The 57671-nt window shown below is 47.2% G+C and carries 38 protein-coding genes (2 of these 38 only partly in view); 21 read left to right on the top strand and 17 right to left on the bottom strand.

Going from position 1 to position 57671, the window contains the following annotated elements; genetic code table 11:
• From KW844_RS13325 to cas6, 6 genes are all read right to left on the bottom strand, one after another.
• Positions 1-482 carry the 5' portion of a CRISPR-associated protein Cas4 gene (locus KW844_RS13325; protein ID WP_218377231.1) on the bottom strand. 25 nt of this gene lie to the left of the window's left edge, so only the first 482 of its 507 coding nucleotides appear in the window; its start codon is at positions 480-482; the stop codon falls past the left edge of the window.
• 75 nt (positions 483-557) lie between these two features.
• Positions 558-1613, bottom strand: a complete 1056-nt coding sequence (locus KW844_RS13320; protein ID WP_218377230.1) for a hypothetical protein — start codon at positions 1611-1613, stop codon at positions 558-560.
• A 26-nt stretch (positions 1614-1639) separates the two neighbouring features.
• The gene (locus tag KW844_RS13315) at positions 1640-2953 is read right to left on the bottom strand and encodes a hypothetical protein (protein WP_218377229.1); all 1314 of its coding nucleotides are present in this window, start codon (positions 2951-2953) and stop codon (positions 1640-1642) included.
• Positions 2950-5085, bottom strand: coding sequence for a CRISPR-associated helicase Cas3' (gene cas3 / locus KW844_RS13310; RefSeq protein WP_218377228.1), 2136 nt, complete (start codon positions 5083-5085; stop codon positions 2950-2952). The genes KW844_RS13315 and cas3 overlap by 4 nt, the downstream gene beginning before the upstream one ends.
• The gene (locus tag KW844_RS13305) at positions 5085-5669 is read right to left on the bottom strand and encodes a hypothetical protein (protein ID WP_218377227.1); all 585 of its coding nucleotides are present in this window, start codon (positions 5667-5669) and stop codon (positions 5085-5087) included. Before KW844_RS13305 ends, cas3 begins: the two co-directional genes overlap by 1 nt.
• A gap of 6 nt (positions 5670-5675) precedes the next feature.
• Positions 5676-6335 (bottom strand): CRISPR-associated endoribonuclease Cas6, encoded by a 660-nt coding sequence (gene cas6, locus KW844_RS13300; RefSeq protein WP_218377226.1) that lies wholly within the window; start codon positions 6333-6335, stop codon positions 5676-5678.
• 384 nt (positions 6336-6719) lie between these two features.
• Here cas6 and KW844_RS13295 point away from each other — a divergent pair, with 384 nt between their 5' ends.
• On the top strand, positions 6720-7265 hold the full coding sequence (locus KW844_RS13295) for an ATP-binding protein (RefSeq protein WP_255578411.1): 546 nt from the start codon (positions 6720-6722) through the stop codon (positions 7263-7265).
• On the opposite strand, the gene KW844_RS13290 is transcribed toward KW844_RS13295, so the two are convergent.
• Positions 7248-7649 (bottom strand): hypothetical protein, encoded by a 402-nt coding sequence (locus KW844_RS13290; protein WP_218377225.1) that lies wholly within the window; start codon positions 7647-7649, stop codon positions 7248-7250. The genes KW844_RS13295 and KW844_RS13290 overlap by 18 nt on opposite strands.
• A gap of 152 nt (positions 7650-7801) precedes the next feature.
• Positions 7802-8545 carry a glycoside hydrolase family 11 protein gene (locus KW844_RS13285; protein WP_218377224.1) on the bottom strand — a complete coding sequence of 248 codons (744 nt, stop codon included), beginning with the start codon at positions 8543-8545 and terminating at the stop codon, positions 7802-7804.
• A gap of 307 nt (positions 8546-8852) precedes the next feature.
• On the opposite strand from KW844_RS13285, the gene KW844_RS13280 reads away from it, so the two are divergent.
• On the top strand, positions 8853-9329 hold the full coding sequence (locus tag KW844_RS13280; protein WP_218377222.1) for an RDD family protein: 477 nt from the start codon (positions 8853-8855) through the stop codon (positions 9327-9329).
• Positions 9330-9495: 166 nt separating this feature from the next.
• Positions 9496-10365 (top strand): DUF6438 domain-containing protein, encoded by an 870-nt coding sequence (locus KW844_RS13275; RefSeq protein ID WP_218377221.1) that lies wholly within the window; start codon positions 9496-9498, stop codon positions 10363-10365.
• Positions 10366-10496: 131 nt separating this feature from the next.
• Here KW844_RS13275 and KW844_RS13270 read toward each other — a convergent pair whose 3' ends face one another.
• The 4 genes from KW844_RS13270 to KW844_RS13255 are packed head-to-tail and all read right to left on the bottom strand — an operon-like array spanning position 10497 to position 17520.
• The gene (locus tag KW844_RS13270; protein ID WP_218377220.1) at positions 10497-12653 is read right to left on the bottom strand and encodes a c-type cytochrome domain-containing protein; all 2157 of its coding nucleotides are present in this window, start codon (positions 12651-12653) and stop codon (positions 10497-10499) included.
• Positions 12653-13678: a 6-bladed beta-propeller gene (locus KW844_RS13265; RefSeq protein WP_218377219.1), complete on the bottom strand. Its 1026-nt coding sequence runs from the start codon at positions 13676-13678 to the stop codon at positions 12653-12655. The genes KW844_RS13270 and KW844_RS13265 overlap by 1 nt, the downstream gene beginning before the upstream one ends.
• Before the next feature lie 15 nt (positions 13679-13693).
• On the bottom strand, positions 13694-15145 hold the full coding sequence (locus KW844_RS13260) for a DUF1501 domain-containing protein (RefSeq protein ID WP_218377218.1): 1452 nt from the start codon (positions 15143-15145) through the stop codon (positions 13694-13696).
• 53 nt (positions 15146-15198) lie between these two features.
• On the bottom strand, positions 15199-17520 hold the full coding sequence (locus KW844_RS13255) for a PSD1 and planctomycete cytochrome C domain-containing protein (protein WP_218377217.1): 2322 nt from the start codon (positions 17518-17520) through the stop codon (positions 15199-15201).
• Positions 17521-18243: 723 nt separating this feature from the next.
• Between KW844_RS13255 and KW844_RS13250 the strand changes: the two genes are divergently transcribed.
• The 3 genes from KW844_RS13250 (at position 18244) to KW844_RS13240 (ending at position 22434) form a co-directional block, all read left to right on the top strand.
• Positions 18244-19269 (top strand): hypothetical protein, encoded by a 1026-nt coding sequence (locus KW844_RS13250; protein ID WP_218377216.1) that lies wholly within the window; start codon positions 18244-18246, stop codon positions 19267-19269.
• 23 nt (positions 19270-19292) lie between these two features.
• Positions 19293-21197 (top strand): LodA/GoxA family CTQ-dependent oxidase, encoded by a 1905-nt coding sequence (locus tag KW844_RS13245; protein ID WP_218377215.1) that lies wholly within the window; start codon positions 19293-19295, stop codon positions 21195-21197.
• A gap of 160 nt (positions 21198-21357) precedes the next feature.
• Positions 21358-22434, top strand: a complete 1077-nt coding sequence (locus KW844_RS13240) for an FAD-dependent monooxygenase (RefSeq protein ID WP_218377213.1) — start codon at positions 21358-21360, stop codon at positions 22432-22434.
• On the opposite strand, the gene KW844_RS13235 is transcribed toward KW844_RS13240, so the two are convergent.
• From KW844_RS13235 to KW844_RS13215, 5 genes are all read right to left on the bottom strand, one after another.
• Positions 22431-23384 carry an alpha/beta fold hydrolase gene (locus KW844_RS13235; protein ID WP_218377211.1) on the bottom strand — a complete coding sequence of 318 codons (954 nt, stop codon included), beginning with the start codon at positions 23382-23384 and terminating at the stop codon, positions 22431-22433. The two genes, KW844_RS13240 and KW844_RS13235, sit on opposite strands and share 4 nt — an antisense overlap.
• Positions 23385-23662: 278 nt before the next feature.
• Entirely contained in the window at positions 23663-24964 is a 1302-nt protein-coding gene (locus KW844_RS13230) for an epoxide hydrolase family protein (protein WP_255578410.1), read from the bottom strand.
• Positions 24965-25147: 183 nt separating this feature from the next.
• Complete coding sequence (chrA, locus tag KW844_RS13225) at positions 25148-26485, bottom strand: chromate efflux transporter (RefSeq protein WP_218377210.1); 1338 nt, start codon at positions 26483-26485, stop codon at positions 25148-25150.
• A gap of 162 nt (positions 26486-26647) precedes the next feature.
• Positions 26648-28429 carry a glycoside hydrolase family 9 protein gene (locus KW844_RS13220; protein ID WP_218377209.1) on the bottom strand — a complete coding sequence of 594 codons (1782 nt, stop codon included), beginning with the start codon at positions 28427-28429 and terminating at the stop codon, positions 26648-26650.
• On the bottom strand, positions 28426-31410 hold the full coding sequence (locus KW844_RS13215; RefSeq protein WP_218377208.1) for a glycosyl hydrolase family 28-related protein: 2985 nt from the start codon (positions 31408-31410) through the stop codon (positions 28426-28428). The genes KW844_RS13220 and KW844_RS13215 overlap by 4 nt, the downstream gene beginning before the upstream one ends.
• Positions 31411-31621: 211 nt before the next feature.
• Between KW844_RS13215 and KW844_RS13210 the strand changes: the two genes are divergently transcribed.
• The 15 genes from KW844_RS13210 to KW844_RS13140 all read left to right on the top strand — a co-directional run.
• Positions 31622-34195: a kelch repeat-containing protein gene (locus KW844_RS13210; protein WP_218377207.1), complete on the top strand. Its 2574-nt coding sequence runs from the start codon at positions 31622-31624 to the stop codon at positions 34193-34195.
• A 221-nt stretch (positions 34196-34416) separates the two neighbouring features.
• Positions 34417-36627 (top strand): glycoside hydrolase family 3 N-terminal domain-containing protein, encoded by a 2211-nt coding sequence (locus KW844_RS13205; RefSeq protein ID WP_218377206.1) that lies wholly within the window; start codon positions 34417-34419, stop codon positions 36625-36627.
• 6 nt (positions 36628-36633) lie between these two features.
• Positions 36634-37875, top strand: coding sequence for a glycoside hydrolase family 71/99-like protein (locus KW844_RS13200; protein ID WP_218377205.1), 1242 nt, complete (start codon positions 36634-36636; stop codon positions 37873-37875).
• A gap of 252 nt (positions 37876-38127) precedes the next feature.
• Entirely contained in the window at positions 38128-41265 is a 3138-nt protein-coding gene (locus KW844_RS13195) for a TonB-dependent receptor (RefSeq protein WP_218377204.1), read from the top strand.
• Between the two features lie 11 nt (positions 41266-41276).
• Positions 41277-43124: a RagB/SusD family nutrient uptake outer membrane protein gene (locus KW844_RS13190; RefSeq protein ID WP_218377203.1), complete on the top strand. Its 1848-nt coding sequence runs from the start codon at positions 41277-41279 to the stop codon at positions 43122-43124.
• An 18-nt stretch (positions 43125-43142) separates the two neighbouring features.
• Complete coding sequence (locus tag KW844_RS13185) at positions 43143-43853, top strand: DUF3823 domain-containing protein (protein WP_218377202.1); 711 nt, start codon at positions 43143-43145, stop codon at positions 43851-43853.
• Between the two features lie 74 nt (positions 43854-43927).
• Complete coding sequence (locus KW844_RS13180) at positions 43928-44863, top strand: family 43 glycosylhydrolase (RefSeq protein ID WP_218377201.1); 936 nt, start codon at positions 43928-43930, stop codon at positions 44861-44863.
• A 192-nt stretch (positions 44864-45055) separates the two neighbouring features.
• On the top strand, positions 45056-45205 hold the full coding sequence (locus KW844_RS13175; RefSeq protein ID WP_255578408.1) for a hypothetical protein: 150 nt from the start codon (positions 45056-45058) through the stop codon (positions 45203-45205).
• 6 nt (positions 45206-45211) lie between these two features.
• Positions 45212-47440, top strand: coding sequence for a GH92 family glycosyl hydrolase (locus tag KW844_RS13170; RefSeq protein ID WP_218377200.1), 2229 nt, complete (start codon positions 45212-45214; stop codon positions 47438-47440).
• 220 nt (positions 47441-47660) lie between these two features.
• On the top strand, positions 47661-48248 hold the full coding sequence (locus KW844_RS13165; RefSeq protein ID WP_218377199.1) for an RNA polymerase sigma factor: 588 nt from the start codon (positions 47661-47663) through the stop codon (positions 48246-48248).
• Between the two features lie 93 nt (positions 48249-48341).
• On the top strand, positions 48342-49517 hold the full coding sequence (locus KW844_RS13160) for a FecR family protein (protein ID WP_218377198.1): 1176 nt from the start codon (positions 48342-48344) through the stop codon (positions 49515-49517).
• 18 nt (positions 49518-49535) lie between these two features.
• Positions 49536-53120 carry a SusC/RagA family TonB-linked outer membrane protein gene (locus KW844_RS13155; RefSeq protein WP_218377197.1) on the top strand — a complete coding sequence of 1195 codons (3585 nt, stop codon included), beginning with the start codon at positions 49536-49538 and terminating at the stop codon, positions 53118-53120.
• Positions 53121-53138: 18 nt separating this feature from the next.
• The gene (locus tag KW844_RS13150) at positions 53139-54572 is read left to right on the top strand and encodes a RagB/SusD family nutrient uptake outer membrane protein (protein WP_218377196.1); all 1434 of its coding nucleotides are present in this window, start codon (positions 53139-53141) and stop codon (positions 54570-54572) included.
• A 13-nt stretch (positions 54573-54585) separates the two neighbouring features.
• Positions 54586-55734: a TlpA disulfide reductase family protein gene (locus tag KW844_RS13145; protein WP_218377195.1), complete on the top strand. Its 1149-nt coding sequence runs from the start codon at positions 54586-54588 to the stop codon at positions 55732-55734.
• A 268-nt stretch (positions 55735-56002) separates the two neighbouring features.
• On the top strand, positions 56003-57671 hold the 5' portion of the coding sequence (locus KW844_RS13140; protein WP_218377194.1) for a glycoside hydrolase N-terminal domain-containing protein. 716 nt of this gene lie beyond the right edge of the window; only the first 1669 of its 2385 coding nucleotides appear in the window; it begins with the start codon at positions 56003-56005; its stop codon lies off the right edge, out of view.

The raw sequence follows: 57671 nt of genomic DNA, 5'->3' as shown, positions 1-57671 counted from the left end.
TCAAAGTAGGAGCAGTTTTTACAAATATTTTTTTTAATCAGAGCTGGGCAATATTCGGTCCCGACAATTTTTTCAATTTCTAGTTCCCATTTCTGAGAGGTTTCTACATAACTGTCATTCCATTCAATTAACTCCCGTTGCTTCAGCTTTGGGTACTCAATTATGGCAGAGGGATACTCAATTCCATTTTTATGTAAAATATATAAATAGTATTTTACCTGAGCCAAATGTGCCTGTTCTATCTTATCAGATTTCTTTACTTCGTGTACAACTCTGTTTTTGATATCATAATAATCAATTTTAATCCCCTCAATAGCTAATTCCGTATACTTTCTGGTTCTGTCCAAGTAGGTGGTGTCCGCAATGAATTTTCCTTCCGCAACTATTTCTGAAGTATGCTCCATTCGAATGCCATTTTCAAATAGCCAAAGTTTGCGGTGGCAAGTATGTAGATAGGATATGTGCGTGCCTGTACATTGCATGGTTGATAGTGTAATTGCCTGCTAATTGAAGGTTATTAGAGAAAAGGGGGCGGGCAGCCCCCCTTGTGTTCGCATCTAGTTCTCATAGTCATATGCCATCATTTTTTCAATTAATGCTTGTTCTGCATTAGACAGGGCATCGGCTGATTCACTTTTTGTCTGTATGTAACCGCCTGCCTGTAATGTAATATAAGTATCCACGCCTTTTCCTTTCAAGCTTTCGTCAATAATGGGTTGTGCCTTATTTGAATCTTCTTCCGATAGCTTTGCTCTAATACTTCCAGCAATTAAGTTGGCGTTATTGCTGATCGAAATAGCGAGGGTATCCATCAAACTGAAGGTCCTGGATTGGTTGGATGTAATTCTCCAGTTAACAATTGCATTTGCCAATGCTTTAATCGATTTTTCCCTAACAGATTTAGGCGCTATTAGGCAGTCGCCAAATACATTTTTTGATTCGATCCAACCTTCAGATTTTAATTTCGCAATTGTCTCTTCGGATACCTCGGGTTCTAAAGAGTTGAGGCTCACAGCAAATAGTCGTCGTAAATCTATCGCAATATCCGAAACAAATAATCCTGAGGCTCTTTTTTGATCAGGTATCCATTTTCTGCTCAGCCCCCTGTCTTTTCCTTCCAAAAAATCGACAACCTGAGCTTCTGATAATTGATCACCTTTTTCATCTCTCACTATAACAATGTTGTTTGAACGAGCACTTCGGTCAAATGTCGCATTTTCTCCGTAAACACCCGCTAGTAAAGGATGTAGGCCACGCATGGAAGAAATAGAAAGTGGGCTTCTTCTCTTTAATGTCCGCTCTTTTCCACCTTTTGCAGCCCTCATCCATCCACCAAAAAGCTGGTCAACGTAAGTCGGATCACATGTGCCGTAAACTTCTCCTTCCTTTAATTCTTTTTGCTTGGTCACATCAAACAAGAAAGTTGTCGGACTTGGAACAGTACCTAATACTTCTGAAACACTATCAATAATGGAACGTTTTACCTGCTGTCCACTCGAAAACGGAATGCGTCTATCAAATTGTGAATCATAATAGTATTTTTGACCATCCGATACACAAAAAACGGTATGTTCGGCTCTTTTGAGCGTTCTGATGTAAATGGTGTAATTCATTGTATTAATATTTGAATGAGTTAAGATTATTTTTCTAAAATGGCATAATCAAATTTCAGCAGCGTATTGAAATAGGTAAATTCTTCATTTGTCATTAAATGAACATCATCTCGTAATTTCTTTATTGCAATAGTTTCATTGTTACCAATACCAGGAAGCATCTTCGTTAATCCTTCCAGGAAAACTCTCTTCGTTTTGGCACCAAACAAATCATTTTCTATAATATTTTTCCTGTCGGTGCCCTTGGCACCTGCTCTATATCGTTGAATTAGTAGGGCTAACTCGCTGGTATAGTCCAATATTTCTTCTTTATTTTTTGATAGCATAGCAATTAACCAGGTTTTATATGATTGATAAATGATGATATCTCCTTCCTTTTTGAATGAAATGTTTTTATTCTCATCCATGTGTTTTCTTAGATTTTCCGGGCGCAGCGCATGTAGTCCAATATTTCCCAACTCACAGGCTCTTTTGATATGCATACCAAATAAAGCCTGAAATTCTTTTGTCTTAAAGGATGTGCTTTCTTTCTTAAATATTTGTTTAAAAACTTCCTTTAGTTCATTCCCAGCTTTTAAATACATGGGTATAAATCCTATGGTTTTGTTTGTTTGCCCGAAACTATATATATAGGTATTTAAAGTTTTGCTTGGGTATAATTGGGATAAGCTGAAGAATAGATTAGACCAGTTGACTGTGTTAGCTTCTATTAAATTGCTTGAAACGGTAAAAAAATCCTCCGCGTGTAAACGTGCAAAGTCGAAATCTTCACGATAATCTTGTCCTAATTTGTAAGTGAGCCACTGGCCATTCCATGTGTTGATCTGGTTGCCTCTTAAGCGATCCAATGTAGGTTCGTTCAGGTATTTGCGATAATATATCCACCCTTCAAATGTTTCCATTGTGATTATTGGATCATTAATTAAAATATTATAACCGCCAGCAACTCCAATCCCCAGCCCTGATCCAATCCAAGAGTAATACACATCCTCCTTATCTGTTGCTGTATTTACATCGGATACTAAGCCTGAAGTACTTGCGTATTCCTTTCCTTCGGCGGCAGGATAGCCCAACGCAAAACTTGCATCTGGGGACTCATTTTCAACTTTGGAAAAAAGCTCCTCCAATTTCGCTTTACGATCTTCTGGGCTTAATTTCTCCGGCTTTTGTCCGGTTTTCATTTGTACAAATGGAGAGTTAGTGATCCATTGCATGTATTTTGGATGGTTAAAGAATAACTCAAAATATACTTCTGTGAAAAATGATTTAGCTGAATGTGATATATTATATTTTTCGTTATAGGCCTTTAAGAAAGTCTTGCCCACCAGCGTTGTAATCATAAAAACCTGTTTAAAGTGTTGAAATTTTTATCCTGTATTTTGCCAATATCTAATCCTTTGTCTGTACTATATGCAGCATCTGGAACAATAAAGGGTGTATTCCCCTTTCTTGATTGTGTCATTTGGGCTACTGACCAATAACGCACCTGTATTTCGTAGGATAATTGCGTTCCGGAATTTGCTTCTTCATATCCCGCCTGGTCGGATTCTAATATAGTTGCCACACTATCTATCTCTAATAATTCAAGCAACATAGCTTTGCTATGATGGGTTAATTTGTCTATCGTAAACCTTCTGTCCGATTTAAATACACTGTGTTCCTCAATATTCAAAAAGTCTAATTCTGTAAACACCTGATCAATTTTTTCCTGTAATGACCTTTCTTTTAGTATCACCTTGTCCTCAAGTACCGCAAAGGATTTGCTTAGAATATTGAGGTCGTATGGTTTGGCATCTTTTTCATTGGAAGGTGGAGCGATCACATATACGGGTTTTGTTGTTCCAATCGTATCAGCAGTTCGCTTTCTGTTAATTCGCCCGAAGCGCTGAATTAATGCATCCAACGGCGCACATTCAGTAATCATTACATCGAAACTAATATCAAGGCTAACTTCTACTATTTGTGTGGACACCACTATGCAGGATTTTTTGCTGGTATTAAATTTGCCGTTTTCTTTTCCTTCTTCATCAAGGCCCATTAGTAATTGTTCTTTGATGTTCCTATCACCCCTTTTAAACTTGCTATGTAACAATAGAGTTGGTATATCCGGGAAGGATTCTTTTATTTCATCATAAATGTCTTGGGCAGTTTTTACTCTGTTAGCTACAATCAGAATTTTCTGCTCATCTTCAACGGCTTTCCTTATTACTGCAGCTGCATCAGCCATTGAGCTTATCTTGTGGGTAATGTGGCGATCAAATTGATCCAACTCCTCATGTGTCAATTTAACTTCGAGTAAGTCTTCTCCAAGGATATCTTTTATTTTATTATATAAAATAGAAGGCATAGTGGCAGTGCCGATATGAATCCGACAACCAATTGCGCACAGCACCTCTATTATTTTCAAGACGAGCGCCTGCGAAACTCCTGAATAGGTGTGTACTTCATCTAAAATGACATCGCATCCTTGCAGATCTAAAATAAGGGCTTCATATCCTTTCATTCCGAATGCAAGCGCAGCTAATTGGTGGGGCGTCAGGATTTTAACAGCTGCGCCCATTAAATTCTGTAAGGCAACTTCCTCCTTTTGCTTACCTTGAACGATTGTGGAGGTGGCGTGCAAGACCCTGATATCAATATCTGGATTTCTCTCCTCCAAAGCATTGGCGACGCGCTTAAACATTGCGTTAATAGATGCCTGAAAAGGTAAAGTATAAAATACACGATTGCGACATCTTCTGAATAAGTAATCAGTTTTCCCGGCACCGGTGCAAGCTACCACGATGGTGTGCTTTTTTGTGGAAGTGGCGTCTATATATGATAAAGGATAAAGGGGGTGCTGCCTATTATAGAATGATAGGTCTGGATTTTTAAATAGTCTTTTTAGTTGAACCTCTGTCTCATTTATAATGGCGGAGGCAAAGTGATCTGCCCCCATTAATAGACCTCGCCAGATTGAATAACCTCTGATTTTTACTTCTGTGGAGCAATATGCAACACAGTATTCGAGATTCTTAAGTGCCTGATCCTTAGTGATAGTAGAGCATGGTATCCCTAATTCATTGAGTAACTTAATGGCATGCTCGCTCCAAATTTCCCATTTACCCAGGTAAGTGTCCCGATAATCATCATTTTTCTCTATATCCAATAAGCCTAATTCGCTAATGTCCTTCTGAATAGATTTGTGGTGGCCTGCAACCATCTCAATTAGCATGTGCCATTGTTTTTCCGGAAATGCAGATAGGAAAAACAAGGAGGCTATTTCATGTCTGAAATCACTACGTTTTCCTAAAAGTTTTCGCTGAAATAGGGGATGTGCCTTGCCAATATCATGCATGATGGCACCATTATAGGCAATAGCCTCGTCGTAATTCAGGTAGTGAGCGAATTTAACTGCGGCCAGAGCCACATGTTTCAAATGATCAGACAATGGTGTCCAATCTGGTCCGGATTTCGCATAAATAATTTCCATCAAATTGCTTTTACCGGAGTGCCAATAATTTTTAACCAACCATACATAGGCTTTTGGGTCTTTCTATCATAGCCAACGTGAAAAGACGCTTCATTTTCCTCAAAGATTAGCTCGTAACCAGCAAATTCATCATCAGTATCAAAATCTTCTCTGCTGATCTCTAATATTTTATATGGCAAAAGCAAATCTTCATTTCTGCAGAGACATACATGCTGTTGAAATGCAATTTCCGCATCCTGTTTGTTGGTAAACGCCAATGAAAGAACTGGATCTAGTAGAACACCTCTGACTAAAACAGCAGTAGGTCTTTCAAAAAGGATCTGTTTCCCTTTTCTTGTGCTGTTCCAGCCACGTGTTTGAATCACTTCCTGCTGCTGACTTATTTGAGCATAGGAAATCCTGTGTGCGGCAATTTTTTTTATGCCAGTTTCCCCTAACAAATTTGGAAACAATTTTTTCTCTATGCCTTCAACAATGCTTGGTGTAAGAAACTGTTGAGAAAATGTCTCACTGTCTCTAACTGCTGTCCATGGCTTTATGAAGCCAAAGGGGCCTGTATATTTTACGATGTAGTATTGTTCCATTGGTATTTATTTTATAGCACCAAATCCTATTCCTGTACTATTGCCCAGGCCAACCTGCCAGGCGAATGCGACTTGCTCAGGGCTTCCTGAAACCATGACGGGTGCTAATGTCGTGCGGTTCTTTATGCCTTTGTAATCTACCAGTTTGGTTTGTGGGTGTGGATAGCTTTTATCCAGTGCAACGGATACCCCTTCGTCTGCCAAGCGTGCTATTCTTAACTTTCCTTTCAGACTTTCTGTTAGCAATTGATTAAAATCTTCATCTAAATATGTTACGTGTTTTACTCTCTCCTGCTCCCGTTTTCTTAACAAAATGGGACTGTTTAGTACGAAAACTTCTTCGCTTGAAAACACTGGTGTTTGCTTAAGCTGTATCTCATTTACCTTACTGCCACAGAAAGTATTGGGATCTAGTAATATGCCTCGGGTAATTCTTTTTATAAATTCTGCGTCATGTGCACTTATAAAAAAGTAAGCATCCGCCGTAAGATTAAATCCATGATGTGTCTTTATTGTTTTTTGCAACCAGGAAAATGAGTACAAGCTCCTATTTCCATGCTCTTCATTTTCTTCTCCAAGCCATTTATGAATAGTGCCTGTGAGCAAATGTTGATAGTTAAACGGGATGATTTTAGAATTTCGGGAGAGCTTGATGTATAGTCGCATTTTAGGGTGTTTTTTTCTAAGTTAAGATTTTTTTCAATTACTTTTGCCAAAGTAATTGAAAATTTAGTTCCGAAATGGGAATGTAAATAAGTACTTAAACATTTTTGGTTAATCGAACCTATTAGGACAGCCGCTGGCAGAATGCCAGCGGCATTTTATCCAAACTGAACGTATACATAATATGACAGATAGTATTATTCAATTCCTATAGAAGGAATATTGGTCTGCAATCAATGTTTTGCATATAATGGAATATGTTATGGAGAATGTTAAATGAATAACAATTGAATAACTAAATTTTCATTTTATATTGACTTGGATATTTGCGGACTGAGAAGAGTGTATTCGATAAAATGAAAGTCGATCTGGCTGCCTTTGAGGTAAATGAATAAAGTATATAACAAATCCAATCCCCGTCCCATGCGCATCGCCATCACCGGCGCCCACAACGTCGGCAAAACAACCTTAGCAGAAGCCCTCCTGGAGCACCTTCCCGGCTACACCCTCGAAATAGAGCCCTACCATCAACTAAGGACCGATTTTGCAGAAGTCCCCACCGCCGAAGATTTTTTAGAACAGTTCAATTATTCAGTTGACCTCATATACGGAAGTGGCGACAATGTGATATTTGACAGATGTGTGGTTGATATCTTAGCGTACCTGCATGTGATTGATCCGCAAAGAAATATAGAGGCGCTGTTTGAAAAAATGCAGGCAGTAATGGGGGAGGTGGATTTGGTAGTATTTGTTCCGGTTGAACAACCGGATATCATGTCAGCCGGGCAGGTAGAACTGCCCAGGCTGAGAGGCCAGGTGGATGACCTGTTGCATGATTGGATAAACGATTTGAATGCAAAGGTAATCGAAGTGAGTGGTAGTGTATCGAACCGCAGAGATCAGGTATTAGCCAGATTATTGCTTTCTCTTTAGCAGCGCTTCATAAGAAGGCGTTTCCGGCGCATCAGAAAACTTTATACCCGCTTTCTCAAATTCCCTGATGAGCCTTGTATCAAAACCGGCGATGTAAGCTGCGAAAGGCAGTGAATCTTTTTCTTCGGGAATCGACTGAAAGGGAACAGTTGCAAACTTATATAAAGTGGCGGTAGTACTGTCGTTGCCCTGCAGGAGTATAGAGTCGCCATAGTAAGTAATGCCGGCTGCGTATGGATTGGTAAGGTATTTCAGTGAATCATTTTCTATTTTGTAGGAGAGCGTGAAGCGGCCAACTTTCTGGTTATAAAAAACTATGTACTGCGAATCAATATCAAATTCACTGTATCCATTTTCTTTTGAAAACCTATGCCATCTACCCATAAGAAAATTTTTATGCTCTTTAATAGGTTTAGGTGAATCACAGGCAGAAAGCGCAAGCAGAAAGCATGCGAGCAATAAAGTTATTGATCTCATCATAAATAATATTAAAAACTGCCTGGCAGTCTGCCAGGCAGCGCAATTAAAACATGTACTTATTGTGCCCAGATAGTACAGTTAATACTACCGTTCGTGTTAGTGCCCCAGGTTTCAGAAACCATAATAGCCGGAATGTTCAGCTGACCAAGGGTATAGCCAAAGCTACTCCACTTGTTATAGTGGTTGGCGAAAGTAATGAGGCGATTTTGTCCGGTGCTAACTTTTGTTACCCTGGAACTGTAAATCTGCCGGAAGCCATCACCACCATCTATGTTTTTTCCTGTCATCCAGCGGGTCCACACGTTGTAGCCTGCACCGTCACTTTCAAATGTTCCTAAGTAAGTGCCGGTATGCGGTGATACCGAACCCCAGGTTTCATTTACATAATACTCATAATAAGGGTTTCTGCTCCATCCGTACCAGCCGAAGGTGCCACCACCCGAATTTGAATAAACGCCCAGGTTATAACCTATTTTGTAAGTAGGGGAACCTGCGGAGTAGCCTTTGCCGCACGTGAAGTTGCCGTTGAATCCATTCCAGTTGACACTGTAATTTCCGCCAGGGCCATTGGCGTAGTTAACAGTACCGGTAGCACCATCACTTTTCCAAAGTGACCAAAAGAAGCCATTATTGGTACCTGACTGGTAGGTTTCAGTGGCGGCCGGGTTAGCAGGGCGCTCATTGCCAACGACCTCGGGCAGGGTCCTGGCCTCTTTTTTACAACTGGTTAACATGGTAGCGCTGGCAAGTACAATGATGGCAGCAGCGCCCAAAGTAACTAATGGGTTTTGTTTTTTCATATCGTGGTTTTATTTGGTTGAAATCCAAAACAACCATTTTTAAAAATGGAACAATGGCAGTAATCGCCAAATTTGTTATACAAATGTTCATGTCCTGCTATAATACCGCAGTTTAATACTCCAGTATTTTGACTGCCGGAAAAGATAGGAATTGGAGGTCAAATTGACAGTCCGCAAACCATTGCAGAACTCAGGCTTTTTTACTTGGGTTTTATTTTCTACCAATATTCCTGATTGGTGGAATGAACCAGTACATGGCAGTGTTAATCCTTTTTCTTATTTTGGCGCCAGGTAAATTTTTATCCCTATGGAATCAATCGAAAAATCAATCTTTGAAGAAGAAGAGGTAGACCTTGTGCAGGCCTCCTCCGGCAAACGGCTTGCCAATTACCTCATAGACCTGCTGGGGTTTTATGTGTTCTTATTTTCTTTCTGGGCAGTTATAGTATTACTTTCTTCTACTATGATGGAGTTTACTGTTTATCTTGAGAAAAATACGCTGCTCGATAGGTTGATCACCCTTGTTATGTATGGTTTATACATGGGCGTATTGGAAATGCTTATGAAAGGCAGGTCATTCGGGAAATTGATCACCGGCACTGCAGTGATGACAGAGGATGGTACAGTACCTTCTGCCACAACTTTATTTTTGAGGGGTATCGCCAGATCTGTGCCGTTTGAAGCGCTAAGTGCGTTGGGTAACCCAAGTTATCCGTGGCACGACAAATGGACCGAAACATTGGTAATAAATCTGAAAAAGTCCAGGCTTAAGTCTGAATATTAAAAACAGGTAATAATGAAATCCTAATGTGACCTTCGTTAAACTTTGGCCATAAGAATTTGAGTTTTGAAGTGATTCATTAAGTTTAATTTTAATCATGAAAGGACTTACGATTTTGTAAGTTTTTTCCATATTTTTATTTTAGTCAGCCTAAACCCCAATAACTCCGATGCGATTAATTTTAATAGTTCTCCTCACCCTCAGCTCCTTTCACGCCTATTCTAACCGGATAGACAGCCTGAACTCCCTTATGGAAGTCAAGTTCTTTGTTACTGGATTTGACAGAAATATAAGCGACGGGGCGGTTTCATTCCTGAAAATGGATCTGGATAGTAACGGGCTTACTGACCTGGTAGTGGAAGGTGCAGAGAGAGTAATGGTGATAATGGACAAAGACAAATGGGGATTCAGACCATTGTATATAAGCCCCGCGGACTATTTCATGAAGTACACCCTGCAGGGGGCATATCATAATGCCTTAATACTCAGAAATGAGAAGACGAATCGTTATGTTAATCTGGTAAAACGCGCTGCTGACAGGGGTGATACCCTGCGGCAGTTCACCGCGACAGATTACCTTACCCCGATGACCACTAAATTCGCTGATACTCTGAGGTACCTGTCTGGAGGCTTTGTGGAATTTAATCCAAAACCGGTTGTTGCGGAGATACAATCCATCCGGCTGGCTACAACCACCTGCCATGGGACCTGCCCTCAGTATAAGATTACCATTCACAAAAATCGCTGTATGGATTATGAAGCAGGCTCCTTTACTGGCAGGAACGGTGGCCATTATATCTGTTTTTTGAAAGAAACAACTTTCAATGAGTTATTAACCCTCATTGGATACATAAATGTAGCAGCATTAGATCCGCGTTTTGCAGTGAGCGCTACGGACCACCCCACAGCATATTTACATATTGTATTCGACAATGGGAAGGAGATGTCTGTTGAAGATTACGGCATGAATGGTACCCGCGGCTTACAAACGCTTTACCGGTTTTTTGAAACCATTAGGACTTCGCAGTCGTGGCTGTAGGTCAGATAAGTCAGGTAGCTACAGGACGTCTAAAAATTTTTAGGACGCCCTGTACAAACTAAATCTGGACCAGCTTCCGCTTTCTCCGCCTAGTATCCAGGACCTCTATTCCCTGAATCATTCATTCCGGACTAATTAAACAATAACTCATCCACAAAAAACCATCCATGCTTTCCCTTATCCGGATGCCAGGCTGGTATCGTAGTAGGTGTTACCACTATCTTCAGGCAAGACACCTCTGCAACAGGGAAAGAACAGTTAATAGACATAGTGGCAACAGCATCATCTTTCTTATCCGGTGTGGGTACCATCTTCTTTAACAGTTTCAGGTGCCGGATGTCATTACCTCCCCATATTTCTACTTCGTGAGGCATAAAAATGTGTGCCCCGGTGTGGCGGAAGCTGCCTATGGCTACCTCCGAAAGCGATACCTGCTTAGGAAAATGTACCGCTGCTTCAAAGCCGTTCTTCAGAAACCCAAGCCATTTGCCACTGCCAAAATCTTTACTTCCTTTTTGTCCGTCAAAAAGTGTTTTGCTGCCACTGCCTACGTATGACCCTTCCGGTGGGTGCAGGAGCGTAATACTATCAGGCTGGTAGGTAGTTTTGTAGAGAGATAATTGTAGCGGATCGCTGGCGTACCAGCCATCCTTACAGGCAATCGCTTTAACGATTGTATTGTCCGTAATAAGTATACTATCCTTGAAAATCGGAGAGTGTACACTGTCGGGATCACTGCCATCCAATGTGAAACGTATAGCTACTCCATTAACAGGATGCTGTAGTTTTAACTGCATATTATTCCTGAAAACGGCTGCGGGACTGACAAGGTTTGGCTGGTTAAGTTTCAGCATTTCCCCATTGTCGTTGGTGAAGCCTTTCACCAGGGTGGTCTGAGGAAATCCTTTTTGCGCCTCGGAAATATCGGCGGGAGAAAGCCCAGTATTCCATACATAAAGCGCTTGTAGTGCCGGGGCGGACTTAAGTTGCATGAGCTGCTGAATGTTTACTGTAGTACCGGAGATAGACAGACTACGCAAATGTGGCAATTTTGCAAGAACTGCTAATGTCTTCCCTGTAATGTTTGTAAAGCTCAGGTTGAGCACCCGCAGTTGTTTGAATTGTGATATTACTTCCAGGTCAGCATCTTTAACCGGCATCTTTTGCAAATGCATTTCTATCAGCTGTTCCTTTAGCTTAAGCAGCTCTACCACTGATTGAATGTCGAATTTATCTTTATTGTACCAGTTTGCCACCAGTGGCGCCTGGTTTAACGCTATTGGATATACGACGCGGTAGTTGTTATTGAGCTGCTGCACCAGCTTTGCATCAGCAGGAGCAAAATCATATACCGGTTCGTTATCAGCTGCCGGCTGCAAGCGAGCGGTGGCTAGCAACCGCAAACTATCATGTGCAGGTAGTGAGGCCACCATAGCCTTAAAGTCAGCACCGCCCTTGATCCAGTGATATAACACGGCAGCTTCTTCAGCAGTAAGTTGTGGCTTCCCCGCAGGAGGCATATGCTTTTTATCTGTTTCGGGGAGATGTAGTCGTTCCATCAGTAAACTGATATCGGGATTGCCTGGGATAAACAACTTGCCGGTTTTACCTCCGGTGAGCAATTGCTTAGGTAATTCCATAGATAATCCACCTTTTGCCTTCCCCGTTTGATGGCAGTTCATACATTTTTCCTGGAGAATCGGTTTGACGAGATGCTCATACACGAGTGCCTTGTCAAATGCAACAGGGGGATTTTGTGGCATCACCGGTGTTAGCACAAAATTGGCGCCATGGGTGAGGTCGGCCCCGAAATGCCCTGTTAAGATCACGAGCACTATTGTTACAGCTGCATTAATTTTCAGTACCCATTGGATGGTAGCATTGCGGAGCCAATATAAGGTGGATGCAGTCCATAATACAGCCATTCCACCCCACTTATGCCATTGAATAGCGCCATTATCGCTATAGCCGGGTTCACTGGCCAGTAGCAGACCCATTATAACGGTAACGGCTGAACTGAGCGCTGCAACCAACAGCAGCCAGGAGGTAAATTGTGCTTTCACCTCGCGTCCTGCCGGCGAGCGCATTGGAATAAGTAGCAGCAAACCACTTATTATCAGTAGTACGATAGGGAAATGTAAAAACAGGGGGTGCATACGCCCCAGTACCTGAAGCCATGCCGGCACCACAATGCGGCTACCACCAATAAATACAACTCCTGCAAATAAGTTAGTGGCAATTAATAATTGGTTACCTGCATACTGCCAACGAAAAGGATTCCATCTCATTATACCCTCCTGAGTTTATAAGGATACACTTTTCCTGCGGCCCACTGGGCAACATACAGGTTTTCATCATCGTCCACACAAACGTCATGTGGGTGCACGAATATCTTTTCGGCCTGTTTCATAGGCTGTAACTGGCCGTTAGTATACATGGGAGCTGTACCTCCAATGTTTGAGATGACCTTATTATCCCTGTCGAGAATGGTAACAAACCCGCTGCCACTTACCCCCATATCGGGTGAACGCAGTACGGCGGCATAAAGGTGATCTCCCTTTATGACCGGGCGACATACGCAGGCGCCTGGCAGTGAAATTATTTCCTGTAATTTTCCATCCATGCTGAAACGCTTGAAGCAATTGCGGGTACGGTCCGTTACCAGCAGGGAAGGGGTTCCCTGGCGACGGTCGACACATATACCATGCGCATTATCAAGGTGCGCATCCCCTTCACCACGACCTCCAAATGTATGCAGTAACTTACCGTTACGGTCGTAATGAAGAATATACTGGGCCCCATATCCGTCGGCAATATAAATATCTCCATTGTCGGCAACCGTAGTTTCGGTAGGCACAAATTCTTCTTTCTTCTTGTATAATCCGGTCACGGCAGGATAATCTATCGTTAACACAATTTTACCATCCATGGTAGTTTTAAATACCTGGTGTCTGTCGGTATCTGTGATAAACAAATATTCTGTTCCGTTTTCATTGGTGAGTGTAAGCCCGTGCGCTCCGGGGAATTCATGCCCCCAATACGACAATAGTTTGCCGGATTTATTGTAGATCAGGACGTTATTTTTCGTTTCGTTGGTCAGCAGGATAATACGTCCTTTGCTGTCCTGCACCATTTCATGGCAGTCTTTTACCGGGTGCCTGTTACTGTCGAGTGTGCCCCAACGGGTATCCAGCGAATAGCGCATGCCCTGGTGTCCGTATACAGGACCCTTGGGGCGGGCAAAAAGATCACGGGAAATATAAAAGGATGCGGCAACTAACGTGGATGCCTGTATGAATTTTCTTCTTTCCATTGTACTGTATTTTTATCAAGCCATTAATCCTGGTATAACTTTGCCGGCAACGTCTGTAAGGCGGTAACGACGGCCCTGGTGTTTAAAAGTGAGTTTTTCATGATCCAGGCCCATGAGGTGTAGTATGGTGGCGTGGAGATCATGTACATGCACAGGATCTTTTACTATATTGTACCCGAACTCGTCGGTTTCACCGTACACACCTGGTTTTACGCCGCCTCCTGCCATCCAGATGGAGAAAGCGCGTGGATGATGGTCACGGCCATAATTGTCTGCCGTCATCTTACCCTGGCAATAATTTGTTCTCCCAAATTCACCTCCCCATATCACCAATGTTTCATCCAGCAGGCCGCGCTGTTTCAGGTCAGTGATCAGCGCTGCGGATGCACGGTCTACGTCTTTTGCCTGACCAGCCATTTCATTGGGCAGGTTTCCATGCTGATCCCAACCCTGATGATAAAGCTGAACGAATCGGACACCACTTTCTGATAGCTTTCTTGCCAGCAGGCAATTGGCGGCAAACGTGCCGGGAACAAGACTTTCAGGTCCGTACAACTTAATGGTGTCATCGGACTCCCGTGAAAGATCGGTTAACTCTGGCACAGCTGTCTGCATGCGATACGCCATTTCGTACTGCTGTATCTTTGTGTTGATCTCCGGATCTCCAAAGGATTTGTAGGACTGGTCATTCAACGCGGCCAGCTGGTCCAGCATTTGCCGTCTGTTGGCCATATCTATGCCTACAGGATTGTTGAGATATAATACCGGGCTATCACCGCTGCTGAACTGCACCCCCTGGTGTATGCTGTCCAGAAAGCCATTGGACCATAACTTGGAGTACACGCCTTGTCCGTTTCCTTTTCCTCTGGATAACAAAACACAGAAGGCAGGCAGATTTTTATTTTCACTTCCAAGTCCATAACTCATCCAGGAACCAAAACTGGCGCGGTTTCCCTGCTGCGCACCTGTCTGGAAAAAAGTCAGGGCAGGATCATGGTTGATGGCTTCTGTGAACATAGAACGTACAATGCATATATCATCAACTATTTTTGCAGTGTGAGGAAACAAATCACTTATCCATGCCCTGGATTCTCCATACTCCTTAAAATCGTAATAGGAACCTACAAGCGGAAAGGAGGATTGCCCGGCAGTCATCCCCGTAAGCCTTTGTCCTTGCCGGATAGATGCCGGCAAATCCTGTCCCATCATCTCCCGCAGTTTGGGCTTGTAGTCAAAACTTTCCAGTTGCGATGGTGCACCATTCTGAAAGAGATAGATGATCCTTTTTGCTTTGGGAGCGAAGTGTGGGATGCCGGGAACGAATGGGGCTTCATCTGTAATGTTGTTTCGGAAAAGATCTGGTATCAGCAAGGACCCCAGTGCCGCACTGCCTATACCTAAACTGAGCCGGGAGAGGAATTTCCGGCGGTTCATGTTCAGATGATGTTCAAAGAATTCGTTTTTCATCAGGTCATTTTTTGATGGAGAATGTGGTAACTTATTTTTACAGCATCGGGTGCCTATGTTTTGGAAAGTGTTTCTTCCAAATTGTAGATGGTAGTAATCACCTGCATCATGGCAGCCCAGGCAGCCTGATCGGGAATGTTTGCCATGGGGAATTCGCCATGATGCAGCAGTTGGGCTGCCTTGGCCCGTTCCTTTTTATAATAGGACTGCTGCGCCGTATAGTATTGCAGCAGGGTAGCCGTTTCCTGTGTTTGCGGTGAACGGCATACGATCAGTTGAAAAGCCTTCTGGATTTGTTGCTTTGTGTTGCCGCCTTCCTGCATAAGGCGGGAAGCCAGTACCCTGGAGGCCTCCAGTACTGTAGGGTCGTTCAGCATCATGAGTGCCTGCAGGGGTGTATTGGTGGCGGAACGTTTTACTTCGCATTGATCGCGGTTGCTGGCATCGAATATCATCATCGATGGCGGTGGTACTGTTCTTTTGATGAAGGTGTAAAGTCCACGGCGGTAAAGGCTTTCACCATGGTCCTGGCGGTAAGTACTAAGTTGTCCGCGGCCGCTGGTGGCCTGCTCCCACAGCCCCACTGGTTGATAGGGCTTTACACTGGGGCCGCCTACTTCGTGCACCAGTAGTCCACTGCTTTGTAATACCAGGTCGCGAACGGTTTCTGCCGGCAGCCGAAAACGTGGCCCACGGGCAAGGTATATGTTCTCGGGGTCTGCTTTCAGTTTCTCAGGGCTTATAACCGCAGATTGGCGGTAGGTGGCCGACATGACCAATTGCTTTACCAATCTCTTAATATTCCAGCCATGTTGCTGAAAATCTACTGCCAGCCAGTCGAGCAATGCAGGGTTACTTGGGAGGTCGCCTTGCATGCCAAAATCGCCGGTGCTTTTTACTATGCCTTTGCCAAAAAATTCCTGCCAGATCTGATTTACGAAAACACGTGCTGTCAGCGGGTTTGCAGGGTCAAACAGCCATCTGGCCAATCCAAGCCTGTTGGCAGGATAAGTATTGGTATTGAAAGGTAATACAGATACAGGTGTGCCCGGCGTTACTTCATCAGTTGGATTATCATAGTTTCCGCGACCTAATATATAAGTCTTTCTCGTGGTATCTCTTTCTCCCATCACAGAAACTATCAGCCTGGAAGTATCACGTTTATTGAGAAAATGCAGAACACCATTCAGATCCTCCCTGCTGATCTCCATAAAAGGTTTTTTGGCGTATGTTTCTGGTCCTCCTACCACCGACTCGAGCCCTACCTCCGTTACATTGTTGAAGAAGGCAAAAAGCTGGTAATATTCTTTTTGAGAAAAGGGATCATATTTATGATCATGGCAGTGAGCACATTCTATGGTAATACCGAGTAAGCTCTTACCAAATGTATTAGTGCGGTCAGTTACATATTCAATACGGTATTCCTCATCAATAACACCGCCTTCTTCCGTTATTTTATGATTTCGGTTAAAGGCGGATGCCAGCAGCTGCTCCCGTGTAGCAGCAGGCATCATGTCGCCTGCAATTTGCCAGGTCACAAAATCCTTATAGGAGAGGTTGCGGTTGAATGCATGTATCACCCAGTCGCGCCATGGCCACATGCTGCGATAGTTATCATCCTGGTATCCGTGAGAGTCCGCATAACGGGCTACATCCATCCAGTGAACGGCCATTTTTTCTCCATAAGCGCTATCCTGCAGCAGTTCATCTACTATTTGCTCATAACCTTTGCTGCTGCTGTCTTTTGCAAAGCGTTGCATTCGTTCAGGCGTGGGAGGTAGTCCGGTAAGGTCCAGGCTGAGGCGTTTTAGCAGTCGCTCCTGATCTGCCACCGGGTTGGGAGAAAGCCCTTTTTCTGTCATCTTCGCCAGCGTGAAATAGTCTATTGCGTTACGCGTCCATGCAGGATCTGGCACTGCCGGAATTGGCGGCGTTGCGGGTACGACAAATGCCCAGTGAGGTTTGTATTTGGCGCCTTGTTTGATCCATTTTTCTATGAGCTTTACCTCAAAACTACTCAGCACCAGATTGCTGGAGGCAGGGGGCATTCGCATGGCTGTATCCGTTGTGCTGATACGCTGAAATAATACGGATGCCATTGGGTTACCAGGTACCAGGGCATGTTGTCCGGGTGAGTCCTTCAGGGCCTTGTAGGCGCTGTCGCCAATGTCGAGTCGCAGCCCGGCTTCACGCTTGTTAGCATCTGGGCCATGACAGGCAAAGCATTTGTCCGATAATATCGGCCGGACGTGGAAATTATAATCCACGATGTCGGGCATTTTTTCCGCCGACTGCTCCTGCCCATTTTGATGGTTGCAGGCTGTCAGGATGGCGAGGGCACATGCGGCAGCATTTACATAACGTTGGAGCTTCATATATGGTGTTAAGCAATTGTTCACTAATGTTGAAACGGCATTATCATCTCAAATAATCCTGCATACACTAAATGCCTGTGGAATCTATACTATTTTGATTTTTACCGATGTTTATTTCACTACGCTAATTAACCAACAATATCTTCATATGTATGAACATAAACAAATATAGCGTTTCTATTCAGAGATCAATATTTTTTTGAAGAGCGGTAAATTCTCTGCGAAGCAAAATGGTCAAACGATTAAAACCTGCATGCGTGAAAATATTGCTGGTATTAGTCAATTCGGAGGATAGTTTTGATACCTTAATTTTTTCCCTATTTTTACACTTCAACTAAAATTGACACGCACCTTTGTCGCAGAAACCTGCTGATAACGAGTACCAACTATTGCGCGGATTGACTTCAGGGGATACTGTACATTATTCCTAATGCCTGCCTGATAAGGAATTGACTTTTGATAATTTCCAGGAGTATATCCGTGCAGGTAAAGATCCGGAGATACAATTTACGTTGGATCTGATCAGGTCCGGTAAAAATAGCATACAGAGGGCGTCCTGTAAGAGATGCCCTTTTTAATGGATGGAAGTGAAAATATTCATAGTTAGGAACAGTAACTTTTTTTTGGTGACAATGTATTTTTCAGTAATATTGATTGATCAAAATAACCAATCAAATCGCCCCCTCAGCGATTTACTCCAAATAATCAAAACCCTGTTTTATAATGCATCAGTTACATCCCATGCATCATTCATCCGGCGCCCGCGCTGTGGATTGTGGTGTCGATCCGACTTCCAGTCTCAAACAAATGTTTATCGACATGATTCAGTTTCCCCGTGCATTGGATGGGCAATGTCCTGTACGGCGGCCTGTATTTTCCAAGCAGCACGGTATGGTGAAAGCTACCTTTGTAGTAAACAAAGCGCTGCCGCCAGCCAAACGTATCGGTGTATTTCAATACGATCAGCTGGATGCCTGGGTAAGGTTTTCCAGTGATACAAAGTCAGGTTTGGGAGATGGAAAAACAACTATTGGCGTTGGCATCAAACTCTTTGGTGTAGCGGGGGAGAAGTTGCTCGAAAGCGAGGCATATGCGTTAACGGCGGATTTTATTTTGCAGAACCACGATGTGTTTTTTGTGAATACGGCGAAGGACATGTGCGAGTTTACTTACGCTGGTGTGGTGCTGCGCGACTATGACTCCTACCTGAAAGATCACCCTGAGACGGCCGCCATCCTTGATGAAATGCAGAAGCTGGAACCGAGTGTGGCTACTGCAGTATATGGCAGCTGCCTGCCCTATGCTTTTGGGGATAACGATTATGTGAAGTATAAGCTGGTACCAATGGATGTACCTCCCGGTCCTCCTGTTCCTGATAACAACCCCGGTTATCTGCGGGATGAATTGAAGCAGCGATTGACAAAGGGAGAAGTACGTTTCGGATTCTATCTGCAGTTCAGAACAGATGATGCTACGATGCCGCTGGATGAAGCTATGGTGCGCTGGCCTGAGGAGGTGTCCGCCCCGGAGCTTTTTGCTACATTAATTTTACATCAGCAGGATATTGATACACCCGGGCAGGTGGCCTATGGCGAAAACCTGTCCTACAACCCGTGGCATACCCTGGCGGAACATACCCCTATCGGCAGTATCAGCGATGTAAGGAAGATTGTGTATGAAGAAGGGGCGAAACTGCGCCGTGACAGAAACGGTATTCCCTTAACTGAACCACATACCTCACGTAAATAACCATCTCACTAAAAACAATTGTTATGGCAGCAAAAGCTGATTTCGCTAAACTGGCGATTTATCCCCCTCTTGGCATTGCCAGATTGGGCAATTCGGATGAATACTTCTTTGCACCCGACGTTCCCGGTGTGGAGCCCCCTCACGATGGTGGCTATAAGGATAGCCAGGGGCGTATCAAAAAGCAGGTACCACGGTTCCGGATATACGCATTTGATGGGGCCGGAAAGCCTGTAGGGGAAGTGACCGCAGATAGCAGCACCACCATTGAATGGCGGGTAAACCTGGCCAACAGGAAATCCAGCTGGTATAATTTCGAGAATGCACTGGACCTGCCGGATGGTCAGTCTAAAACACCTAACCATCGTAATATTGATGAACCGGACCGCAGTAAACTAAACATCCTGCCGGAGCCTAAAAAAATTCAGGGCGTTGGCCAAAGCGGCGTTTACTTCGATGAAGGCTATTTCTATGACATCAAAGTGCCGCTGGGAGAACTGCAAACAGATGCAAAAGGGCGGCTGCTGGTAATCCCTGCTGATGGTACATCCGCATCTGCCTTTAACCAGGACCCCACCACCTTTGCCAATAACGTAGGCTGGCACGATGATACAGCCGATGGTACCATTTACGCCACCGTAACCATAGATGGTACGCCTTATCCTGTTACACCAGCCATGGTGGCTGTTACGCCACCGAACTTTGGCCCGGGGTTATTTGCAGTGGTGACCATGTATGATGTGGTGGAAGATTTATTTTTACAGGCTGGAGAAATTCCCATACCGCGACAACTGGAATTCTGGAAACATATCTATCCGATTATCTCCAGAACGGTGCAAACGCAATGGGTGAATCACGGTTTCTTTATGCTGTTTGGTCAAAATTCGCCGAGCGATTACCTGTCGCCTGAAAACCTGCCCAAACTTATGAGCCCTGATCCTATATACCGGGACCTGCGCACCGAAGTATTCAAATGGTACAGAGACCCTGAGAATAAAAATTATGAACCGGTAAAAATCCCGCCATTCTATGGCGATGCATTCGGGGAATATGTAAATGTGTACAATGTAGATCTGCCGCTGACAAAAACGCAATATGAAAGAATGGCGCAATGGGCACAGGGCTTTTTTGTGGTAGGCAGTAAGCCCGGTACTGATTTCGATAGCTTCACGCCGGAGCAACAAATACAATCCCTTATTGAAGCGCCATTGGAAGAATGCCTTGGCGGTCCTTTCCATCCCGGCATAGAAATCACCTGGCCTTTCCGTCAGCGTATATTCTGGGATACTCCCTTCAGAATTAAGATTTTGCCCGAAAATGAGGCCCCTAAGGATGATTACGGCGAATTCCTGACGCCGGAGGTGGCCACCGGCCCCGGTGGACCGATCGATGGCAGCGGCCCCGGCTCACTTACCCGCTGGCTGGGCGTGCCGTGGCAAACTGACGAGGCCAGCTGCTTGTCAGGCTACGATACCACCACCTATTTAACCCTGCCCTCCTTCTGGGCCGCCAGGGTACCTAATCAGGTGCTGTCGGAATCTTCCTTCAAAAGGTTAACGGATACAAATTTGAATATACATCAGCGACTCAAACACTTTGATTATCGCCAGGACTGGTTGCGCGACCTCGGCACGCAATACCTCCCTAAGCTGAAGAAGATGGTGGCGCGCTGGCATTTCCTGGGAATCATTACAGAAGTAAAGCTCCCGGCCGACAGGCAGGACGGCGCACTCCCGAATATTTTCTGGGTAGAAGCAGGGCGCCCGGGCTTTACCACCGACGATCCTACTTTCGAACAGGTACTGGTGGCCGAACATGCACAGCCGCCAATGATGGAGCAACCAAGGGCCATGCTCCTGGACGCCGCCGGTGTGGATGCCAGCAGCTTAAGAATACTGGAACGCCAACCATTGCGCAGGGATGAAATGTAACCTGGTGAAACGCTTTATAGCCAGCACGCAGCCCTCGCTGAGTTACAACGCAACATCCGTTTTGTAAATCAAACGATAACCCCTGCGCAGGATTGAAGCGTAACACCCCAGTTATTAATACCAGTACGCAAACTATTGCGTATACACGAAACACAAACGAATGAATATCCCTGTTATCATAATCGGTGGCGGCCCCGCGGGGGCTGCCACCGCCTTACAGCTCCTCCACTACGGGTACGAATGTATTATCCTTGAGGCATCGTCATCTCCCAAACGAAAACCCGGAGAAACCATTCCGCCCCAAGCCCTGTCCCTGTTTAAGAAATCAGGGATAGAAGAAATGCTTCGGCACCCGGAGCACCTGGCCTGCTATGGTAACCGCTTTGTATGGGGGAATGCCACGCCCGCCGATAAATCATTTTTTCAAAATCCCGTGGCACAAGGCTGGCATTTGAACAGGGCCACCTTCGAAGCGCAGCTGGCCAACCGGGTAATAGCCGCCGGAGGACATTACCTTCACGGCTGCACGCTGCTGACTACCAAATTTTTGAATAGGGAGTGGACGGTTACCTATACTACAGCCGATAAGCAAGTCAGATCTGTAACCGCCGCATTTATCGTGGATGCAACCGGCCGGAAGTCGCGCGTAGCAAGGAAATTGGGCATACAAAGAAAAGTGGTGGATCAACTCGCCGGTGTTACTGCCTTTGTAACCCTTCCGTACAATATCCAGCAATTTACTTACCTGGAAGCAGTGGAATCAGGCTGGTGGTATGCCGCCCCGTTAACGGAGTTCCAGCTGGTGCTGAGCCTGATGACAGATACCGATCTGATACCAAAGTCCTTGCGTACCGCCAGTGATTTATTGTCTAACGCCAACGCCACTACGCTGATAGCACCGATTATTGAAAACAGTATCGCTTCGGAGCCAGGACTGGTTGTTACCAGTGCCGCCACCGGATACCTTCAGCAGCGCACCGGTGACCGCTGGCTGGCGGTGGGGGATGCCGCTTATGCCTATGACCCGATTTCTTCCTATGGCATCACCTCTGCACTGGAAGGAGGGTATTATGCTGGTCATGCCATCGTGGCCTGTCTCCGGGGAAATCAGGATGCACTGCCTGCTTATGATTGGGCCATCAGTAACGTATTTTCTACCTATATGAAAATGCTGATTGGCCAGTATGCCCAGGAAAAAAGATGGGCGGAAGCGGCCTTCTGGAGCCGGAGAAATTAATGTCTTTCGGGAAGTATCTGGGTTAAAATAATCCGTTGTACTTCGTCTGCGGAAAAATACAATAACAAGTGCCCATCGTTCTTAAACCAATACACTTCTTTTTTAGGGGCTTGTAACTGATCAAAGTAATCTTTTGAAAACCGGGCGTTTGTTTGCAAATCCTTACTGCCAAGGAAAAAGTAAACAGGCATTTTCAATTGCTTCACCGAGCTGGATAAAGGCACAGTGGTAGCATCATTCCAGGGTTTCAGCCAGGTTTTACACCATTCATAGAGAAAGCCTTTAATACGCAGGGAGTCTTTCGCCGGAAATGGCTTGTCGGCCAACTGGTTCATCCATTTTCGGGCATAGTACAACTGGTCGGAGGTTTTAAAAGGTAGCTGCACGGAATTTAATTCCGCCAGCGCAGTTTCATTATGGTTGGCAGTGGCCCATCTTTTCATACTGTCCAGGGCAAATTGCTCACTACGCTGCTGGTCCACCACGGGGCAAGCAACCATCAGTGCGGCAACAGATGCCGGGTGCTGTGCTGCCAGCTGAAAACCCACCAGGCATCCCCAGGATTCACCGAGCAGGTAAATCTTTTGCTGATGGAACTTTTTTTTCAGCTGCTCCACGAGGCTGGCGGCATCAGCTACTACCAGTGGCAGGGAAGGGGGAATCGGGGAAGGATTTAGTTTTAACGTTAGTCCGGTTTCGCGCTGGTCCCATAATACCACACAAAATTTCTCCCGCAGTAGTCCTGTTACCCGCTCCATTTCAGGAATCCGGGATTCCCCGGGGCCGCCATGAAGAAACAGTAATACCGGTCCTGTTGGGTTACCGTTGACGGCAATTACCTGTTTAATTCCGCCGATGGTAAGGGTATCATAATAATTCAGCTGCTGGGAAAATGCGCAAATGGGCTGGATGGCCAACAAACAAAGAAGTAAACTTAAGAGGCTTCTCATAGACATGTATATTAATTTGATATGATTAGCAATAACGGGTGTTCCTGTAAGATAATATACATTTGGCGATCTTTCAACTCACCTGTGGGAGCTATGGGTGGGATTGCATCGGCATAATATTGCATGCTTCTAAATTTGACTCCGGGCAAATACAGTTTCCCGTGTTTGGTACCTGTTTCGTGATGCGCTTATTGTGTTTGACTGGTAACTATGCTGTGTAAAGATGTAAGTGCAAAAGCCCGCGATTGTCGCGGGCTTAATTGCAATTCCTCAATTGTTTATCGGAGCGGTTTAAACGCTGCCCTTAACTCTTCCGCAAACAATTGTGGCTCTTCCCATGCTGCAAAATGTCCTCCCTTGGTAACTTCATGGAAGTAGTTCAGCGTTGGATAGGCCTTTTCTGCCCATGTTTTTGGTGCCTGGTAAATTTCGCCGGGGAATACGGTGATGGCTACCGGTACTTTGATTTCTCTTGTCTGCTGCTCTGCTACGTTGAAATTATTATTGTTGTTTTCCCAATAGAGCTGGCTGGAGGAAGTGCCGGTGTTAGTCAACCAATACAACGTGATATCATCCAGCATATCATCTTTCGATAATACTTTTTCCGCATCGCCACCACTGTAGGTCCAGTCGTTGAATTTATCGAAATAGAACGCTGCGAGGCCTGCGGGGGAGTCGGCCAGGCTATACCCGATAGTTTCCGGCCTTGTAACCATAATGCCTGCATAAGCACCACCTTTAGTGTACAGGTTATTCATGGACTCATAGGCTTTCCTTTCTTTTTCCGATAAACCAGCAGGTGCTGGTGCGCCGGATTTCAACAATGCAGCTATATCTTCAGGCACTGTTGCCGGCATATTTACGTGTATGCCTAAGAGTCCTTTAGGTGCCTGCCGGCCCATTGCATCCGAAATTACGGCGCCCCAGTCGCCCCCTTGCGACACATATTTTTCATAACCCAACCGGTGCATCAGGGTATCCCATGCCTTGCCGATGCGTTCAGGTCCCCAGCCAGCTGCGGTAGGTATTCCGGAAAAGCCATAACCAGGCATGGAAGGAATGACCACATCAAAGGCATCTTCTGCTTTGCCGCCGTATGCGGTGGGATCGGTCAGCGGGCCAATGATTTTCAATTGCTCAAATATAGATCCCGGCCAGCCGTGTGTAATAATGATAGGCATGGCATTGGGATGTTTGGAGCGGACGTGGATAAAGTGAATATCCAGCCCATCAATATTAGTCAGGTACTGTGGCAGGGAGTTTAGTTTTGCCTCCGCTCTTCTCCAGTCGTATTGGGTTTCCCAGTAGTTCACCAGCTCCTGGAATTTATCCAGGTTTACGCCTTGTGAGCGGTCTTTTACCGTTTCTTTGGTTGGCCAGCGGGTGGCTTTAATACGTTTTTTGAGGTCAGCAAGCTCCTTGTCGGATACATGTGCTTTGAAAGGGCGAACCGCTGCGGGGTTGTCTACAGCCGAATGTTTTTCTGCCATTGTGTTCTCTTTTTCAGGGTTACCGTTGCCAGCTAATACAATGTTGGAGCTGAATATGCCAAGTGCAATCATTAAGGCGTTTCTGTTCATGTGAGTATGATTTTGTTTTACAATTCATGTTAACGATGATGTAAAACTAGCCCCGATGCCGGTAGCCATCGATATCGAATCAGCCGAACAGGGCAAATCAGGTGGTGAGGGCGGCAAACTTAACCGGGAATATTATTATGGATTGCCAACAATGCAGGTCTGAAATTTCCGCGCGCGGATTTTTTAATAAAGCTGGTACATATACCGCACCACACCAAACAAGATACTCAACAGGACAATATACAATACATTGGTATTCCATCTCACCAACAAAATTAACACCACCAGCACCCATACTACCGATACATAATCAATGCCCTGCAGCGTTACAGACCCCGGAAACACAATACTGCGGCCCAGGAAAAAGGTAAGGTTCAGTATCACACCCACCACTGCTGCTGTTACCAGCGATAAGGTAGTTTGTACCAGGTGATGATCTTTATAGCGGTCCGCCAGCGGAGCACCAAGAAATATAAACAGGAAGTTAGGCAGGAAGGTGTAATAGGTAGTGGCGAGTAGCCCGATGACGCCGAAGATCACTCCATGGCCAAAATGATTGTAGCCAGCCATAAAACCTACGAACGACAGCACAATAATCAGCGGGCCCGGAGTGGTTTCTGCAAGCGCAAAACCATCCAGCATTTGCAGGGGCGAAAGCCACAAATATTTTAACACCACCAGCTGCGCCACATAGGGGATAACCGTATAGGAGCCACCGATAGTAATGCAGGCGGTTTGTGTGAAAAACAGCACCAGTTTATCCCAGAAGGCGGCATCCTGGCCCCAGAGCAGGAGCAGGCTAAATGGTACGGCCCATAAGGCAAGGAAGGAAGGCAGCGTGCGCAATACCACCTTGCGCGTAAGCGGTTTTTCAACCTGGTTCAGGTTGATGACATAATTATTTTCGGAAGAGCTATCCACCTGCAGCATGGCGCCTTTGGCAATGCCTGCGAGCTTTGGAAACAGCTTGTCCATAGCAATGGAAAAAAGAATGATGCCGAGGATAATCAATGGCATGGCCACATGCAGGAAATATGATAGCCCAAAGGTGGCTAAGGCCACGATATAATGTATACTGCTATGGAGCGCCTTTTTGCCCACCTTCCAGGTGGCAACGAGTATAATTGCCAGGACACTGGGTTTAAGGCCATTGAAAATACTTTCCAGCAGCGGACTGTTCCCATACGTCACATACACGATACTCAGCAATAGGAGGATGAGCATGGAAGGCAATACGAACAGTGTGCCGGCTGTGATGCCCCCTTTTTTGCCATGCAGTTTCCAACCTATATAAATAGCCAGCTGCTGGGCCTCGGGCCCGGGTAAAATCATGCAGCTGTTTAGTGCCTGCAGGAACTTCTGGTTGCTGATCCATTTACGTTTTTCTACCAGGTAATCATGCATGATAGCGATATGGCCGGTGGTGCCGCCAAAGCTGATCCAGCCCAGCTTAAACCAGAAGCGTAACGCATCCCGGAATGGTGGTTTTTTTATGAAATTTGTGGTCTTTAGCTCGTTCACTATGGCAATATTAAGGCGGATTTCAGATACCTGCTTTCAGTTAACAGCTGCAGGCCGCCTGTCGTGGAAAAATGAACGGCGAAGGTACGGATTTAAGAGGAAAGGGGCAAGGTAAATCTCCCTAAAACCGGCTGTTAAATTTGATTTTAGGGAGATAGAAAACTATTCTGTTGCAGTAGCGGTAACGGCCTGTAAAAAAGAGCTGCTGTGCGGTATCCATTGCTCGCTCCATCGCCATTCGTTGCCGTTATCTTCCACTTTGAAAGCAATACCGGAACCATCGGCATTGCTGCCGGTGATGCCGTTGGAAATGCCTCCTTTGCCGCTGCCATGGCCGTACATGGAAGCCATGTAGGGTACGTTGTGATGGCCATAGCCATACATCATGCACATGTTATAGGGATTACATCCCAGTATCCATGATAATTGATTGGTTGCATACACCTCAATTTCCGGCTTTACGCCCAGCGCCGTTTTAGCGGGGTACACCAGCCTGCCGCCGGTAACCATGGCCGCTGCGAGCGAACCCAGGCGGGCATCTTCACCCTGCCACCACCAGCCACTTTCATTTTCATGCGGAATGAAAAAGCCATCCATAGGCTGCCCTTTAAACAGGAAGCTCTGTCGCGGATAGCCGAAAGGGTTAGTAACGGCAGCGGTAACACGCAGATTGTAATCGATAGCCGTTTTAATGGTGGCCAGTGCCTGTTTACGGTAGCTGCTTTCCTTTTCAGCATCCAGGTAGCGGCAGAGGGCTATTATCGGCACACCCGCGTCAGCAGCGTGCCAGAAAGGACGATGACCGTCATCCGCCAGGAAGTAGCCGGCAGGAGAGAGGCGTTTGGTGAGGTGGGCTGCACGACTACGTGCCTCGTGCTGATAGATGGCTTTGCCGGTGGCCAGCCATAATTCGCTGGCGGCCATCAAGGCACAATAGTCGTCAATGATATTATCTTTCCCATCATCGGCATAGCGGGTGCTGTTTTGCTGCAAATGCACAAACGCGCGCTCCGCGGCAGCCAGGTATTGGGCAGCGGTGAAATCTCCGTCCTGCTGCCAGCGTGAAATACGTGCCAGCGCCGCAATAGCCATGCCGCCACCTTCGCGCCAGGCACATTGATAATCGGCAGTGGTTTTACTGTCCGCCAGCAAGCCAACTACGCGGCGCTCATTAGCATCTTTCTTAAAGTAGCTGAACACCGTCATGTAAAAATATCCCTCCGGGGATAAGGAGCGCATGATGTAATCAGCGCCGTAGATAGCTTCTTCCTTTAACGCATTTATTGTGCCGGTTGCCGCCAGCAGCTTAGGCATCCGCTCTACGGCATTCACCATGGACCAGTCCACCATCGGTATCTGCTGGGGCGACATATAATTCGTGTATGCCAGGTGGGAGAAGTATTTGCTTACATCACCGGAGGCATCGCACCAGCCGCCGCTGAGGTCCACTGTTTTGTTGCTGCCGTAAAGCAGTATATGTTTATCCGCAGCACGTTCCTCCGGAGAGGCCGCCCGCTGATGAAAGAAGAAGCTGGTGATAGCCGGAGCGGCCATTTTGGCGATCGCCTGGTGGTCGATGCGAAAAGCATAGGACTCATGGATTTTATTGCTAACGGTAACGCGCACACGGTAATAACCAGGTTTTTTAACCGGGGTAAAATCGGCGCGACTATACCACTCATTCGCCCAGCCGTTAACCTGCACAGAGGTAGCTGCCTTTCCCGTGTATGCGACGGCGTTAGTAACGGTGTCGATGATACTGAATGCGGTACCTGTGGGTAAGGCTTCATCACTGCTGATGATGGCGCTTTTCGCGGTTGCTGCGTTGTACGCCACCTGGTTGGTCAGCAGCGTTATTTTGCTTTGCGCACCGGCCGGCGCTATGCTGCTGCAAAGCATTATAACGCCAACGCATGTACGTATATAATTGGTGGATAGCATCATAATTGAATGCGATATAAGCCCGTACGGCCGGTGATGAACAATTGGTTGCCAGTGTTGCTGAGCGCCAGTGACGACGGGCGCTCCGGCACCTTCAGCATATTTACCTGCCTGCCGGCAGCATTGAACTGGAACAGCTCTCCATCCGCCACCCAAACATTTCCTTTTCCGTCTGGAATGGAATTAAAGTCGCCCTTTTCCGCGAAGTAAGTCAGGTCAGAAAGATAGCCTTTTGCATCCACCTGCAAGCGCACGGTGCGCTTATCGTATTCGTCCGTTGCATAGAGCGGCTTGCCCGGGAATGCCTCCACCAATGCGCAGGCCCTGGCTAAATCGTAAGCAGCAGGGATAATTGTTTTCCCATCCGGAGCTACCCAGCAGGTTTCGTTTTTATTGACGGATACGGTATTGAAATCGTGGAAGTCCCTCCAGCGGTTGGACGGATACAAGGCTTTATGTACCTGGCCGATGCTGCCCATCGGTGCCTGTTGGAGTAATTTAATACTCTCTTCCGGCGCATCGGGGTGGATGCTGTACACGAGTGTACCAAATCCGGAGTTACCCCAGCCGCTGAAGGAAGTACCTCTGGCATCAGCAGGGTTTTCGAATTTTTCCGGTACACCGTTGATGAGCAGCCCTGGCTGCGGGTTGTAACGGAATACTACCAGCAGGTTGTCCTGCGAGTCGCAGCCAAGGGAGAGTGGCTCCCAGGGGAAATCGGCCAGCAGCTGTAAGGATTGCGTAGCGGCATTCCATTTATAGATGCGCTTCATCCGTTGTTCGGCAAAGTATACGTTGCCTTTGGAGTCGGCACACAATCCCACGGCAAACTCAAATCCTTTTGCCAGTTGCTGCACACCGTTTACGGCTGCTGCTTTGGCGTTCAGGGAAGTATTACCGGTGATGAACAGCCTCGCCAGTTCAGTAGGACGCACTTCGGTGTTGGTATTGATATCGTATAGCGGATTATCAGTGGTGTATTTGATCTGGCTGTAGTTATGCACGTTGAGCAGTTCTATATTGCTGCAATTCCAGGTGCGTACGCTATAGGGATAGGGCACTTTCACGCGTATGACGCGGAACATATACAGGTTGGCGAATGTCATGTCGTGGCAATCAGTGAGCTCCAGCGGCTGGCAATCGGAGCTTTCCACGCTTTCTTCTTCCAGCTGCAGGGCAAATACTTTCCAGTTGGAAACTTTGTTGAAGCGTACTTCATTGCGTACGTGGTGTTCCACAGAAAGTGCGTATATGCGGCCGCGTGTGCTGGTATGATCGGCATAAAAGCCATTGGTGGCGTAAGTATCGGCGGACCATATATTTTTGAAGATACCACCGCCGTTGTTGGTGACCCACATGCTCCAGTATTGTGTGTCCCAGGTAGGGTCGTAGCTGCCGTAAGAGCGGCGTTCGGGCGACTGCTGCCTTTCTTCCCATTTCCAGTTTACCTGTGGGCCGGGGCGCATGGTGCCGTGGCCACCAATGAGTTTCACATCATCAACCATGGAGGTGGCACCCGCCATCCATTTGCAGGCTACCGCGCGGTAGTTGCTGGTGCCGGTATACAGGCCGATACCGGTGATGATGTTGGTGCCACCTGCCGGTGCCTCGATCATGGCTTTAGGGGCGCCGAAGCCGCCAAAGGCCGGGCTGTTTTCTGCCAGGGCAAAGTTGGTAGCCATCGGGTGGAGGCCTATGAGTACGGTGTTGGGTTTGAGGTGAATAGTTTCGGTAATGCGATAGGAGCCCTGTGGTACAAAAATCACCGGATGTGTATCAATGGCTTGCTGGATGGCTTTGGTATCGTCCGTAACACCATCGCCCTTTGCACCGGATTCCTTCAGGTTGTACCAGGTGGCCATAGCAGGTAAGGCGGGCACATCATTAACAGCGGGTGCAGGCATGCGTTGTAATGGTGACGCCTGTACGTTGAGCCGGAATACTGGGTCTTTGTCAAGGTCATCCTGTTGCAGACCGTAGGTAAGCGACTGCACGGTATAAACAGGCGCCGGCGCGTTAGTGGCCGTATCGCCATGAGGGTATTTCACCAGCACCGGCACTTTGCTGCAATTCAGGTTACGGATATTCAGCTGCATATTGGCACTGCCTTCATTACTGAGGGTGATGGCCGGGCCGCTGATATTTTCGAAGCGGCTATCCTCGAGATAAATTTTTTCCCAGTAGTTATGTTCAACCTGTATAGCTGCTGGTACATTTTTTACCTGCATGCGCACAATGGTGAATCCTGCTTCCTGGGATTTGATGGCGCTGCGACGCTGCCCTTCGAAATAAGTGTCCATCATCATGAACTGCCATCCTGGTGAGGCTTTGGTGGTATATATGCCATATTCCCCTCCGAAGAATTGTACATCTTCCATAAAATTACCAATTTCAAAAAGACCAGCTTTGCCCTTACCGATGTTGATGTTGATATGCGCTACAAAGCTATGTTGCGCAAAGTGAGTACGCAACGCCACTGCATGCGGATTGCCATCTTCTATTTTTAAATCCACATTCGATAATGCGCTGTAGAAAGTGCCGGCGCCGGCATCGGAGATGCTTCCACCTGGCTCTACTGCACTGCTGGTAAACCAGAACATATAGCTGGCCTTGCCTTTGTCGCCCGCTTTTTCCTCCTGGAAGCCAGGCGAATTTTTAGCGAGTACGATGGTGGGACGGTTTTTTCCGTAACCAATTACACGGATGGCGCCAGGTATGTAAATAGTTTTCGAAATTTTGTAGGTTCCTTCCGGGATCAGGAGCGTACCGAAATTACGGTCTTTCTTCAGCTGGTTGATGGCCTGTTGCAGCTGCTCCGTAACATCTGTGCTGCCGTCAGAATTTTTAGGTGTGAAATTTACAGCTGCAGGATCTTCCGGTTGCTGCGTATAAAATGATTTCCCTGGCTTAAACTGGCCATAAACGTGGGAAATGCAACCTGCCAGCAGGCCGGTTATCAGTAATACCTTTTTACAATACTTCATGTAGTAACGCCATTTTAATTGGTTAGCATGACTGGCGTACTGTTATTTTCGGGAGATGTATTGCCAAAATATAACACGCAATCGGATATTTCAGAAAAATGTTACAGGTGGTAGGTCCTGGCGGTGGTTTCCTTTAGCGGCAGGCGCCTGGAAGGCATTTTTTATATTGTACCCATTAAATTTCAGGAATAATTATATATTTAGTGGAGTTATGAAGACGGCCATCCAGACATTTGCCACTACTTTAGTATTACTATTCGTTGCATTTTATTCCACAAAAGGCCAGGAAAATTATGGCCTCACGTTTTACTCGTTCAACGCACCACAGGAAAAAAGAACCTCCCTGGAGCTTTCTGAAAAAGAACTTTGTTTCGACGATAGCTTCGATCTGTCATTCGATTTTTCTTTCATCCCCAACAGGTCCATTTATTTCGGTTACCTGTTCCGCATGATCAGCAGTAACGGCCAGAACATAGATCTGGTCTACAATCAGAAGGATGAAGTGTTTAATACCATCGTGGGTGAATCCTTCTGCGGTATTGATTTCAAACTGGATAAGTCCATTCTCTATAATAAATGGACTAACATCCGGTACCACCTTACAAAAAATTCCATCAGTTGTTACATCAACAACCAACTATACAAAACCACTACCATCCACCTAAAAGATAATTGCTTCCATATTTATTTTGGTGCCTTGCGCCTGAAGGACTTTATCACCACCGACGTGCCGCCGATGATTATCCGAAATGTGGGCTTCTACTCCTCCGATAAACTACGTTACTATTGGCCACTAGGTAAGCCGGGTACCAATCACCTGGAAGATACCATTTCCGGAAAACAAGCCATCGTTACAAACCCACTCTGGTCCGATGACCTGCATCGCAACTGGCGATTGCTGAAATCCGCTACTGTAAAAGGAAATGCAAGTGTGAGCTTTGACCAGGAAACAGAAAAAGTATACCTTGTGTCAGCCGACACCGTATATGAATTACCGGTAGATGATGAGATGACCACCGAAATCGCGCATCCTTCCGTAGGCTATCCGCTTTTCCAGGCCAACCAATCGCTCTACAACGCCAACGACCATCAACTCTACAATTTCTACATCGATATACACGGTATCTCCGCCTACCAGCAAAATACCGGCCGCTGGACCCGCAGCTTCGATACCGTTGCCAATACGGAATATGGCCATACCAGCAAAGTGTTTTCCCGTAAGGAAAACGCACTCTATATCTTTGGTGGCTACGGGCAACTGAAGTATAAGAACCAGGTACAGCGCTACGATTTTACCACCCAGGAATGGACGGACATACAAACCACCGGCGATTATTTTACGCCCAGGTATATGTCGGCCGGCGGGCAGTGGAACGATAGCATCTACATCCTCGGTGGCTACGGAAGCCGAAGCGGCGACCAGGTACTACGGCCGCAGCACCTGTATGATTTTATGCGTTTCAACACTAAAACAAAGGAATTCAAGAAAATATTTACGCTGGAAAATACAGGTACGCCATTCGTATTTGCCTCTTCTATCATTATAGATACCATTAACCAAACCTACTATGGCCTTTGCTATGATGAAAGCAGGTACGATACCCGCCTGAAAATGATCAAAGGCTCGCTGTACTCACCGGCCTATCAGTTTGTAGGAGACGAGATCCCGTATGCGTTTCAGGATGTGATTTCAGATGCCGACCTGTTTTATTGCCCGCGCTCCCGCCAGTTACTCGCCGTAACCCTGTTGGCAGACCTGGGCAAACAAACCACCATAAAAATTTATAGCATAGGATTTCCGCCATTACCTTTTGAAGTGGCGGCTAAACAAACGGGACTTCACTTCTCCTGGTGGTGGCTTGGCGTATTACTCCTGCCATTAATAGCATTGGTATTGTGGCCCCGGAAAAAAACTAAAAAAATAAACGTAACGGATACGCCTGTGGTGCCGGAAAGTGTAGCACATACACCTGAACCTGCACCAGGCCGCACGCCTGCGCCAGCGGAAGCGCCACAGGACAAAGCCCTGCTGGAACCTGCTCCGTTTGTGCGCGACCGTAAAGTTGCGATCAGCATTTACCTGTTCGGGAATTTTGAGATCCTCGATACCAACGGTAATGAATATAGCCTTCAGTTCTCTCCGTTATTAAAAGAATTGTTTTTAGTGATATTATTATATACACTGAAAAACGGCAAAGGCATCTCTTCGGAAAAGCTGAATGATATTTTCTGGGGAGATAAAGAAGGTAAGATTGCGAAAAACAATCTGTCTGTGAACATGGTGCGACTCAAAGGTATCCTCGCCAAAATCGGGGAGCTCTCCATAAAAAAGGAAGGGGAGCGCTGGACGCTTGATTACAACCCGGCAGAAATCAGCATCGACCTGATGGATTTCCTGGAAGTGAAAACACAGCATCCGGAACACGGCCGCCAGAAACTGGGCTATCTCCTCTACTTTGTATCGCGGGGCGCTTTCCTGAAACAAACCGAATACGCCTGGCTGGACGACATCAAATCTGACTACACCAACAAAATCACCGACGAACTGCTGGAAGAATCCCGATACCTCGATATCCAGCAGGACGCCGATACCCTCGTAGAAACGGCTAACTGCATTTTAAGCTTTGATCCGCTCAGCGAGGAAGCGTTGCGGTTAAAGTGCCGGGCTCTGATTGCCCTTGGCCGCCACTCGCTGGCGAAAAATGCCTATGAACGATTTACAAAAGAGTATGCGAAAGTTTACGGAGAAGATTATCCGGTAGCTTTTACGGAGATTGTGAAATAAGTTATTCTCATTTACGTAAGACCGGGTGCCTTCGGCGCCCGGTCTTACGTTTTTAAGTGGGGCGAAGCCCCGCTTAAAAACTAAAAAATCATTAAATCACAGTTTTTTTCCAATTAATGCCTTCATTAATCTGATTTTATACGGTTTGTTAATGGTCCGCAAGTTTCTTTGCATACCACGTTAGACCAAAGTCAATTAACCGTAATAATATTTATTCTAAGATGAAGGTGTTAAAACCACTATTGCTTACTTTATTTTATTCCACGTTTGCCAGCGCAGCTTTTTGTCAACAGCTACCTTATAAAAACGCTTCTGTGCCGGTGGATGCCCGGGTGAAAGATCTGTTGTCGAGGATGACTACCCTCGAAAAGATCCGTCAGCTGGATATGTACCGGGGATGGAGTGTATCGCCCATGACAGAACAAACGCACGAGGCATTAAAATTGGATGAAAAACTCATTAATGCGGCATTTGCCAAAGGTTCCTTCGGTTCCCTCCACGATTTTTATCCGGCTTACACCAGTTTGTCCAACGAGGTACAACGCCATGCGGTTACCAAAACACGTTTAGGTATTCCCGTGCTCTTTATTGAAGAAGGGTTGCATGGCTACTCCCGTAAAGGCAGTACCAGCTTCCCGGTGCCGCTGCAGTTGGCAGCCACCTGGGACACCGCGCTGGTATACCAGGTAGGCCGCGCGATCGGAAGGGAGAGTCGCGCCAACGGCACCGCCATGATCCTGGCGCCCTTGCTCGATGTATCCCGTGACCCACGCTGGGGCAGGCAGGAAGAAACCTTCGGGGAAGATACCTACCTGGTTTCAGAGATCGGCCTGGCAATGGTGAAAGGCCTGCAAGGGGGTGATGTGAGTCGCCACGACGCCGTGGTGAGTGAGCCGAAGCACTACGTAGTACACCCTGTTCCGGAAGCTGGCAGCAATCAGGGACCTGTAAACATAGGTGTCCGTGAAATCAGGAGCAGTCACCTCCCCACTTTTGAAAAAGCGGTCAAGCAGGGCGGTGCGCTCGGTATCATGGCGGCCTATCATGAAATTGACGGACTGCCGATGGTTTTTAACCGCTGGCTGCTGACGGATGTGCTGCGGAAGGAGTACGGCTTTAAAGGCTTTGTGCTGAGCGACCTCGGCGCCGTTCGTATGGGGCTGGAAAACCACCGTACTGCCACTTCCCGTGCCGATGCCATGGCGCAAACCATCAATGCCGGCCTAAACATGCAGTTCTATGATTTTGGTCATGATGAGTTTGAACAGGCGCTGGACTCTGCCCTGAAAATGAAAATGCTCACACCGGCCAGACTGGATACCGCCGTGGCCGAAGTGCTGCGGGTGAAGTTCCTGCTGGGATTATTCGACCGACCATATATAGATACCACACTGCTGGCGAAAGTTACCCGCAGCACTGCCCACCAGCAGCTGGCACAGCGTGCAGCTGAAAGGGGCGTGGTGCTGCTTAAAAATGATAAAAACATACTACCGCTGAAGGATATACGAAACCTGGTGGTGGTAGGCCCACTCGCAAAAAGTAATTACCTGGGAGGATATTCCAATACGGAGGATACCGCCATTTCCATCCTGTCCGGACTGACGCAAAGAGCCGGCGATCGCCTGCAGATCAGGTACATTGCCGGCTTTGATCAGTCGGTGATCAGTACGGCAGATGCGGTGGTAGTTGTATTGGGAGAAGACTTACAGGTGGTAGGAGAAGGCAAGGACCGTGCGGCCCTGCAACTGGATACAGCGCAGCTGACACTGGTAAGGCAGTTGTCGGCAACAGGCAAACCACTGGCAGCCGTGCTGCTGAATGGTCGCGCCCTGTGCCTTGGTCCGGTGGCCGCCCAGGTTCCTGCCATTGTAGAAGGTTGGTTTGGCGGTGAAAAAGGCGGACAAGCCATCGCAGATGTATTGCTGGGCATCACCAACCCAAGTGGTAAGCTGCCGGTGAGCTTCCCCCGCAGCGAAGGGCAGCTGCCTTATTATTATAGTCACAAGCCCACTTCCTACCACCGCTATGTGGATGAAAAAGATACACCGCTGTTTCCGTTCGGACATGGCCTCAGCTATACCACCTTTAAATATGATCAGCTGGAACTGCCTGCTGCCCAGGTAAAAGACAGCTTCACCATCCGGGTAACGGTAACCAATACCGGCACCGTGGCAGGAGAGGAGGTTGTGCAGGTGTATTTGAGAGATGAGGTAGCCACCGTGACCACCCCCGCGAAGGCGCTCAAAGCCTTCGGCAGAGTGGCGTTACAGCCGGGAGAGCGCAGACAGCTTACTTTCCGCCTCAGCGCCCTGGAAGCCCTGGGCCTCTGGAACAGGGATATGAAACATGTGATTGAGCCGGGAACCTTCCTCGTAATGGTAGGCAGCTCCTCGGACGACATCAGATTAAAAGGACAGTTCCACGTTAACTAACTATATATGAAAAGCGCATTTATATTTTTGACCGTTTGCATTTTAACTTTCCACGCAGATGCCCAGAAAAGTCCGTTCCATTACCCTACCTATAAAGGGTTGGTAATGGCGGGCTACCAGGGTTGGTTTAATACTTCCACTGACGGGGCCGACCGCGGATGGCACCATTACCAGCGCCGCGGCACCTTTGCACCAGGCTCCTGTGAAATAGACCTCTGGCCGGATATGCGGGAATATAAAAAACAGTATGCTACCCCGTTCCGCTATGCGGACAGCAGTGTGGCCAACGTGTTTAGTCCCTACGATAAATCTACCGTAGACCTGCATTTTAAATGGATGAAAGACTATGGTATCGACGGGGTGTTTATGCAAAGATTTGTTGGGGAGATCAGAAACCCCAGCGGCCAGCGGCATTTTAATACGGTACTGAAAAACGCTATGGCGGCAGCAAAGCGCAACGACCGCGCCATCTGCATCATGTATGACCTGAGTGGTATGCGTCCGGGTGAGGAACAGCTGTTGCTGCACGACATAGATACCCTCGCCGCCACCTACGGCCTCCTGGAAAAAGATGGTAAAACATCTCCCACCTACCTGCACCACAACGGCAAACCACTGGTAACCGTATGGGGAGTAGGCTTCAACGACAACCGGCAATACGGATTCACGGAGGCAGCTACCATTGTGGCAGGACTAAAACAGCGCGGCTTCAGTGTAATGCTGGGCGTGCCTACCTATTGGAGAGAATTTGGCTCGGATGCCCTGCATGACCAGGCCCTGCATGATATCCTGAAGCAGGTGGATATTGTAGCTCCCTGGCTGGTAGGCCGGTATGATCAGACTGCCTATCCTGATTTTCATCCGACCATTGAAAAAGATATCCAGTGGTGTAAGGCCAATAAAGTGGACTACGTGCCGCTGGCATTCCCCGGATTTTCCTGGAGAAATATGAATGGTCCCAATGCCCACACCATTGCCCGCAATAAAGGTGCATTTTTCTGGCAGCAGGTAGCCGGCGCTAAGGCAGCCGGAGCAGAAATGCTGTACATCGCCATGTTCGATGAAATGAATGAAGGCACCTCCATCTTTAAATGTGCCACCACCAGCCAGTTACCGCTGCATCCCGGCGGTGTGTTTGTAGGTATTGAAGATGAACTGGGCAGCGATTACTACCTGTGGCTGGCCGGTCAGGCTGCCAGATGGTTTCATGGTAAGCCTGGATACTCAGCACAACAACCAAAACGCTAATAAAAATCAAAAAAAATGAAAATTAATGCGCTATTAATGTCTGATTAACCGCTTTGTTAATGGCAGAATCGTTTTTTGCACTTACAAATTCCAGGTTAACAGGAATACGTTATGATGATTCAACATCGGCAGGTGATAGCTGCCGGACAAACCAAAATCAACATTTTCCACGACGCCTATTATGTCACCTTAATTCCATTATTCAGATTCCACTATCCCCGCTGTTTGAATGCTTTTTAAACTATTTAAAACATGAAAAAAGTCTATTACTTATTGTTACTCTGCCTTCTTCCCCTATACATGATGGCCCAGCAGGTGTCCGTCAAGGGACGGGTAACAGATGAAAAAGGGGCGCCTGTGTTCGGAGCCAACGTAGTGTTGGAGAGCAACAGCAAGCGCCTCGGTGGCGGTTACACCAATGAAAATGGTGAGTATACCGTACACGCCAATTCCACCGCTACAAAGATCACGGTATCATTTGTAGGCTACAAAGCTGAAACACAACTGCTTAATGGCCGTACTACTATTGACTTAGTATTGCAGCTTTCCAACTCCAACCTCAATGACGTAGTGGTAGTTGGTTACGGCAACCAGAAAAAAGCTACGGTTGCCGGTTCTGTGGCTACCCTTAGTGGCAAAGAGCTGACCGTCACCAAAAACGAAAACGTGGTGAACATGCTGACCGGTAAAATTGCCGGTGTGCGTACGGTGCAGCTGAGTGCTGAGCCAGGCTCTTTCAACACCCAGTACGATATCCGTGGTATGGGTGGTACGCCGTTGATTATTATCGATGGTATTCCCCGCAGCTCCGGTGACCTGAGTCGCATGAACCCTGATGAAATCGAAAGCCTGTCTGTCCTGAAAGATGCGGCAGCAGCCATTTACGGGGTGAAGTCTGCCAACGGTGTTATCGTGGTAACAACCAAACGCGGTGCAAAAAACGAAAACGGAAAATTCAATCTCAACTATTCTATTAATCAAACCTGGCAGCAGTTCCTGAATGTTCCGCAGGGCGTGGATGCGGTGGACTTCATGTTGCTGACCAACGAAAGAGACTATTCCGGATTCAATAACTTTTTTGCCTTGCGTTCGCCAACCTATTCCGATGCCAACATCGATGAATACCTGAGCGGCAACAAACCCAGCTCCGACTGGATGGGCGCTATCACCCGCAAGTCGGCACCACAAACACAGCACAACGTATCATTAAACGGTGGTACGGATAAAGTGAGATATTACTTTGGCTTTGGCTACCTGGATCAGGGAAGCATCTTCAAAACCAACGCTATCAACTACGATAAATATAACTTCCGCTCCAACGTGGATGTTACGCTCACCAAGCGTTTGCGCGGTGGTGTGAATGTTTCTGGGTATGTAGATAATAAGAATACTCCGCAGGGCCGTTCCGTGTGGGAAATTCTGAAGTATGCCATGAACTATCAGCCTACCTTGCCTATCTACGCCAATAACAATCCGCTGTATCCCGGTGTAACCGACGAAAACGGTAACCCGGTAGCATTGATTGATAATAACCTGGTAGGTAACAGCACCTATAAAAATAAAAACTTCCAGGGCCAGGCTTACCTGGAATATGATATCCCTGGTGTAGAAGGTTTATATGCAAGAGGTGTATACAACTACGGTATGGGCATGGCCGATAATACCACCGGTAAAAAAACGTATAACCTTTACCTGTATGATGCACAGAACGACCTGTACATCCCTTCTACCGTGAATTCACCTTCCTGGGTAAACAGAGGTTACTACACCTCTACCACCACGGTGATGCAGCTCTCCCTGAACTACAAACGTACTTTTGCAAAACGTCATAACGTAAACGCAATGTTCCTGTATGAAGAAAACCACCAGAAGGGTGATAACTTCCAGGCACAGCGTAACTACTCTTTAGGTATCCCTTACCTGTTTGCAGGTGACAACGCAGATCAGCGCGGTAACATGGATGGCAACGGCCTCTATGAAACCGTAATGAAAAGTTTGATCGGCAGGGTAGGATACGATTACCTGGGCAGGTACATTGTGGAAGTGACCATGCGTAATGATGGCAGCAGCCGTTTCAGTCCTACAGCCAGATGGGGCCTGTTTCCGGCAGCGCTGGCAGCATGGCGTATCAGCGAGGAGCCATTTGTACAACGTATCATTGATCCGCGTATCCTCAGCAACCTGAAACTCCGTGGTTCTTACGGCTTGCTCGGAGACGATGCTAACGTAAACTACCAGTGGGTGGCCGGCTACAACTATCCCGGACAGGGCGCTATCCTCGGAGGTACCTATGTAAATGGTATCAACTCACAGGGTGTAACCAACCAGAACTTTACCTGGCTGAAATCCAAAACCTTCAACGTTGGTTTGGATATGGACCTCTGGAACGGTTTACTGTCGGGCTCCGTGGACTATTTCGTAAGAAACCGCGAAGGCCTGCCGGCAGCTAAGAGCGCGCAGGTGCCAGGCACCGTAGGGTTACCGCTGCCTATGGAAAACCTTAACAGTGACCAGAATACCAGCTTTGAAATTGTGCTTGGTCACAGAAGTCAGGTAGCAGGCGTGCAGTATAATATTTCCGGTAACGTGGCTTTCACCCGTTTCAAAAATATCTATGTAGAGCAAACCCGCCAGGGCAACTCTTACCAGAACTACAAAAATAATCTGAACGACCGCATCGCCAACATGTGGTGGGGACCTTTGTACGGCGGCCAGTTCACCAGCTATGATCAGATCTATAACTATGGTGTCAACACCGGTGGCGGTAACCAGTCGAACCTGCCGGGCGACTACTACTACCAGGATCTCAACCAGGATGGTGTAATCGACGATAAAGACCAGGTACCTATCGCTATCCGTGATAAACCGATGGTAAACTTCGGTATGACCATTGGCGCGAGCTGGAAAGGTTTTGACCTGAACGTATTATTACAGGGTTCTGCCAACTTCCACGTAGAGTATGATGAGCAGTATGCGCAACCGTTAACCTTTGGTCGCAGTGCGCTGGTGCAATTCCTTGACAGGTGGCATCCGGTAGACCCTAAGGCCAACGTATTTGATCCTAAAACAGAATGGGTAGCCGGTAACTATCCTGTAACCGGTCGTCCGATTGCACAAGGCAGCAAGGCCGTACAGAACGCCAGCTACATGCGTGTGAAATCACTGGAAATTGGTTATAACCTGCCACACAACGTGCTGAAAAGAGTAGGTATTCAAAACCTGCGTATTTACGGTAACGCCTATAACCTGGCTACTATCACCGGTCTGAAATATTCAGATCCTGAGCATCCGGGTAAAGCAGGTGGCAACCAGAACTGGGATTATGGCCAGGCAGGTTACCTGTATCCACAAAACAGGACTTATAGTGTAGGTGCTTCTGTATCATTCTAAACTTTTCCGACATGAAAATAAAATACTTAGTGCTTATACTGATTGGACTGGCCTTTGGGGCTTGTAACAAGCTGGATGTAGCACCACTCAATATCATCAAAGACCAGGATATTTTCACCAATGAAACCGGTGTAAACTCCTACCTGGCAAGTATATACGGTACCATGCCCATCGAGGATTTCATCTATCGCCCTGAAAGAGGGTTTATGAATGGAGATGGAGAGCGCTGGCAGAACTTCATGCAGCCGGGCAACCTCACCGGAGAAATGGTGGGTCGCTATAATGTGGGCGATGCCGCGCAGGGCTTCGGTTTCTGGCCATATGATAAAATCCGTACGATCAATTATATGATCGTCAATTTCCCGAAATATGCGAAAGCGTTCACGCCGGATAAGTACAATCAGTTCCTGGGTGAAGCTTATTTCTGCCGTGCCTATTTCTACTTTGCACTGGTGAAACGCTACGGTGGTGTGCCGATTGTGAAAACCCTGCAAAGCTATCCTGAGCAGAGCATCGAAGACCTGAGTGTACCGAGAAATAAAGAACAGGAAGTCTACGATTTCATTGCTGCCGACCTGGACAGTGCCATCTCCCTGATGGGTGATGCCAATATCAGAGCGAGAGCTAACAAGTATGTAGCCGCAGGATATAAGTCGCGCGCCATGCTGTATGCCGGTACTATTGCTAAATATGGTACGGTGAACTATGTTGATGGTGATGCGCGCCAGAAAGGTTTTGCAGGCATTCCGGCGGACCAGGCTACCCGCTATTTCCAGGCCGCCTATGATGCAGCCAAACTGGTAGAGGGCCACTATAGCCTGTACCGTAAAAATGATAACAAGGAACAGAACTATGTAGACCTGTTCCTGGACCAGAGCAGCCCGGAGAATATGTATGTGAAGGACTATTCTATGTCCACCGGTACCGCCCATAGCTGGGACGCTACCATGACCTGCCGTTATATGACTGCCGATGGTGATGCCGCCTGTTATCCTACCCTCGACCTCGTGGAGAAATTCACCGGCCCGCTGCCTATCACTAATCCGGATGGCACACCTAAACGCTTTAACGATCGCTCTGAGCTGAAAGCTGGTCTGGAACCGCGTTTGCTGGCTACCATTTACTTCCCGGGTGCTACCCTCCGTGGTAAAGAGTTTGATGTGCAGCGTGGTATTTATAAGAAATTCAATGGTACCGCCGCAGAAGAGCTGGCAAATAACAACACTTCTTCCTGGGATCAGCCGGATAACCTGGTAGTATCAGGTGATATCAACCAGTTGTACAATGGCCGCCGCGTAATGGGCCTTGCCGGTATGTATGCCACTGCCGGTAATGATAACCGTACGCGTACAGGCTTATACGTTAGGAAGTATATCAATTATAAAGCGGATCAGGCTACCTGCGGCTTGTACCAAAGTGTGCAAACCTGGATCGACATGCGTTATGCAGAGGTGCTGCTAAACAGGGCCGAAGCTGCGATGGAACTGGGTACGGCTGATAAAACTGCTGATGCGCTGAGTGTAATTAACCAGCTGCGCGACAGAGCAGGTGCCGCAGTGGCTACCGGTAATATCACCATCGATACGGTTCGTACCGAGCGTATGAAAGAGCTGGCCTTCGAACATCACCACTGGTGGGACCTCCGGAGATGGCGTATTGCGGACAAGGTACTGGATAACACCCGCTTCTATGGCATCTACCCATATTGGATAGAAAATGAAAATAAATACATTATGCTGAAGCAGGAAGAAATGGGCCACCGTAGCTTTTTCTTCGAAAAGAAATGGTATTACGAACCACTTCCTGGGGGTGAATTAGGCAAGAATCCTAACCTCTATCCTAATAACCCGGGTTACTAATTTTTAAATTTTAGCATTATGAAGAAATTAATAAACAGCCTGCTGGTGGCAGCCACATTATGTATGGCCACGTCCTGCTCTAAAAAGGACAACTATGCAGGACCTGACGCCACCTTCTCAGGTAACCTGATTAATAGTGTGACCGGTAAAAACCTGCTTACAGAAACTGGCGGCTTCCAGATACAACTGGATGAACTCAGCTGGAGCAGCACACCCGTGCCTTATAACATCCCGGCTAAGCCAGACGGCAGCTTTAAGGATACGAGGATTTTTAGTGGTCATTACCGCGTGATTCCGCGCAACGGCGCTTTCTGGCCGGTGGATACAACCGAAATTGATATTTCCGGTAACACCACCAAAGACTTCACGGTAACGCCTTACATGGAAATCAAAAATTTCACATGGAAGCTCTCCGGCACCACATTGCAGATGACGTTTAACCTGTTTGCACCTAAAACGGAAGGCCTGCCACGTGTAATAGATGTGCAGCCTTTCATTAACAACACCCAGTTTGTGGGCAGTGGTGCTACCATTTATGATGTTTATACCGGTCCGAATATCTTAGGCATCAACGCAAATTACAGTGATGAGATGGCGAAAACAACCTATACCATAACGGTACCTAACCTGCTGAGTGGACGCACCTTTTACGCCCGTGTAGGCGTTCGCGTTGACGACAGCAATAAAAAGTTTAACTACTCAGAAATAGTCAAGGTGGATGTCCCTTGATGGTTCTTCATAACGTGGGGGAGGGGCGTCTGCCCCTCTCCAAATCTTTAAGATATTATTTAGCCCAATAAGATATGAAAAAAATATTCCTGGCCGTTCCTTTGTTTACGCTCGCGGCAGCGCTTATTGCCAACGATTGTCAGGCACAGAAAAATCCGTTTGTTACAGATATTTATACCGCAGATCCGTCTGCACACGTATGGGCCGACGGACGCCTGTATGTGTACCCTTCCCATGATGTGGCGCCACCAAAGGGCTGCGACCTGATGGACCGTTACCATGTGTATTCCACTGATGATATGGTACACTGGAAAGATCATGGAGAAATACTGAATTCCGGCCAGGTGCCCTGGGGGCGCAAGGAAGGTGGCTTTATGTGGGCGCCCGACTGTGCATATAAAAATGGCGTTTACTATTACTACTTTCCGCATCCCAGCGGCACCGAGTGGAATAAAACCTGGAAGATAGGCGTGGCCACCAGCAGCAAGCCTGCGGGCGATTTCAAAGTACAAGGCTATATAGAAGGGCTGGAATCCATGATCGATCCGTGCGTATTTACCGATACCGACGGCCAGGTGTATTTCTATTATGGAGGCGGCGGAAAATGCATGGGCGGTAAGCTGAAAGATAACATGGTGGCCATAGACGGGGAGCTGAAGCCAATGGAAGGACTGGTGGATTTCCATGAGGCCAGCTGGGTACATAAGCGCAACGGCATCTATTATCTCTCTTATTCCGATAACTACGATAAGGATGGTAAACATAACCGTATGTGTTATGCCATGAGCAATAGTCCGCTGGGACCATGGGAGTACAAAGGCGTATACATGGAATCGACGGACAGCTATACCAATCACGGCTCCATTGTAGAGTACAAGGGCCAGTGGTACGCGTTTTATCATAACAGTTCCTTATCAAACCACGACTGGCTGCGCAGCATTTGCGTAGATAAACTGTACTACAATCCTGATGGTACGATTCAGATGGTGAAGCAGACCGCGGGTAAGTAGTTTCTTTCCTTACCATCTAAATAAAATATTGTGAGAAATATAGTTACAGCATTACTATTGGTGGCTGCTGCTTCCTGCTCAAAAGGAGGAGGAAGCAGCAGCCACCCCGGGCACCGGCCCAGGTAATGGCAACCCGGATACCTCCGTAATGAAGGCAACCAGATTGCGAAAACGGCCGAAACCGCTGCGGATGTGCCGGCAGGTGCAGGCTTTGTAACGCTGGATGAAGATGGTACGGCCTGCTCTTCCGACTACTATCTGCGACTGACAAGAGATGGCGGGAAGATGTTTAAAAAAGAAACAACGCTGACGGCTACACGGCCAACAGCTCCAAAGGAGTAATAGTTTATGAAGAAGCAAATTATAGTTTCCTGTGCGGCCATGCTGCTGAGCGGTATGGCAGTTGCACAGCAGCCATCAGCAGATGTATTGTCGTATATACGTCCCGAGATAGGTGGCGTAGGTACTTTGCTGGAGCCTACCAGGCCCACCATGCAGTTGCCTAACGAAATGATGCGCATGACGCCTGTACGAAAGGATTATCTGGATGATCAGATCAGCAGTTTTCCGTTGTTGCTCGTGTCGCACCGGCTGGGGCAGGTATTTGCCCTTCAGCCCAATAACGATGAACATTTGAGTGAGTCATCCTGGAAAACCCGTTTGTCATATGACCAGGGAGCCGAAGAGCGTGCTCCCTGGCATTATTATACCAACCTGGTGGACAAGGATATCACGGTAGAATATACGCCAGGCAAAAAAGCAGGTTATTACCGTTTTACTTTTCCTGCTACCGGCGCAAAGCGTTTGCTATTTAACACGTATGACCGTGCACGCAACTGGTGGCGGTTTGATAATGACAGTACCATAGCGGGTATGCAGGTATTTAAGGCAGAAGATGGGTTGCAGGATGTACCCGTTTATGTGTACGGTCGTTTTGATCAGCCGGTGAAGTCCGGCGGCTTTACTAACGGTAACGCCACTACGCAACAAAAAGGAGAGGGAAAAGCCTGGGTGTCGCTGGAAAAGCGTGTAGCCACTTTGCGTTATGCTGTTTCATTTATCAGTGAAGCGCAGGCAAAGGAGAACTACGAGCTGGAACTTGGCGGTGGTCAAAGCTTTGAGGCGGTAGTCGCCAATGCTAAAAAGGCATGGCAGGAGGTGATGGGGCAAATTGAAGTAGAGGGTGGCACGCCGGCTGAGCGCCGCAGTTTTTATACTGCCCTGTATCGTTGTTATGAGCGCATGGTAAACATTACAGAAAACGGTAAGTACTATAGCGGCTATGATAATAAAGTACATACGGACAACCGTCCATTTTATGTGGACGACTGGGTATGGGATACTTACCTGGCCTTGCATCCGCTGCGTACTATTTTATTACCGGAGAGAGAAGAGGACATGCTGCAATCATATGTACGCATGTACGAACAAAGCGGCTGGATGCCCACCTTCCCGGTACTATACGGTGATCACGCGTGCATGAACGGCTTTCACTCTTCGGTAATGTTCCTGGACGCCTACCGCAAAGGGCTGCGCAATTTTGATGTAGCCAAAGCCTATGAGGGCATGAAAAAGAACGCCACCAGCGCTACCATGCTGCCATGGCGCAATGGCCCTAAAACGGTCCTGGATGATTTCTATCATCAGAAAGGTTACTTCCCGGCTTTAAAGTCCGGCGAAAAAGATCCGGTACCGCAGGTGCATTCCTTTGAAAAACGCCAGGCCGTAGCGGTGACGCTGGGCGGCGCTTACGACGACTGGGCAGTAGGCCAGCTGGCAGCAGACCTTGGCAAAACGGCTGACGCAAAAACGTTTACGGCCAGAGGGCAGAACTACCATCAGCTCTGGCATGCGGAGCGTCAGTTTTTCCTGCCTAAAGACAGTGCCGGCAACTGGATCAACATTGATCCGGTATTCGACGGCGGCATGGGCGGCCGGGAGTACTATGATGAAAACAACGGCTGGACGTATATGTGGCAGGTGCAACAGGATATTCCTGGCCTGATGAAGCTGATGAACGGCAAAGATGGCTTTGAGCGCCGCCTGGATCAACTATTCCGGGAAGGGCTGGGCCGCAGCCGTTATGAGTTCTGGGCCAAATTCCCGGATGCCACCGGCCTGGTAGGGCAGTATTCCATGGGCAACGAACCGAGCTTCTTCATTCCTTACCTGTACAACTATACGAAATCACCCTGGAAAACACAGCAACGTATACGCCTGCTGCTGAAAACCTGGTTTGATGATAATATTTTCGGCATCCCCGGCGATGAAGATGGTGGTGGCATGTCGGCCTTCGTGGTGTTTTCCTCCATGGGCTTTTACCCGGTAGTGCCCGGGGAGCCGCTGTACACCATTGGCAGCCCCGTGTTTTCGAAAGTGACCGTGCATTTGAAAAATGGTAAGGACTTTACCGTGATTGCCAATAACTGCACAGAAGTGAATAAGTATATACAGTCCGCCAAACTGAATGGCGTGGCGATAAACACCCCCTGGTTTACACATGATCAGTTGATGAGTGGCGGTAAGCTGGAGCTGGAAATGGGCAGCAAGCCAAATAAGGACTGGGGTATTGAATAAGGATTATTAGAGTTTGATAAATGCAGAAAAGAACCTGTGCTTAGGCGCAGGTTTTTTTCGTTAATGTAAAAATTGATGCAGTGAATGCTATTACCGAATTGCTGGCTTTTAAAGGAGATGAAAGGCTATTTGCTTTACCGTTAATAGATTATTACCTATACTCCTGCTGACTATTTTTTATTTTTTTTATTATTATTGCGGAAACAATCCAAACTATTACTTGTCGTTATTCACTGCGCATAAAGAGGAGTGGCTGCTCCGGGAATTAACACTACAGAACAATGATGCATTTGCCGAATTGGTGAAGCTTTATTTTCCTGTGGTGTGTCACTATGCCAGTGGTTTGTTATCCCATCCTGCGCAGGTACATGATATTGCACAGGAATCATTTATTGCGCTGTGGCGCCATCAGGACCGTTTTGACACTATGCCGGCCTTGCGTAAATTCCTTTTTCTTACTACCCGCAATGCCTGCCTCAATGCTAATCGCAGCAGGGAGCGGGAACTCGTGCGCAATCATACGGTATTGGCAGACCCGGTGGATAATGACGGACAACGACAGTTAGCTGAAGCCGAAACCCAGGCACTGATTTACCAGGAAGTAGCCCTGATGCCTGCACGTATGAAGGAAATATTTTATCTCAGTGTAGAAGAAGGATTGAGCTTACAGGAAATTGCGGATAAACTCAAGCTGCAATTACAGACTGTGAAAAACCAGAAATACAAAGCCTTTGAGCTGTTGCGTAAGAAATTCGGACATGATCCAAAAATGCTGCAGCTCCTGCTGAGGTTATTACTTCCTTTTTAATTTCCCTGTTTAAATTTTTTTTTAGATGCCGATGGTACTTTTTCCAGACGGCGGTGTTTCTATTGGGGATAGTGACCCGGAAAGCGCGTATTTATGAGCTATAAAGAAGAGCAGGCAATGCAACTGGCAATGGTGGCCGCCAAAATAAGAGAAGGCCTGCCAACAACGCCGGAGGAACAGGAATTATGGAATCAGTGGGTGAGCGAGTCAGCTCTAAACCAGCACACGGCGCAGCAGCTGACAGATCGTAAATGGCTGGTGGCCCGTATGCGGGAGTTTGACCAACAGGATACCGCCGCCGCCACCCGGGCAATTTTTTCCGCCCTGGGAATACCGGAAAATCAACCGCGTACAGTGCTTTACTATGTATGGCGTGTGGCCGCTGCTGTTATACTTATGCTGTGTGCCACAGCTGTAATGAAATACTATACAACTTCTCCGGTTACACCGGTTATTGCAAAAATGCCTGCGGGTAGTAACCGTGCCATACTCACGCTGGCAGATGGTGGTGTGGTAGCCCTGGATGCCGCCCATAATGGGGTGGTTAGCCGCCAGGGAGGAGCCGTGGTTACCAAAACCGGCAGTGCACTGGATTATAGCAATACTGCCACTGAAAAAGCTGTGATGCATACGCTCTCAACACCGCCGGGCAGCCAGTTTGAGCTGCGGCTACCCGATGGTAGCAAGGTATGGCTGAACTCTGCTTCTTCACTCATATTTCCTACGGCATTCACCGGTAGTGAGCGTGTAGTAAAGCTGCGCGGGGAAGCCTATTTCGAAATTACCCAGGATGTGAAACGCCCATTTAAAGTTAATGCCAGCGAGGTAACGGTGGAAGTACTGGGTACCAGCTTTAACGTAAACGCTTATACGGATGAAGCACAGGTGCTTACCACACTGGCAACAGGAAAGGTGAGGGTAGCTGCCGGAAAAGCAAGCGTGCTGCTGACCCCGGGGGAACAGGCGGTAACCACCCAGGCAACAGGTAGCACCACCAGCCGTATGGCGGATATACGAAAAGTTACCGCCTGGAAAAACGGCATGTTTGAATTTAATGATGCCGACCTGCCAGCCATTTTGCGGGAAATTGCCCGGTGGTATAATGTGCAGATTGTTTATCAAACTACGGCAGTACCATACCATTACGGTGGTGGCATCGGCAGGAACCAGCAACTGCAGGATGTTTTAGACATGCTGGAAGCAAGCGGACCAAACAAATTCCGTGTACAAGGCAATACCGTATATGTTTTATCAACCAGTCAACCATAATTAATATCCACCTAGTAAATGAATCAGACCAACAACCAACTATTGAAAATTGGTGTGGTCATCCTGTTGACATGCTGCTTGCAGCTTGGAGCAGCAGGAGCCACAGCACAACGCATTTCCCTGTCGCTGAAGGAAAAGCCATTACAGGAAGTATTTACAGAGATCCTCAGACAAACGGGTATCAGCATTATTTACAATGAGGCAGCGCTCAAACACCTGAAACCTGTGAGCATACAGGTAAAAGAGGCAACACCGGAAGAGGTGTTAAACAAATGTATGGATGGCCAACCATTGTCCTACCAGCTAAATGGTAATCGGGTGATCATCCGTTCTAAAGCGGCGCCCGCCAACAGCCAACAGGAGCAGGAGTGGACTATCACAGGAAAAGTGCAGGACAGCACCGGTATGCCTATTCCAGGAGTGAGCCTGAGGGTGCGGGGAAAAAATAGCCAGACCGTATCTGCTGCGGATGGTACTTTTCGGATAAAGGGAGTGGATGCCGGCAATGAAGTAGAGGTAAGCAGCATCGGTTATCTGCCACAGGTGCTGGTGATCCGGTCCCAGGCTCCGCTGGTTGTGCGTTTAACATCTTCCGTAACAAATTTATCTACCGCCAATGTGGTATCTACCGGTTACCAGGTAATCTCCAAAGAACGCACTACAGGTAGCTTTTCGAAACCTGATGATGCGATTTTCAAAAACCGCTCCGGCAGCATGAATATTGTACAGCGCATAGAAGGCCTGGTGCCCGGGCTTACCATCAACAACGCTCCAAGTCCTGTTAAAGGTAATAATATCCTGATACGTGGGCTTGCCTCCATATCGGACAATACCAGCCATGGGCCTTTGTTGGTAGTGGATGGAATTCCTATGGATGATATCAATGCCATCAATCCACAGGATGTGGAGGATATTACTGTTTTGAAAGATGCCACAGCAGCCTCTATCTGGGGTGCCCGGGCTTCCAACGGGGTAATTGTGATTACCACCAAAAAGGGAAAGGAGTCGAGTCGCCTGTCCATGGAATACGATGGCTTTGTAAACCTCCAGGGAAGGCCGGACCTGAAGAACATGCCGGTGCTCAGCAGCCGTCAGTTTATTGACGAAGCCACCGCCATTTTTTCGCCGGACTTAGCCAACAACAAATGGAGTAATGTGGTGAACCCAACCAATTTAACCGGTGTGCCGCCACATGAAATGATTTTATATAACCAGTACCGCGGTCTCATTACCGCCGCACAGGCTAAAAGCCAGTTAGATAGTCTTGCCGGCATCAACAACCTGGATCAGATCAGCGACCTCTGGTACCGCTCTGCCGCGCTTACTAACCACACCCTCTCCGTACGTGGAGGTACCAGCAATTACGGCTTCTACGGATCAATGGCCTATACAGGCGTGCGCTCCAGTCGCCCGACTGAAAAAAATAATACCTTTAAACTGAATCTGCGCCAGGACCTGCAGTTCAACAAACATATCAAAGCCTACCTGATTACAGACCTTACCAATACCCAAACTTTTTCACCACCCAATATAATTGTCAATGGGATGATGCTGCCCTACCAACTGTTTCAGGATGCCAATGGTAAGCACCTGAGCACTGCATCCTTTATCCGGCTGCAGGATTCTACGCGCGGGTCGCTGGAAAAACAGAGTGGGGTAAGCCTGGACTATATTCCGCTGGATGAAATGAATTATGGTCAAACTAACAGTAATGCTATGCTGGCGCGGGTTACAGGCGGACTAACGGCACAACTGCTAAAGGGGCTGCGTTACGAAGGCGTGTATGGCTATCTGAAAGGCAGTAACAGGACAACTGTTTTCGACAGCGAACAAAGTTACCGTGTACGCGAGGAGCTGGTGCAATTTACTGTAGCTGTTCCCGGTGGTAAGCCGGTGTATTACCTGCCATCCTCCGGTGGCCGGTATACAGTGGCAAATACATTGCAAACTAACTGGACGGTGCGTAACCAGTTGATTTACGACCAGGCATGGCGGCAGCGTACCCATCAACTGACCCTGCTGGCAGGCCAGGAGGCTACTGAGCAATTAACCAATTACAACACCAACCAGGCAAGGGGATACGATCCATTACTGCAAACAGCCGGTGTGGTGGATTATAAATCACTCGCTAATCCGGGCATTAACAACCCGGTATTGCCCAATAGCCTTAACCGTAGTGTCCTGAATAGCGACAGTGTTTTTGCGCAAGCTGAAATAAAAGCCCGCTCTACTTCCTATTATGCCAATGCCGCCTATACCTGGAAACTTAAATATGCCTTGAATGCGAGCTGGCGAATAGATGAAAGCAATTTATTTGGTCGTGATAAATCTGCCCAAAACCGTCCTGTATGGAGCGTTGGCGGTAAGTGGACGGCCAGTAGTGAAAGCTTCCTGGCACATACACCCTGGTTGCAATTCCTGGCGCTGCGTGTAACCTACGGCATTACAGGCAACAGCCCCAATCCGGGTACGGCGGCTAGTTTCGACATTCTTGCGCCACGTACCAATGGCTACTTTTATAATAACCAGGGATTATACATTGCTTCGCCTGCCAATAACCGGCTCACCTGGGAAAGCACCGCTACTACAAATATAGGAGTGGACTTCTCCATCTTAAACGATCGCCTGAAAGGTGCGGTGGATGTATATCAACGAGCCACCACCAACCTGATCGGCAATATGAGCCTGAATCCATTCACCGGTTATGGCTCCGTGATTGGTAACCTTGGGGATATCGTAAATAAAGGAGTGGAGATCAGTGTGCAATCGATGAATGTGCATGCGAAGGATTTTAGCTGGTCTACCGTATTTACACTGGGTTATAACCGTAACCGTATCACTAAGCTGAATATGGCAACGCCTATTACTACCGGGCGCCAACTGCTGCTGTCCCGCTTTGTGGAAGGTTATCCGGCAGTGCCGGTGTTTGGCTACGATTATGCCGGATTAAATGCGCAAGGGAATCCGCAGATAAATGCAGGAGGCAAAATTACGGCCGATCGTAACGTGGCTAAGCCGGCAGACATCCTGCTGATGGGTACTGCACAGTCGCCATGGTCCGGTGGTTTTAGCAACACCTTTACTTACCGCAGTTTCAGTTTGTCCGCCAACATTATTTATAACCTCGGTGCAGTTATGCGCAGAGATGTGAATAGTAATTACAGTGGTGGTCGCCTGATACAAAGCAGCAGCAGTCCGTTTTCAAGCGGAAATCCGAATGCTGAATTCGCAAACCGCTGGAGAAAGCCCGGCGATGAAGCGTTGACGGATATTCCCAAGTACATCCCTAACGCATCTATCAGCAATGCAGAACGGGACGTGGAATATTATACGGCTGCCAATACCAACATTGTGAGTGCATCCTATATGAAGTTCCGCGATATTTCACTGTTCTATTCACTGCCGGCGCAGCTGGTGCAGCGTCTCAAATCACAGGCGATCACCTTCCGTTTCCAGGTATCCAATGTGATGTTGTGGAAGGCCAACCAATATGATATAGATCCTGAGTTTATGAATGCCCTGGGAGGCACAGTAGCTGGTGGTATCCGCGCGATACCGGTAAACCAGGGGACTTTTACATTTGGTGCGCATGTATCATTCTAACTTTTAAACCAATTAATCATGACGAATAGAATCTGGTTAGCGGGATTGCTGAGTATAACGATGCTGGTCGCGTGCAATAAAGATTTCCTGGAGGTGGAGCCTAAGGGTAAGCTCATTGCTAAAGAAACAGACGATTACAACCTGTTATTGAATAATATTGATTTGCTCAATGTAACAGCTGATACACAGGTGCCAATGGGAGATGAGGTGGTGGCGGTAGAGCCGTGGCTCAGCGGCGCTACCTTAAGGGTACAGCGCTTGTTTAAATGGGCAGATGATGTCTACGAGCCTAATGAAAACAATCCGGAAGTAATTGATTTCATGAAACAGGTGTATGTATATAACAAAGTGATCAATGAGGTAATGAATAGTGTAAATGGTACGGAACAGCAAAAGCGCAGCCTGAAGGCGGAAGCACTGGCGGGTCGCGCCTGGTGCTATTTTATGATGGTTAATTACTTTGGAAAACCCTATGATCCGGCTACGGCGGCCAGCGACCTGGGATGTCCCATCAGTACGCAGTCGGACGTAACACAGCAAAAGTTTACCCGTGCCACCGTCCAGGAAGTATACGACTTGCTGCAGCGCGATTTGCTGACGGCCATACCTGACCTGCCGGAAAAGGTGTATTGGCGCATGCGTATGTCTAAAACTGCCGGGGAGGCCCTGTTGGGTAAGGTATACTTAACGATGGGCCGCTTTCCGCAAGCACTGGAACAACTTAATAATGCTTTTACGGATTTACAGGGAGCCAGCATACCGGTACGCCTATACGATTACAATAAGGAATTGGCTTCCGGAGGGGTATTTCTGCCCATAAGTGCTTTAGGGCCGGCATCACCGGCGCCCGATGCATTTGTGGAATCTATCTTTGTAAAAAATGTTGTCAACTACTGGGCATTTACTAACAGTGAACTGGTATTGTCGCAGGAGGCCCGTGCGCTTTTTCAAACGGAGGATCTGCGCCTTAAACTATTTACAGGTGCTGCTTTCGGTGGTGGCACCTACAACACCGCAGGTGTGCTGCGCAGAATGGGCATGCCTGGTATAGCAGTCAATTTAGGCATTACATTACCGGATATGTTATTGATGAGGGCAGAATGTAAAGCCCGCACCAGCGACCCCGATGGCGCCCGCGCCGATCTGGAAACCTTACGTGCCCGCCGCATACCTGTATCGGTATCAGCCGTTCCTGCGGGGATGACACAAGAGCAGCTGACAGATTATGTGATCAACGGTGAAAGAGTGCGTGAATTTGCACTAACGGGTAACCGCTGGTTTGATATGCGCCGTATGTCTGTTGATCCATTGTTCAGGCACAAAACATATGTTCACCGGATATATGCGCCAACAGGGGCTTCACAGGAAGTAACCCTCCGGCCGGAACGGTTCACCCTTCGCTATAGTCGACTCACCATGGACCTGAATCCTGGTATGACCAATAACCCATAAACAATACGTATACATGAACAACAAGTCTAAAATCCTGTTGAACGCTGCCTTTCTGCTTACCGGCACTGTAACGATGGCGCAGCAGCAATCCTTTACTATCAAAGGTAATTTCCCAGGTTTGAAAGAGGAACGGAAGGCATTCCTCGAATATTTTGATGGAGAAAATAAAGTTCACCATTCATCGCTGATCCGCAACGGTAAATTTGAATTCAAAGGAGCGGTAGAACACCCGGTAAAAGCGACTATCGAAATAAAAGTATTAAATCCTGGTCCATTTGATTTTAAAAAATACCTGACCCGGGATGAAAAGGAATTCTTCATAGATGGAGGCGCCATTATACGCATCAAAGGCAAGGACTCTATTAAGACTGCCGCTATTACCGGTGGTAAAACACAGACTGAATTATTAGAACTTGGGCGTCTGGAAGCAAACGTAGTGGCACAAATGGAGCCATTAATACGGGAGCGCCTTAAAAGATTTGAAACGAAGGATACTACCGGTAATGCAGCCTCAGATGCGATGCTTGGCCCACTGGGAAATCAACGCAGAAAGATCACTGATGATTTTGTAAGGAGTCATCCGAAATCATGGCTTAGCTGGGATGTGGTAAAAAATCGCTCCTCCATTATTGATGTGAAGTCGTTCGAGCCCATGTTTTTATTACTGGATACCAGCATCCGAAGCACCAGGGAAGCAAAGAAAATTGCTGATAAGCTGGCACTGGCCAAAAGAATATCCGTTGGTGAAATGGCACCTGACTTTGCGCAGACCGATACCAGCGGCAACATGGTGCGCCTATCGGACTTTAAAGGTAAATACGTATTCCTTGATTTCTGGGCCAGCTGGTGCGGCCCCTGCAGGGCCGAGAATCCGAATGTGGTAAAGGCCTGGAATGCCTATAAAAACAGGGATTTCATCATCATCAGTGTATCACTGGATGATAAGAAATCCAACTGGGTTAAAGCCATTGAAAAGGATGGGATGCCCTGGGTACACGTGAGTAACCTGCAGGGTTGGAATAACCCGGTATCCAAAGCCTATGGCGTAACGGCAGTGCCACAAAATCTGTTGATCAGCCCTGAGGGCAAAATTATTGCCCGTAATTTAAGAGGCGAGCATTTATCCGGAGAGCTGGAGAAATTCCTTCCGCCAGTAAAATAGTGAAAGCAGCTTAAGGGATCACAGGGGGCAGGCAATTACCTGCTCCCTGTGCTGTTTTTTAGGTAGATGTAAATGTTAACCCGCATAATTGTTACAGGAAACATTACTCCCGCACCTGGCGTTTGCAATCGCCCCAAACGTTCGTTAATTCCCCTAATAAGACTTTCTATTATACAATTCCGACCCGCAGTTTGCATAAGTAATTCCTTCTGTTTACTTTGGCTGTTATTAGAAGTGAACAATGAAGTAATTAAATTCCATGTGTACTATGTTAAAATACTTGTTGTTGTTAGCATTGCCAGTTTCTGCTGTGGCGCAAAATAACCAGGGTTTGCAACTCTGGTATAAAACACCTGCTGCTCATTTCGAAGAAGCCCTGCCTATAGGTAATGGCCGTATGGGAGCCATGGTGTATGGTGGTGTTGCCTCCGAGCGCTTATCACTCAATGAAGAAACGTTGTGGTCCGGCGGCCCGGTGGATGCACATATGAATCCCAACGCCAAAAATTACCTGCAACCGGTGAGGGAGGCTTTGTTTCAGGAGAATTACCGTAAGGCGGATTCGCTGATGAAGTTCATGCAGGGAAAGTATTCGGAATCGTATATGCCTTTGGGTAACCTGCTCATGGATTTCAAACATGGCAGTAATGTTACCAATTACAAACGTAGCCTGGATATACAGCGTGCAGTCAGCACCGTTAGTTATGAAATCAACGGCACCCAATACAAACGGGAATATTTTGTTTCCTATCCTGACCAGGTGATGGTGATCAGACTCACCGCCACCGGAAAAGATAAGCTGGAATTGGATTGCAGGTTTAACAGCCTGCTGATTCATCATGCTGCCGCAGGTAATAACGCGCTTACCATGAAAGGTTTTAGCCCGGTGCATGTGGAGCCTAACTACCGCAAGTCATCCAATCCTATTATCCAGGATACGGCCAATGCGATGCGTTTTGTAGCAAAAATGCAGGTGCTGAAATCAGATGGAAAACAGGAGTGGAAGGATAGTACATTACATATCAGCAATGCGAAGGAAGTGGTGTTACTGGTGTCAATGGCTACCAGTTACAATGGTATTGATAAAAAACCTGGCACGCAGGGAAAGAATGAAATGCAGCATGCTGGTGCGTATTTAACGAAAGCCCTGGGTAGCAAGTATGAAGGGTTGTATAACCGCCACCAAACTGATTTCAGGAAATATTTTGATCGTGTTGCCATTCATCTGGGAGATAGTAACCTTGGCCATCTGACTACGGCCGAGCGACTGCAACGTTTTTCCCAGGGCCATACGGACAATGGATTGATTGCTTTGTATTATCAATATAGCCGTTACCTGATGATCAGCTCATCCAGGCCGGGAGGCATTGCTGCTAATCTCCAGGGCATCTGGAACGAGGAGCTGCGGGCGCCATGGAGCAGCAATTTCACTACCAATATCAATGCAGAAATGAACTATTGGGGTGTGGAAACCGGTAACTTATCCGAGTTCCACGAACCGCTGCTGAGTTTAACCGAACGCCTGCAACGTAGTGGCGCGGTAACCGCCAAAGATTATTATAACTGTAATGGTTGGGTGTGTAATCACAACACCGACATATGGGCAATGACTAACCCAGTGGGTGCATTTGGCGAAGGATCTGCCAACTGGGCCAGCTGGCCAATGGGTGGGGTGTGGTTAAGTTCACACCTGGCAGAGCATTACGCGTTTACCGGCGATAAAAAATTTCTGGCAAACAAAGCGCTGCCAATTATGGAGGGTGCTGTGCAGTTCTGCCTCGACTTCCTGGTAGACGATAAAAAGGGCCATCTGGTAACAGCGCCGGCTACGTCTCCGGAAAATGTGTACATCATACCCTCCACCGGCTACAAAGGTATGGTGGCCTACGGCACTACTGCCGATCTGGCAATGATACGGCAGTTATTTAGTGATTACC

The sequence above is a fragment of the Chitinophaga sp. sic0106 genome, assembly GCF_019219075.1.
Lineage (GTDB): Bacteria > Bacteroidota > Bacteroidia > Chitinophagales > Chitinophagaceae > Chitinophaga.
The sequence above is the reverse complement of the archived record's forward strand: the minus strand, read 5'-3'. Positions and strand labels throughout refer to the sequence as shown.

What these genes read in the sequence shown, in the direction of transcription:
- KW844_RS13320 (WP_218377230.1), bottom strand. Translation starts at nt 1,613, where the DNA reads ATGAATTACACCATTTACATCAGAACGCTCAAAAGAGCCGAACATACC.
- KW844_RS13315 (WP_218377229.1), bottom strand. Translation starts at nt 2,953, where the DNA reads ATGATTACAACGCTGGTGGGCAAGACTTTCTTAAAGGCCTATAACGAA.
- cas3 (WP_218377228.1), bottom strand. Translation starts at nt 5,085, where the DNA reads ATGGAAATTATTTATGCGAAATCCGGACCAGATTGGACACCATTGTCT.
- KW844_RS13305 (WP_218377227.1), bottom strand. Translation starts at nt 5,669, where the DNA reads ATGGAACAATACTACATCGTAAAATATACAGGCCCCTTTGGCTTCATA.
- cas6 (WP_218377226.1), bottom strand. Translation starts at nt 6,335, where the DNA reads ATGCGACTATACATCAAGCTCTCCCGAAATTCTAAAATCATCCCGTTT.
- KW844_RS13295 (WP_255578411.1), top strand. Translation starts at nt 6,720, where the DNA reads ATGAATAAAGTATATAACAAATCCAATCCCCGTCCCATGCGCATCGCC.
- KW844_RS13290 (WP_218377225.1), bottom strand. Translation starts at nt 7,649, where the DNA reads ATGGGTAGATGGCATAGGTTTTCAAAAGAAAATGGATACAGTGAATTT.
- KW844_RS13285 (WP_218377224.1), bottom strand. Translation starts at nt 8,545, where the DNA reads ATGAAAAAACAAAACCCATTAGTTACTTTGGGCGCTGCTGCCATCATT.
- KW844_RS13280 (WP_218377222.1), top strand. Translation starts at nt 8,853, where the DNA reads ATGGAATCAATCGAAAAATCAATCTTTGAAGAAGAAGAGGTAGACCTT.
- KW844_RS13275 (WP_218377221.1), top strand. Translation starts at nt 9,496, where the DNA reads ATGCGATTAATTTTAATAGTTCTCCTCACCCTCAGCTCCTTTCACGCC.
- KW844_RS13270 (WP_218377220.1), bottom strand. Translation starts at nt 12,653, where the DNA reads ATGAGATGGAATCCTTTTCGTTGGCAGTATGCAGGTAACCAATTATTA.
- KW844_RS13265 (WP_218377219.1), bottom strand. Translation starts at nt 13,678, where the DNA reads ATGGAAAGAAGAAAATTCATACAGGCATCCACGTTAGTTGCCGCATCC.
- KW844_RS13260 (WP_218377218.1), bottom strand. Translation starts at nt 15,145, where the DNA reads ATGAAAAACGAATTCTTTGAACATCATCTGAACATGAACCGCCGGAAA.
- KW844_RS13255 (WP_218377217.1), bottom strand. Translation starts at nt 17,520, where the DNA reads ATGAAGCTCCAACGTTATGTAAATGCTGCCGCATGTGCCCTCGCCATC.
- KW844_RS13250 (WP_218377216.1), top strand. Translation starts at nt 18,244, where the DNA reads ATGCATCAGTTACATCCCATGCATCATTCATCCGGCGCCCGCGCTGTG.
- KW844_RS13245 (WP_218377215.1), top strand. Translation starts at nt 19,293, where the DNA reads ATGGCAGCAAAAGCTGATTTCGCTAAACTGGCGATTTATCCCCCTCTT.
- KW844_RS13240 (WP_218377213.1), top strand. Translation starts at nt 21,358, where the DNA reads ATGAATATCCCTGTTATCATAATCGGTGGCGGCCCCGCGGGGGCTGCC.
- KW844_RS13235 (WP_218377211.1), bottom strand. Translation starts at nt 23,384, where the DNA reads ATGAGAAGCCTCTTAAGTTTACTTCTTTGTTTGTTGGCCATCCAGCCC.
- KW844_RS13230 (WP_255578410.1), bottom strand. Translation starts at nt 24,964, where the DNA reads ATGAACAGAAACGCCTTAATGATTGCACTTGGCATATTCAGCTCCAAC.
- KW844_RS13220 (WP_218377209.1), bottom strand. Translation starts at nt 28,429, where the DNA reads ATGATGCTATCCACCAATTATATACGTACATGCGTTGGCGTTATAATG.
- KW844_RS13215 (WP_218377208.1), bottom strand. Translation starts at nt 31,410, where the DNA reads ATGAAGTATTGTAAAAAGGTATTACTGATAACCGGCCTGCTGGCAGGT.
- KW844_RS13210 (WP_218377207.1), top strand. Translation starts at nt 31,622, where the DNA reads ATGAAGACGGCCATCCAGACATTTGCCACTACTTTAGTATTACTATTC.
- KW844_RS13205 (WP_218377206.1), top strand. Translation starts at nt 34,417, where the DNA reads ATGAAGGTGTTAAAACCACTATTGCTTACTTTATTTTATTCCACGTTT.
- KW844_RS13200 (WP_218377205.1), top strand. Translation starts at nt 36,634, where the DNA reads ATGAAAAGCGCATTTATATTTTTGACCGTTTGCATTTTAACTTTCCAC.
- KW844_RS13195 (WP_218377204.1), top strand. Translation starts at nt 38,128, where the DNA reads ATGAAAAAAGTCTATTACTTATTGTTACTCTGCCTTCTTCCCCTATAC.
- KW844_RS13190 (WP_218377203.1), top strand. Translation starts at nt 41,277, where the DNA reads ATGAAAATAAAATACTTAGTGCTTATACTGATTGGACTGGCCTTTGGG.
- KW844_RS13185 (WP_218377202.1), top strand. Translation starts at nt 43,143, where the DNA reads ATGAAGAAATTAATAAACAGCCTGCTGGTGGCAGCCACATTATGTATG.
- KW844_RS13180 (WP_218377201.1), top strand. Translation starts at nt 43,928, where the DNA reads ATGAAAAAAATATTCCTGGCCGTTCCTTTGTTTACGCTCGCGGCAGCG.
- KW844_RS13170 (WP_218377200.1), top strand. Translation starts at nt 45,212, where the DNA reads ATGAAGAAGCAAATTATAGTTTCCTGTGCGGCCATGCTGCTGAGCGGT.
- KW844_RS13160 (WP_218377198.1), top strand. Translation starts at nt 48,342, where the DNA reads ATGAGCTATAAAGAAGAGCAGGCAATGCAACTGGCAATGGTGGCCGCC.
- KW844_RS13155 (WP_218377197.1), top strand. Translation starts at nt 49,536, where the DNA reads ATGAATCAGACCAACAACCAACTATTGAAAATTGGTGTGGTCATCCTG.
- KW844_RS13150 (WP_218377196.1), top strand. Translation starts at nt 53,139, where the DNA reads ATGACGAATAGAATCTGGTTAGCGGGATTGCTGAGTATAACGATGCTG.
- KW844_RS13145 (WP_218377195.1), top strand. Translation starts at nt 54,586, where the DNA reads ATGAACAACAAGTCTAAAATCCTGTTGAACGCTGCCTTTCTGCTTACC.